The sequence below is a fragment of the Flavobacterium sp. PL11 genome, from assembly GCF_035985025.1.
Lineage (GTDB): Bacteria > Bacteroidota > Bacteroidia > Flavobacteriales > Flavobacteriaceae > Flavobacterium.
Genome location: NZ_JAXCIA010000014.1, coordinates 57,672 through 102,607 on the forward strand (window position 1 = coordinate 57,672; position 44,936 = coordinate 102,607).

At 31.0% G+C, this 44,936-nt stretch carries 43 protein-coding genes (1 of these 43 only partly in view); 24 read left to right on the forward strand and 19 right to left on the reverse strand.

The features are described 5' to 3' along the window. The 6 genes from RCH18_RS09170 to RCH18_RS09195 all read right to left on the reverse strand — a co-directional run. Positions 1-324, reverse strand: the beginning of a protein-coding gene (locus RCH18_RS09170; protein WP_326936454.1) for an LruC domain-containing protein. Its footprint begins 1,767 nt before the window's first position; 324 of the gene's 2,091 nt are visible here — the first part of the coding sequence; its start codon is at positions 322-324; its stop codon lies beyond the left edge, outside the window. Between the two features lie 1,485 nt (positions 325-1,809). Next, on the reverse strand, positions 1,810-3,081 hold the full coding sequence (locus tag RCH18_RS09175; RefSeq protein WP_326936455.1) for an adenylosuccinate synthase: 1,272 nt from the start codon (positions 3,079-3,081) through the stop codon (positions 1,810-1,812). Between the two features lie 25 nt (positions 3,082-3,106). Beyond that, positions 3,107-3,592 carry a Fur family transcriptional regulator gene (locus tag RCH18_RS09180; protein ID WP_326936456.1) on the reverse strand — a complete coding sequence of 162 codons (486 nt, stop codon included), beginning with the start codon at positions 3,590-3,592 and terminating at the stop codon, positions 3,107-3,109. 112 nt (positions 3,593-3,704) lie between these two features. Beyond that, positions 3,705-5,927 (reverse strand): RelA/SpoT family protein, encoded by a 2,223-nt coding sequence (locus RCH18_RS09185; RefSeq protein WP_326936457.1) that lies wholly within the window; start codon positions 5,925-5,927, stop codon positions 3,705-3,707. Positions 5,928-6,375: 448 nt separating this feature from the next. Further along, the gene (locus RCH18_RS09190; RefSeq protein WP_326936458.1) at positions 6,376-7,929 is read right to left on the reverse strand and encodes a serine hydrolase; all 1,554 of its coding nucleotides are present in this window, start codon (positions 7,927-7,929) and stop codon (positions 6,376-6,378) included. Between the two features lie 116 nt (positions 7,930-8,045). Continuing rightward, positions 8,046-8,831 (reverse strand): TrmH family RNA methyltransferase, encoded by a 786-nt coding sequence (locus RCH18_RS09195; RefSeq protein WP_326936459.1) that lies wholly within the window; start codon positions 8,829-8,831, stop codon positions 8,046-8,048. 179 nt (positions 8,832-9,010) lie between these two features. Here RCH18_RS09195 and RCH18_RS09200 point away from each other — a divergent pair, with 179 nt between their 5' ends. Further along, positions 9,011-9,613, forward strand: coding sequence for a trimeric intracellular cation channel family protein (locus tag RCH18_RS09200; RefSeq protein ID WP_326936460.1), 603 nt, complete (start codon positions 9,011-9,013; stop codon positions 9,611-9,613). Positions 9,614-9,648: 35 nt separating this feature from the next. Further along, positions 9,649-10,599: a GNAT family N-acetyltransferase gene (locus tag RCH18_RS09205; protein WP_326936461.1), complete on the forward strand. Its 951-nt coding sequence runs from the start codon at positions 9,649-9,651 to the stop codon at positions 10,597-10,599. Between the two features lie 296 nt (positions 10,600-10,895). Here the strand turns inward: RCH18_RS09205 and RCH18_RS09210 are convergent, their stop codons facing one another. After that, a complete protein-coding gene (locus RCH18_RS09210; protein WP_326936462.1) occupies positions 10,896-11,795 on the reverse strand; it encodes a glycosyltransferase family 2 protein in 900 nt (299 codons plus the stop codon). Between the two features lie 47 nt (positions 11,796-11,842). Here RCH18_RS09210 and RCH18_RS09215 point away from each other — a divergent pair, with 47 nt between their 5' ends. Then, positions 11,843-12,922, forward strand: coding sequence for a glycosyltransferase (locus RCH18_RS09215; RefSeq protein ID WP_326936463.1), 1,080 nt, complete (start codon positions 11,843-11,845; stop codon positions 12,920-12,922). A 1-nt stretch (position 12,923) separates the two neighbouring features. Beyond that, the gene (locus RCH18_RS09220) at positions 12,924-13,316 is read left to right on the forward strand and encodes a sugar 3,4-ketoisomerase (protein ID WP_326936464.1); all 393 of its coding nucleotides are present in this window, start codon (positions 12,924-12,926) and stop codon (positions 13,314-13,316) included. Here the strand turns inward: RCH18_RS09220 and RCH18_RS09225 are convergent. From RCH18_RS09225 to RCH18_RS09235, 3 genes are read right to left on the reverse strand one after another with little or no spacing between them, the layout of a single operon-like run. After that, positions 13,306-14,469 (reverse strand): glycosyltransferase family 4 protein, encoded by a 1,164-nt coding sequence (locus tag RCH18_RS09225; RefSeq protein ID WP_326936465.1) that lies wholly within the window; start codon positions 14,467-14,469, stop codon positions 13,306-13,308. The two genes, RCH18_RS09220 and RCH18_RS09225, sit on opposite strands and share 11 nt — an antisense overlap. Then, complete coding sequence (locus tag RCH18_RS09230; protein ID WP_326936466.1) at positions 14,466-15,353, reverse strand: glycosyltransferase; 888 nt, start codon at positions 15,351-15,353, stop codon at positions 14,466-14,468. The genes RCH18_RS09225 and RCH18_RS09230 overlap by 4 nt, the downstream gene beginning before the upstream one ends. Beyond that, entirely contained in the window at positions 15,353-16,039 is a 687-nt protein-coding gene (locus tag RCH18_RS09235) for a cell division ATP-binding protein FtsE (protein ID WP_326936467.1), read from the reverse strand. The genes RCH18_RS09230 and RCH18_RS09235 overlap by 1 nt, the downstream gene beginning before the upstream one ends. Positions 16,040-16,285: 246 nt before the next feature. Here RCH18_RS09235 and RCH18_RS09240 point away from each other — a divergent pair, with 246 nt between their 5' ends. From RCH18_RS09240 to RCH18_RS09250, 3 genes are read left to right on the forward strand one after another with little or no spacing between them, the layout of a single operon-like run. Continuing rightward, complete coding sequence (locus tag RCH18_RS09240; protein WP_326936468.1) at positions 16,286-19,300, forward strand: tetratricopeptide repeat protein; 3,015 nt, start codon at positions 16,286-16,288, stop codon at positions 19,298-19,300. Between the two features lie 47 nt (positions 19,301-19,347). Then, positions 19,348-20,211: a PhzF family phenazine biosynthesis protein gene (locus RCH18_RS09245; RefSeq protein WP_326936469.1), complete on the forward strand. Its 864-nt coding sequence runs from the start codon at positions 19,348-19,350 to the stop codon at positions 20,209-20,211. A gap of 44 nt (positions 20,212-20,255) precedes the next feature. Beyond that, a complete protein-coding gene (locus tag RCH18_RS09250) occupies positions 20,256-22,073 on the forward strand; it encodes a TonB-dependent receptor (RefSeq protein WP_326936470.1) in 1,818 nt (605 codons plus the stop codon). An 83-nt stretch (positions 22,074-22,156) separates the two neighbouring features. Here RCH18_RS09250 and RCH18_RS09255 read toward each other — a convergent pair whose 3' ends face one another. Then, positions 22,157-22,702 carry a DUF2911 domain-containing protein gene (locus RCH18_RS09255; RefSeq protein WP_326936471.1) on the reverse strand — a complete coding sequence of 182 codons (546 nt, stop codon included), beginning with the start codon at positions 22,700-22,702 and terminating at the stop codon, positions 22,157-22,159. 219 nt (positions 22,703-22,921) lie between these two features. On the opposite strand from RCH18_RS09255, the gene RCH18_RS09260 reads away from it, so the two are divergent. Together RCH18_RS09260 and RCH18_RS09265 are read left to right on the forward strand one after the other, a co-directional pair. After that, positions 22,922-23,371: a hypothetical protein gene (locus RCH18_RS09260; protein ID WP_326936472.1), complete on the forward strand. Its 450-nt coding sequence runs from the start codon at positions 22,922-22,924 to the stop codon at positions 23,369-23,371. Positions 23,372-23,403: 32 nt separating this feature from the next. Next, positions 23,404-25,026, forward strand: a complete 1,623-nt coding sequence (locus RCH18_RS09265) for an amidohydrolase (RefSeq protein ID WP_326936473.1) — start codon at positions 23,404-23,406, stop codon at positions 25,024-25,026. A 127-nt stretch (positions 25,027-25,153) separates the two neighbouring features. Here the strand turns inward: RCH18_RS09265 and RCH18_RS09270 are convergent, their stop codons facing one another. The 5 genes from RCH18_RS09270 to RCH18_RS09290 all read right to left on the reverse strand — a co-directional run bounded on the left by RCH18_RS09270 (position 25,154) and on the right by RCH18_RS09290 (position 27,415). Then, positions 25,154-25,645 (reverse strand): hypothetical protein, encoded by a 492-nt coding sequence (locus tag RCH18_RS09270; RefSeq protein WP_326936474.1) that lies wholly within the window; start codon positions 25,643-25,645, stop codon positions 25,154-25,156. A 128-nt stretch (positions 25,646-25,773) separates the two neighbouring features. Continuing rightward, positions 25,774-26,049: a hypothetical protein gene (locus tag RCH18_RS09275; RefSeq protein WP_326936475.1), complete on the reverse strand. Its 276-nt coding sequence runs from the start codon at positions 26,047-26,049 to the stop codon at positions 25,774-25,776. Positions 26,050-26,066: 17 nt separating this feature from the next. Beyond that, positions 26,067-26,372, reverse strand: a complete 306-nt coding sequence (locus RCH18_RS09280; protein ID WP_326936476.1) for a hypothetical protein — start codon at positions 26,370-26,372, stop codon at positions 26,067-26,069. 10 nt (positions 26,373-26,382) lie between these two features. Next, positions 26,383-26,562, reverse strand: coding sequence for a hypothetical protein (locus RCH18_RS09285; protein WP_326936477.1), 180 nt, complete (start codon positions 26,560-26,562; stop codon positions 26,383-26,385). Positions 26,563-26,662: 100 nt separating this feature from the next. Further along, a complete protein-coding gene (locus tag RCH18_RS09290) occupies positions 26,663-27,415 on the reverse strand; it encodes a hypothetical protein (protein WP_326936478.1) in 753 nt (250 codons plus the stop codon). A gap of 149 nt (positions 27,416-27,564) precedes the next feature. Here RCH18_RS09290 and RCH18_RS09295 point away from each other — a divergent pair, with 149 nt between their 5' ends. The 5 genes from RCH18_RS09295 (at position 27,565) to gatB/aspS (ending at position 33,145) form a co-directional block, all read left to right on the forward strand. After that, on the forward strand, positions 27,565-27,819 hold the full coding sequence (locus RCH18_RS09295) for a helix-turn-helix domain-containing protein (protein ID WP_326936479.1): 255 nt from the start codon (positions 27,565-27,567) through the stop codon (positions 27,817-27,819). A gap of 12 nt (positions 27,820-27,831) precedes the next feature. Next, positions 27,832-27,984, forward strand: a complete 153-nt coding sequence (locus tag RCH18_RS09300) for an HNH endonuclease signature motif containing protein (protein WP_326936480.1) — start codon at positions 27,832-27,834, stop codon at positions 27,982-27,984. Positions 27,985-28,144: 160 nt separating this feature from the next. Then, positions 28,145-28,414, forward strand: a complete 270-nt coding sequence (locus RCH18_RS09305) for a hypothetical protein (protein ID WP_326936481.1) — start codon at positions 28,145-28,147, stop codon at positions 28,412-28,414. A 1-nt stretch (position 28,415) separates the two neighbouring features. Next, on the forward strand, positions 28,416-29,813 hold the full coding sequence (locus RCH18_RS09310; protein WP_326936482.1) for an amidase family protein: 1,398 nt from the start codon (positions 28,416-28,418) through the stop codon (positions 29,811-29,813). Then, positions 29,813-33,145, forward strand: a complete 3,333-nt coding sequence (gene gatB/aspS, locus RCH18_RS09315) for a bifunctional amidotransferase subunit GatB/aspartate--tRNA ligase AspS (protein ID WP_326936483.1) — start codon at positions 29,813-29,815, stop codon at positions 33,143-33,145. The genes RCH18_RS09310 and gatB/aspS overlap by 1 nt, the downstream gene beginning before the upstream one ends. Positions 33,146-33,477: 332 nt before the next feature. On the opposite strand, the gene RCH18_RS09320 is transcribed toward gatB/aspS, so the two are convergent. Further along, the gene (locus tag RCH18_RS09320) at positions 33,478-33,753 is read right to left on the reverse strand and encodes a hypothetical protein (RefSeq protein WP_326936484.1); all 276 of its coding nucleotides are present in this window, start codon (positions 33,751-33,753) and stop codon (positions 33,478-33,480) included. 456 nt (positions 33,754-34,209) lie between these two features. Here RCH18_RS09320 and RCH18_RS09325 point away from each other — a divergent pair, with 456 nt between their 5' ends. The 3 genes from RCH18_RS09325 to RCH18_RS09335 all read left to right on the forward strand — a co-directional run bounded on the left by RCH18_RS09325 (position 34,210) and on the right by RCH18_RS09335 (position 35,728). Beyond that, positions 34,210-34,914: a hypothetical protein gene (locus RCH18_RS09325; protein WP_326936485.1), complete on the forward strand. Its 705-nt coding sequence runs from the start codon at positions 34,210-34,212 to the stop codon at positions 34,912-34,914. A 350-nt stretch (positions 34,915-35,264) separates the two neighbouring features. Then, entirely contained in the window at positions 35,265-35,480 is a 216-nt protein-coding gene (locus tag RCH18_RS09330; protein ID WP_326936486.1) for a DUF2683 family protein, read from the forward strand. Beyond that, on the forward strand, positions 35,471-35,728 hold the full coding sequence (locus tag RCH18_RS09335) for a Txe/YoeB family addiction module toxin (protein WP_326936487.1): 258 nt from the start codon (positions 35,471-35,473) through the stop codon (positions 35,726-35,728). Before RCH18_RS09330 ends, RCH18_RS09335 begins: the two co-directional genes overlap by 10 nt. Positions 35,729-35,770: 42 nt before the next feature. On the opposite strand, the gene RCH18_RS09340 is transcribed toward RCH18_RS09335, so the two are convergent. Then, complete coding sequence (locus RCH18_RS09340) at positions 35,771-36,121, reverse strand: hypothetical protein (RefSeq protein WP_326936488.1); 351 nt, start codon at positions 36,119-36,121, stop codon at positions 35,771-35,773. Next, positions 36,118-36,261 (reverse strand): GYF domain-containing protein, encoded by a 144-nt coding sequence (locus RCH18_RS16140; protein ID WP_442788152.1) that lies wholly within the window; start codon positions 36,259-36,261, stop codon positions 36,118-36,120. Before RCH18_RS16140 ends, RCH18_RS09340 begins: the two co-directional genes overlap by 4 nt. Before the next feature lie 335 nt (positions 36,262-36,596). Here RCH18_RS16140 and RCH18_RS09345 point away from each other — a divergent pair, with 335 nt between their 5' ends. The 7 genes from RCH18_RS09345 (at position 36,597) to secDF (ending at position 44,637) form a co-directional block, all read left to right on the forward strand. Continuing rightward, a complete protein-coding gene (locus RCH18_RS09345) occupies positions 36,597-36,848 on the forward strand; it encodes a hypothetical protein (protein ID WP_326936489.1) in 252 nt (83 codons plus the stop codon). A gap of 80 nt (positions 36,849-36,928) precedes the next feature. Beyond that, positions 36,929-37,150: a type II toxin-antitoxin system RelE/ParE family toxin gene (locus RCH18_RS09350; RefSeq protein WP_326936490.1), complete on the forward strand. Its 222-nt coding sequence runs from the start codon at positions 36,929-36,931 to the stop codon at positions 37,148-37,150. 196 nt (positions 37,151-37,346) lie between these two features. Next, entirely contained in the window at positions 37,347-37,568 is a 222-nt protein-coding gene (locus RCH18_RS09355) for an addiction module component CHP02574 family protein (protein ID WP_326936491.1), read from the forward strand. Next, the gene (locus RCH18_RS09360) at positions 37,555-37,710 is read left to right on the forward strand and encodes a hypothetical protein (protein ID WP_326936492.1); all 156 of its coding nucleotides are present in this window, start codon (positions 37,555-37,557) and stop codon (positions 37,708-37,710) included. The genes RCH18_RS09355 and RCH18_RS09360 overlap by 14 nt, the downstream gene beginning before the upstream one ends. Positions 37,711-38,484: 774 nt before the next feature. Further along, complete coding sequence (gene gyrB / locus RCH18_RS09370) at positions 38,485-40,428, forward strand: DNA topoisomerase (ATP-hydrolyzing) subunit B (protein ID WP_326936493.1); 1,944 nt, start codon at positions 38,485-38,487, stop codon at positions 40,426-40,428. A gap of 78 nt (positions 40,429-40,506) precedes the next feature. Continuing rightward, complete coding sequence (gene mdh / locus RCH18_RS09375) at positions 40,507-41,442, forward strand: malate dehydrogenase (RefSeq protein ID WP_326936494.1); 936 nt, start codon at positions 40,507-40,509, stop codon at positions 41,440-41,442. Positions 41,443-41,664: 222 nt separating this feature from the next. Continuing rightward, positions 41,665-44,637, forward strand: coding sequence for a protein translocase subunit SecDF (gene secDF / locus RCH18_RS09380; protein WP_326936495.1), 2,973 nt, complete (start codon positions 41,665-41,667; stop codon positions 44,635-44,637). The last annotated feature ends 299 nt before the right edge of the window (positions 44,638-44,936 follow it).

The window sequence follows — 44,936 nt, forward strand, 5'->3', positions numbered from 1 at the left end:
AGTTTCAGGTGCAATTTCGCAATTCAATAGACCTGCATTAGAACTAATTCCTTTAAATGCTAAAAAATCACTGCTGTTTTCTTTAAGTAGACCTTCAGCTGTTAAAGGGTTTTGAGTGTAAATTTCTACAGGTACACCTCCCATAGGTTTGTTTTCTGAATTTAAAGTCGATACAGAAACCTTAATTTCTTTAGTAGTTTTAAAATCGAAATTTGAATAATTTTGAATGTTGTTTATTTCCTCATCTCGGACACAGGAAAATAATAGAATACTTAAAATAGAAAATAATACAAGATTAGTTTTAGGACTAATTTCTCTCATCATCGTAGGCATATTTGTTTAGTTATTTTCGTGCAAAAGTAATTTTTTTTTGTGACTATAAATAACAATTTCGATGATTATTGTCTTATGTTCGACAATTTTTCTTTTTCTATATTGTGATTTTTGCACAATAAATTTTATCGTAATTAAATCAGCACTTTTCTTTGAAATTTTATAGGTGTTTAATAATTTCTTAATCCATAAACCAACGTGTTGTTAACTAATTATGTCATCAAAACAACAAGATGTGCGATACTATAGAAAACCAAGAAATAGCTCTTGTCTAAACAAAATATGAGCATTAATATTAATCTCTAACGCAAACAGTTTAGAAGCACACTCCATTATTCAAATTTTAATTTATTAGGTAGTGATAGTATAAATTTTATGAGAGTGATCATCATAAAATTGAATTGGCTAGAATCTTTCGCCAATTGAGGTAGTAGTCATACATTATTGCAATTTGTATTAATCCAAAGGCTAAACATCAATTTAATAAAAACTAATATTTTTATTTTCTAAATGATTTAAATTTGTATTATTATTGAAAGTATCTACTGTAAATTAGAACTATCATAGTATATGGAGTTATAAAAAAATAATATCGAAGGAGATAAAACCTCAAAAGGTTTTAAAAATTTGATAAATATATTACTGGATTTACATCTATAAAAACAGAAAATGCACTTGTATACTATGTTAAAAAAAAGGTTGATTTTAAACAATTTAATAAGTAAAAAAGCAAATCCATAAAAAAGTGACATTCTATTTATAACCTAAATTCTTAGTTATCAAATGTTTTTTCTTGGGTTTATATGCATCCTATTTAGAATAACATGAAGTACATTAATAACCGCATTTATTAATTGAATTCAAGAAGGAAAATATATTTCAAAAACTTATATGCAGTATGTTAAATACTAAAAAGGTTTACTATCACTATATTACAGTAATTAAATAATTAACATCTCAAACTAAATTTATTTAAACTCCTACTATCGTTAAAATTAGAAAATCTTTAAAAAACAATAAATCCTTTCGAATTTAAATTGACATACATAGAATGCAAACAACTGCAATTACATAGAATTATTGACTAAATTTTACAAATTGCCTTTTCATTGCCTAATTATTATTAAGGAGATATTTTAGAAATATTTGGGCGAAATGTTTTAGAAACTATCACGAATTATTTTTGTAATACTATTAGTCGTAAATATTTTTGACTAGCATAAATTATTGAATTAAAAATTCAATAATCTACTTTATATTAGTTATAGTCAGCATTTGTGATGAAACTTGAAATTGCCAATAGGCCAAGGAAATTAAGCCACTTATATTTTTGTTAAACTCAATTTGCAGTTACTCTGTCTTTGTGCTTTGGTCTAGCTTCAACTATTTAATTTTTCAAATCATAATGAACCTGGCATTTCAGTATAAAAGCTAAATAAAAAACGCTCTGAGTTTTTTTCAGAGCGTTACGTATTTTTATTTAAGAATAGTTTGCTTTCTATCCGGCCCTACAGAAACAATTTTAATAGGTACTTCAACTTCTTTTTCAATAAATTCGATATACTGTTTCAATTCAATAGGTAATTCGTCATAAGTGGTCATACCTGTTAAATCTTGTTTCCATCCTTTAAAATCCTGATAAACGGGAGTTACATTCTCAGGATTGATATTATAAGGGAAATGAGAAATTTTTTCTCCTTTGTAATTGTACTCCGTACAAACTTTAAGTGTCTCAAATCCCGAAAGAACGTCACCTTTCATCATCATTAATTGAGTAACACCATTAACTTGAACAGCATATTTAAGTGCTACTAAGTCTAACCAACCGCAACGTCTTTGTCTTCCTGTTACAGATCCAAATTCATTTCCCACGCGCGCCATTGTTGCGCCATCTTCATCAAAAAGTTCTGTTGGAAAAGGCCCGCTGCCTACACGTGTAACATAAGCTTTAAAAATTCCGTAAACTTCTTTAATTTTATTTGGAGCAATCCCTAAACCAGTGCAAGCGCCTGCTGCTGTAGTATTAGATGAGGTAACAAATGGATATGTTCCAAAATCAACATCAAGTAAAGAACCTTGAGCACCTTCACATAAAATTGACTTTCCTGATTTTTGAGCTTGATGTAAGTACTCTTCGCTATCAATAAAATCTAATTTTTTTAAATCTTCAATAGCGTCAAAAAATTCTTTTTCTAGTTCTGGTAAATTATATTGAACATCAACATCATAAAATGCGATCATCGCTTCATGCTTATCAGCTAATGCTCTGTAACGATCCGCAAAATCTTCTAATTCAATATCTCCAACACGAATTCCGTTTCGTCCTGTTTTATCCATATATGTTGGTCCAATTCCTTTCAAAGTCGATCCAATTTTAGCTTTACCTTTTGAAACTTCTGATGCTGCATCTAATAGTCTATGCGTTGGTAAAATTAAATGTGCTTTTCGGGAAATGATTAACTTTGATTTTAAATCTAAGTTAAACTTCGCTAATCCATCAATTTCACCTTTAAAAACAACAGGATCAATGACAACTCCATTACCAATAATATTGATGTTGTTTCCGTGAAAAATTCCAGAAGGAATGGTTCTAAGTACGTGTTTTATGCCGTCAAATTCTAAAGTGTGTCCTGCATTTGGTCCTCCTTGAAATCGAGCAATAATATCATATTTTGAAGTAAGTACATCAACAATTTTACCTTTTCCTTCATCTCCCCATTGTAATCCTAGTAATAAATCTACGGTCATTCTATGTGTTATTTGCAGTTAATTGTTATATATCGGAACTACTTTGCTCCGGGTTGTCTTTTTGTTTCTTTATTCCATATAGATATAATGAGTGATTTGTTATTTCTATATCGAAAATTTCTTCTATTGTTTTTTTGATAGTTTGTATTCGAGGATCGCAAAATTCAATTACTTCACCAGTATCGGTCATAATAATATGATCGTGCTGCTTATCAAAATATGATTTTTCGTAATGCGCTTGATTTTGTCCAAACTGGTGTTTACGCACTAAAGCGCAATCTAATAAAAGTTCTATGGTGTTATAGAGCGTTGCTCTACTCACGCGATAGTTTTTATTTTTCATTTTGATATAAAGATTTTCTACATCAAAATGTTCTTCACTATCGTAAATTTCCTGTAAGATTGCATAACGTTCAGGCGTTTTACGATGTCCTTTTTTCTCAAGATATTTTGTAAAAACATTTTTTACAATTTCTTGATTTTTCGTGTTATCTGTGGAAATGAGTGTCATATACTGGCAAAGATAAATTTTTTAGTTTAAAGATTAAAGCTTCGTGTTTGATTAGTTTCAAGTTTGCTACTTTTCTATTTGGAAAAGCCTAAATTAATTGAGCTGCAAAAAGTTAAGTTTTATACTCGCGCGTTACTTTATCCACTCCGTCAATTTTTTTAATGTTATTTATCATCTTTTTCAAAATGGTATTATTTTGGACAACTACAGTTACTTGCCCATGAAATATTCCGGCATCAGTACTTAAAGCAATACTCTGGATATTTACATGCATATTATTTGAAATAACTTTTGTTAACTGGTTTGTTAATCCTAAAACATCCATTCCGGTTATGTTGATAATTGCTTTGAATTCTTCCTGAGCTGAATCAATCCACTTAGCTGACATAATTCGATAAGCATAATTGGATTGCATTCCTATAGCATTTGGACAATCTTTTTTATGTACTTTAATTCCTTCACTTATAGTAACAAAACCAAAAACATCGTCACCAGGAATAGGATTACAACAAGGCGACAATTTATAATCTAGCTTATCATGTTCTTTTCCAAAAACAAGCATATCATAATTACTGCTTACAGCGGTTTTTTGAATTTCTCCATTAGGTTGCGAGCTCGGAGAACGCTTCATTTTATTTTTGAAAAAATTAATGAAGGTATTGCTCTTTTGTGCTGCGTAATCCTTTAACTGCTGATTTTCGATTGCACCTATTCCTACGCGATAAAACAAATCTAAACTCGTTCTTAATTTAAAGAAATTAACCAATTCGTTAATTACTTGCTCGCTTAATGTAATTTTTAAATGCTTTAATTTTCGAGTCAGTAATTCTTTTCCTTCTTCACCTATCTTTTTGGTGTTCTCATTGAGCACGTTTTTTATTTTGGTCTTTGCTCTTGAAGTGGTAACATAATCTAACCAGTTAATTGTAGGTTTTTGATGCTGAGAAGTGATTACTTCTATTTGGTCGCCACTTTTTAACACAAAATTTAATGGCACTAACTTACCATTTACACGAGTACCTCTGGTTCGAATGCCTATTTCTGAGTGAATGCTAAACGCAAAATCAAGAGAAGTTGCGCCTTTTGGTAATGATTTGATTTCTCCCTTCGGTGTAAACACAAAAATTTCTTTTGAATATAAATTCATTTTAAAGTCTTCCACAAAATCTACTGCATTTGTTTCAGAGTTTTCTAGTGCTTCTTTTAATAAATTAAGCCAAACATCTAAACCGCTTTCTTCAGTAGCTCCGTTTTTATATTTGTAGTGTGCTGCATATCCTTTTTCTGCAATTTCATCCATACGGTCACTTCGCACTTGTACTTCAACCCAGCGCCCTTTTGGTCCCATCACAGTAATATGCAAGGCTTCGTAGCCAGTCGATTTTGGAGAGGAAATCCAATCACGTAACCGACTCGGACTCGGTCTATAATGATCAGTAACTATAGAATAAATCTTCCAGGCAATAAATTTTTCCTCGTGTGGATTTGATTTATATACAATTCGTAATGCAAATTTGTCATAAACTTCATCGAAGCTTACATTTTGCGTTTGCATTTTTCTTCGAATCGAATAAATTGATTTTGGACGCCCTTTTATAATGTATTCGACATTCTCATCATCCAACGATTTTTTTATTACATCTGAAATTGATTTTATATAATCGTCTTGTTCTTCTTTAGTTTCTTTTAATTTACTTACAATTTCGTTATAAATAGAGGGCTCCGTATATTTTAATCCTAAATCCTCCAGCTTTGTTTTTATATTGTACAATCCGAGTCGATGTGCAAGAGGTGCATAAATATAAAGCGTTTCAGAAGCGATCTTTGTCTGCTTGTCCTCGCGCATTGATTCCATTGTTTGCATATTATGCAAGCGGTCAGCTAGCTTGATCAAAATAACGCGCACATCATCGTTTAATGTCAATAACATTTTTCTGAAATTCTCCGCCTGCATCGAGATATTCAAATCTCTTTGCACCAATGATATCTTTGTTAATCCTTCTACTATTTGAGCAACTTTTGGATTGAACATCCGTTCGATGTCGTGAATCGTCGTTGGAGTATCTTCAACAACATCATGAAGTAAAGCAGCGGCAATCGAAGTAGCACCTAAACCTATTTCTGAAGCCACAATTTTTGCCACAGCAATAGGATGGAAAATATAGGCTTCACCTGATTTTCTACGTTGTTCTTTATGTCCCTCTACGGCAACATCAAATGCTTTACGAATCAGTTTTTTATCCTCATCCGTTAGCGTTTGATAACTGATACGTAATAACTCTTTATATTCCTGGGCAATTGCTTTATTTTCTTTTTCTAGATCAATTTCTGTCATAAGGGCGCGGTTCATTTATTAAAAATAGAGCTTTTTTAGCATATACACAAGGAGATTTACAGTGGGATTAAATTTTATAAATTTTTTAAGTTTTGTTTTGGAATCTTTCGTCACAGCAAATCAGACAATCCGTTTAAATTTTCTTTGTTATTCCGCTTACGCTTCATAGTGAAAAAGGATTTCCGCTACCTCAATGTCATTAAGATAAACTTTTAGCTCTAGAACTTTGTCATTCTGACGAAGGAAGAATCTTTGTTTGTTAAGAATGCTTCGCCTGTTTGGGTAAACCCCCGATTCCTATTCCGTCGGAATGAGAAAAAATTAATTTTATTTAATTATTACACTTAACTTAATCACATTGAATACTATACCTATCGAAAAAAAAATCTTGATAAGACACACTATTTAAAACAGTATAATAAATCATACTATTTTAAAAACACAACTTTTACATGGATGATAACTTAAAATCTAAGTCATGGAAATCATAACTAAAATCTGTTAATTCAGAAATTGCTTTCATCGTCAATCGAACTGCTTTTCCAGTCGCATCGCATTCAAAAAATAAATGAGCATCGGCATGGAAATAAGCGTTGTCCCATTTCACTACGTAATTATTGTCTTTGTAAAAAAACACTTCTCCTGAAAGCTGCGGAGAACGTTTTGATGCAAAATATAATTTACCTTTTTTCTGTGAAAGCACGACATCCCCAAACCAATTATCTTTATATATCCCAACAATTGTTTTAAAATCTATTTTTCTATTTTCTTTTTTGTTTTTGGCTACCGTTGCCCAAACTTCATCTGTTTTTTTGTCTGCCGATGCCTCATTTGCTTTAAGACTTTCACTATAATTGGCTATATAATCTTCTGATAGTATTCCTAAATAACTATCTTTAATGGTGTTAGTAATGGCTCTGAAAGCTGCTCCTGATTGCTGATTAGTCAAAACTATAATTCCTAAATTTAATTCAGGTAGTAGTGTCACTTGGGTAACAATACCTTCTAATCCTCCTGTATGAGTAACTTGTTTATATCCTTTCACATCACTTAAAAACCATCCCAACCCATAACCACTAAAGTGTGTGTTGTACGGCGGCTTAGGATTAACGGGGATTATGGTTTGTAACTGCCACATTTCATTATGTTGCTTTTTAGAAAATAATTGCTTGTTCTCTTTTCCATATTGTCCATCATTCATTTGCATAATTACCCATTTGCTTAAGTCATTTACACTAGAGTAAATCCCTGCTGCTGCATCGAATAGCTGGTTTTGATATCTTTTGATAACTTTTAGTTTGCCGTCAATAGGAACGTGAGGGGCAATAATATTTGTAGAATCTTTTAATCTTAGATAAGAAGCTGCACTATTGTCCATTTCTAATGGTTTCATAATACGTTGTTCGACAAAATCGCACCAAGACAAACCACTCGCTTTATGAATTACTTCTCCAGCAACAATATATAGTAAATTATCATAATCATACTGTGTTCTAAAAGCTGAAACGGGTTTTAAATACTGCAAATTCTGAACAATATCCTGTGCTGTAAAATCACTTCCATCAGGCCAGATCATTAAATCTCCAGCACCTAAACCTAAACCACTACGGTGGGTTAATAAATCGCGAATCGTAAACTCGTTAGTCACGTATTCATTATACATTTTAAAATTTGGAAGATATTTTATGACTTTATCATCCCATTTTACTTTCCCTTCATCAACAAGCATTGCAAGTGCGGCACTGGTAAATGCTTTACTGTTTGACGCTATTCCAAAAAGTGTATTTGCATCTACTTTATCATTAGTTAAAATCGATTTTACACCATATCCTTCAGCGTGCACAATTTTACCATCTTTTACAATTGCAACGGCAATTCCAGGGACATTAAATGTTTTTAACGTTTTTTCAACTAATTCATCTACTTGTGTTGAACTAATTTGTGCCGTAATTGTAATAGTAGCAACAAAAAATAATAAAAAAGCTATTGTTAAATTTTTCATAGTTTGTTATTTATAATTAAATCTATATTTCTTAAAATATCTAAAATCCACAGTTTGAAATCTGCAATCAATTCCTAAAGCTAGCGCAACGTCAATATGAGATCATAAATCTAAAATCAAAACCCTCTTTGTCTTTTGGCTTCGTATATTAATATTGCCGCAGCAACAGATACATTCATGGAATCAATTTCTCCTTGCATCGGTATAATAATATTTTGCGTAGCTTCTTTGCGCCATTCTTCAGTCAAACCTGTAGCTTCTGTACCTACAACTAATGCTGTGGATCCAGTGTAATCTTGTGTATGATATCCAGTTGAATTTTGCAAAGTAGCACAGTAAAAATTAATCTTTTGTTCTTTTAAAAAAGCAATAATCTCTGATGTTGTTCCCGTTGCAATTTGGTTTGTAAATAAACAACCCACACTAGAGCGAACGATATTAGGATTATATAAATCACTTTTGGGATTGGCAATTATCACTGCGTCAAGATTGGCGGCATCAGCTGTTCTTAATAATGCACCAATATTTCCTGGTTTTTCCGGAGCTTCTGCAATTAAAATCAATGGATTTATCGACAATTTTAAATCAGATAAATGTAGCATTTTTGTTTTGGCTACTGCCAAAATACCTTCAGTGGTATCTCTATACGCTAATTTTTGATACACTTCCTTATTGATTTCTATCACTTCAGCATTTTGCGACAACGCACGTGCATCAGCTTCTGAACATATTTCAGGGAAAAACAACAATATTTCTATATCATAACCGCCTTTTACCGCAATTGAAATTTCACGTTTTCCTTCTATTAAAAATGTTCCTGTTTGCCTGCGGGCTTTCGCTTTATCCTGTAATTGGACTAACGACTTGACAAATGAATTTTGTATTGAAGTTATTTGTTTCAAAACTTACAATTATTGAATTAATAGCTACAAATATACATATACAAATTACAGTTTATATAGCAGGTTTGGAAAATTTCATTCTCATTAAGAGATTCGGCATTTGCAACAGTTTCCCAATGATTTGCCATCTATTTTCTTTATTTTTGCGCAATTATAAGAAATTAAAAATCCTCCTTTAAATGTTTCAATTACTAGATATTATCGGTACAATGGCTTTTGCTATGTCTGGCGCGCTGACAGCTATGAATAAAAAGCTAGATCCTTTTGGCGTTTTTATTATTGCATTTGTGACTGCTGTAGGTGGCGGAACTTTGCGTGATGTGTTAATTGGGAGAACGCCTGTAGGATGGATGCTGGACTTAAAATATGTTTATGTAATTAGCACGGGTTTTGTTTTAGCTATTATTTTTAGAAAAAAATTCGACCGTTTACGAACGTCACTATTTTTATTTGATACTATAGGCCTGGGTGTTTTTACGTTAATTGGCCTTGAAAAAGGAATAAACATTGGACTTCACCCCGTTATTTGTATTGCATTAGGAACAATGACGGCTTGTTTTGGAGGCGTTATTCGCGACATTTTATGTACTGAAATTCCTGTTATCTTTCGAAAAGAAATCTATGCTACAATATGTATTTTAGGCGGTATCATCTTTTTTTTACTTCGAAAATTCAACTTAAATAATGATATCTTATACCTGACGACATCGTTAGTGATCATTTCAGTTCGTTTAATGGCAGTGAAATTCAAATGGTATTTACCTGCTTTAGAGAATAAATAAAAAATGCTTACTTTCACAAACTTTAAATCCAGAGTGTGAAAAATTATTTGGTTAGGCCTTATCAGCACAGTGATTATCAAATTTGGAATTCCTTTATTGGTCAAGCCAAAAACGCAACTTTTTTATTTCATCGCGATTTTATGGAATATCATAAAGATCGTTTTGAGGATTTTTCATTAATGGTTTATGACGAGCAAAAACTAATTGCAGTTTTGCCAGCAAATCGAGTAGGTGATAGCGTTTATTCGCATCAGGGATTAACGTATGGAGGTTTAGTGTATTCAAAAAAAACTAATGGAGAATTGGTAGGTATTATTATCGATTATATTATTGATTTCCTTGTTAGTAATGATTGTAGATCATTTTATTATAAACCAATTCCCTCTTTTTATTTTATAACTGGCAATAGTGAGGCGGAATTTTTTTTGGTAAAAAAGGGAGCTTTTTTAGATCGAAAAGAAATGAATTTGGCTATTGACTTTTCACAGCCTTTAACCATTTCCAAAAGTAAGCTAAAGCATTTCAGAAGAATTGACGAACTTGATTTAGAAATAATTGAGGAACAAGATTTTGATTCTTTCTGGAATTTAGTTTTACAACCTCGATTATTAAAAAAATATAATACTTTTCCAGTTCATAGTTTATCAGAAATAGTAAGCTTAAAGCAAAGTTTCCCAGACAATTTAAAACAGTTTTCTGTTTATCACGAAAATCAGATAGTTGCTGGAATTACGCTATTTATATCAGATACCGTAGTAAAATCTCAGTATGGTGCCACAACTGAAAATGGCGAGCGTTTGCGTGCGCTCGATTATCTATTTATTAATTTGATTCATCACTATAAAGACAGCGGAAAATTATTTTTTGATATGGGGATTGTAAATGATGATAATATAAAAGGATATAGCGTTGGACTATTGCAACAAAAGCAAGAATTAGGTTGCTCAATATACAGTCAAGATTTTTATAAAATGAATCTATTATAATGCCGTTTCTAGATTTTAAAAAAAATCAAATTTATAAAAATGCTTTTTAAGTAAAATTGAAATCAGCTTTGACTTTTGATTGGTATCCCCTTAGAAAACGAAATTTTAGTATTTAAGAGGATTTTGTTTAGCATTGTTGCAAAAAGATTCTGCATTAAATTGTTACTTTGAATCCAATAAATATCTAAAATACAAAATACTATCTGCGAAAAATATAATAAAGTACAAATAATTGATTTTATTGCTATCGAGAAATAATACCATATCTAGTTAAAATTTTATAATTATTTAATCATTCAAAATCTGATAATTTTCCAGCGTACATTTAATTCCATAATAATATACTTTTTTAGTAAATTAAAATCACGAGTTTTAAAGGCAACTGTCATCTCAAAATGTATTCTTTTAAGCATTGCAACAAATTCTCTTTTATTCTGATTTAAAACATATACTTTTTTTAAAATTAAGTAAGTTGAATAATTAAATTGTTGGGTTTTTCTGTTATTTTTTTTAAATAATAAGGTGTACATTGAATTACTTAATACTCTTTTCTGGATCAAAATCTCGTCTATATAATCAAAATTATACGTTCTTGAAGCACGAATCCATAAATCGTAATCTTCATAAGCTAAGTTTTCATCATAACCGTCTAATTTCTTAAAAACTTCTCTCTTTACTAATGAACTTATAGAACATACATTATTATCGCCATTTAATAGTCCAATGTAAATGTTACCTGTAGGTTGCGATTGAATTCTTTTTTTATTGCCATCAGTTTTGAAATAGTAAGAGATAAAACCGCCGTTTTCGTTAATTAATTCAGCATTTCCATAAATTAAACCTATATTTTCATATTTGGTTGTTGCAAAACCTCTTAGTTGACTTGCAATGCAATCTGGTTTCAAAATATCGTCGGCAGCTAAGTCTATAATATATTCACCTTTGGATAATTTTAAACATTGGTTAAAGGTTTTTGTATTGCCCAGATTTTTTTTATTTACTAAAAATTTAATTTCTGGATTTTTTTTTAGCCATTGTTCAATTACTTGTACTGAATTATCTGTACTAAAGTCGTCAGCAATAATCAGTTCTACATTTTGATGCGTTTGAAACAATACTGATTCTAAAGCTTCAACGACAAATTTCTCATGGTTGAAGCATAGACAAATAACGGTAACTAATGGACTGCTATGCATAATGTGAGATAAGATTTTTATATTTGGTACGAAAATAATAATAACCAGTGGCAAAGCAATACAAAAAAATTAAAATAGCAATTGTTGGATATAAATTAGCTGGAGGAGGTTTAGAGCGCGTTTTTAGTACAGTTTCAAATATATTGCAAGAGTCAGATTGTGAAGTTTATGTTATTGTTTTAGAAAATGAAATCGAGTATTCGTACTCTGGAACTTTAGTTAATCTAGGGAATTATTCAAAGTTTCGGAAATATTTTCGATTAAAAAGTTGTTTAAAATCAAACCAATTTGATTTTATAATAGATTTTCGCCATCGTCTTAATCCGTGGATGGAATTATTATTTATGTATTATGTGTATGCTGGCAATAAATTTATTTACACCATTCACAGCAGTAGAGTCGCAGTTTATTTAACGTCAAAAGATTGGATCGCAAGTTTAATTTTAAAAAAATCATATAAGATTGTAACCGTTTCCAGTACTTTAAAAGAAATCTTAAATAGACAATTTCAGTTTAATGGCAGCGTTGCGATTCCTAATTCAATCCCTATAAATTTTATTGAGGAAAATTGTGATAATTCACACCTTCCTTTCCAATATTGCATTGCAGTTGGGCGATTAGTGGAACTAAAACAATTCGATAAATTAATTGACACTTATTCCAAATCAATTCTATCTAGCAAAGAAATTCATTTAGTAATTTTGGGAGGAGGAAGTGAAAAAGCGATGTTACAAAAGCAAATAGAACAAAAGCAAATGAGTGATTTTATTCATTTGTTAGGTTTTAAAAATGATGCTTTATCTCATATTAAAAACGCAAAGTATTTAGTTTTAACTAGTAAATATGAAGGTTTTCCCATGGTGATTTTAGAGGCATTATCAGCTGGAATTCCTGTAATTGCATTCGACTGCGAAACGGGACCAAGCGAACTAATACAAAATGAGTATAATGGCTTCCTAGTTGAAAATCAAAATTTTAAAGCACTTGAACAAGCATTGAATAGATTTGAAAATGACAATCAGCTTTACAATTTGTGCAAAGAAAATAGTAAGGCTTCAATAGCTCAATTTTCTAATGAGAAAGTAGCGAGAAAATGGTTGGATTTATTGAATATCAAGAAAAATTAAAATGAATATAGCGTTAATTCAAATTCCAAAAATTGAAGATACTCGGGGAAATTTGTCCGTAATCGAAAATGATATACTACCTTTTGAATTTAAAAGAGTGTATTATTTATATGATATTCCTAGTGCTGCTGAACGTGGAGGACATTCACATATAAAGCAAAAAGAGTTTCTTATTGCATTGAGTGGAAGTTTCGATGTGATTTTGAACAATGGTTTGCAGCAACAAACAGTTACTTTGAATAAGCCGTATGAAGGACTTTTAATCAATGAAGGAATTTGGAGAGAGCTCAATAATTTTTCGTCAGGAAGTGTGTGTTTAGTAATTGCCTCTGCTGTTTATGAAGAAAGCGATTATATCCGTGATTTTAATGCCTTTTTACGTTCTAAGAAATAGTTTTATTGCTTTTTAAAACTCTGTTGTATATTATTTCAAGCTTTTGAAAGTGCTTTTGAAAAGTTAATTCTTTTATATAAGAAGAAGCATTGACTTCTAATTCTTTTTTAAATTCAGGGTTAGTGAGCAATTTTTCAATGGCTTCTTGTAATTTTTCGACATCTCCATAAGGAAATACTAAACCACTTTTACTTCTTATTATTTCGTCCTGAATTCCTAATAAGTTACTAATAATAACTGTTTTTTTAAAAGCAAAACTTTCTAAAATTACATTTCCATAAGATTCTAAAAATTCGCTAGGGACGATAGTAAATTTTGCAGCAGCATATAAATACATTAATTCTTCGCGATTTTTACTTCCTAAAAAACAAACATTTTCAATTTTATTATAAGCAACAAATTTTTCTAATTCATTTTGAATGCTTCCCGAGCCTACTATTTTTAGTTGCTCGTCAGGAAATTTTTTTAGAATTTTTTGAAAAGCTTTTAGTAAAGTCAACACTCCTTTTTCTGGTTCGAGTCTACCTACGAATAGTAAATAATTAGATTCATTTTGCTCCAAAAGCAAATTTGAAATCAGTACGGGATTGGGTAGTGTTTCACCCCCTACGTTAAAAGTATGTTTTATGAGTTTTGTTAAATTGTTAGACGGAGTAAGGAAATAGCTAATATTTTCTTTTATTATTTTTTTATGAAAGCTTTGTTTGTAATAAAGTAAACTATCATAAAGCAAGTTTTTTTTTGGATGATGATGCAGCATGCAATCTATAAAGCTTTTGTGTTCCTGTATTGTTTTTCCTTTAACATCTAACATAGAACCTTTAGGACAGATATAGTAATAATCTCTAAAAGATTGTATAATTGGTATTGATTTTCTCTTTGCATAGCTCATAAATTGTGGCGTTACGGTCGCGCCAATGCTAAAACAATGAATAAGATCAGGTTGGAATGTCTCGATTTCTTTTATTATTGCTTCTGTTGTTTGCGCATTATAAAATTTCTGATAAATTTTTGTTTTTTTCTCCGCAACTCCAAACCATTTAAATATGATATTAGTTTTATTTTCTTTAGCATACAAAACTAAAGCTTCCAAATAATTCTCAACTCCGCCGAGCGAATTGTTTAAAAAATTATTGACTAATAGAACTTTCATTGAATATATAATTTACTAAAATAGCTCAATCTAAACATATTAAAGACAAACAATGATGGAGTATTGCCTTTTAAATTATATTCCATCATATTTTTAAAAAGGCTATGAAAAGCACTCAATGGATAAGTTATTTTATAGCGATGAAGCTTAGATGTTAATCGCAACATTTTACTATAATTGGTAGGTATCAGATTCTTTTGATACAGTAATTTTAGATTTTCAAGGGAATGTTTTGTTTTCTGTAGATAAACTAAGTTAGTGTCAATATCATCATGTTGAACAGGATTTTCAATATGTTTAACGGTAACCTTTAGCTTTTGTAATTCAAAAGAGAATAAGGTGTCGTCATTACCATATTTCTTAAAAGAAATATCAAACTTTATAGCATTAAAAACCGATTTTTTTATCAAAGTATTGTTGAACAACGTAGCACCATAAGGATTTTTTTCTCTTTGTGCTACGGTTTGATCTTCCATAAACTTGCCGTATTTCCAGCGAAGTAATTGGTTGTTTGAGGGCGCGCTATTTGTATGAATTCTACCTCCATAAACTACTTCGTAACTGGTAATTTGTTCAATATAATTTTTGATAAAATTAGTATTGGGTAAAATGCAGTCACCATCAAGAATTAACAAATTGTCATATTTTGACTTACTCACTAAAATGTTTTTATTTTCGCGATAACCAACATTTTTATTTAACGTTACATAGCTGCAATGAGATAGTAAATTGATCTCTTCATTTTTTATATTATAAATTGAATTTGATGCGTCATCTTGGGCTAAAATTTCAAAAACAATACCTAATTTCAAACATTCACGATGAAGTTCTTCTACAAGTGGTAAAAGATTGTAATTATAAATCGTAATTAAAATAGATAGCATTAAACCGCTCTTTGTTGTACCACTTCAAAAATTTTAGAATCCTCACATTTCAAAGTCTTGAAAGGGAATTTCATCAATAATGCATAATCATGAGTCGCCATAATTATTGTTCGGCCATTTGCATTAATTTTTTTTAAAACTTCTAATAATTCCACACTAGTTTGCGGATCTAAATTTCCTGTAGGTTCATCAGCCAATATTAATTCAGGATCATTAAGTAGCGCTCTTGCAATGGCAACTCTTTGTTGTTCCCCTCCTGACAGTTGATGAGGCATTTTTTTACCAAAGTCTTTCATGCCCACTTTGTTTAATACTTCATCAATTCTGATTTGCATTTCTATATTGTCTGTCCAGCCAGTTGCTTTAAGTACAAATAGCATATTCTCATCTATAGATCGGTCTGGAAGTAATTTAAAATCTTGAAAAACAATCCCTATCTTTCTTCTCAAAAACGGAATATCATTTTCTTTTAATGTACCTAGATCAAACCCAACTACGCTTCCCTCACCATCAGTCAAAGGCAAATCAGCATAAAGTGTTTTCATTAAGCTGCTTTTTCCAGATCCTGTTTTTCCTATGATATAAATAAATTCTCCTTGATTTACCTCCAAGTTAACCTCCGAAAGTATAGATTTTTGCTCTTGATAAATAGTTACATTTTTTAAGGATAAGACAGATTGTGACATAATTAGCTTTTGTTTGAGGGGTAAAAGTAATAAGATAACGGTTGTATTCAAAATAAATTCTACTGTATGGAGTAGAATAATAAATTGTAGAATACAATTTGATAATTAAATTACTAATTCTATGAATACTACATTTTAATAAAATCTAAAAATTTTATGCTTAGTAACTTTTACAATAAAATCTATTTTTGATTCGTTATAGACTGCGGAATATGATATATTTGAATTATCAAAAATTAAATTATAATGAATAAATTTTCTTGGATCTACTTTTTTTCTTTTTTTATAATGACAACTGCAGTTTTTGCTCAGAAATCAGCTATTTACACACACGATTTAAAAGAATTTGATAAGGCGGTTTCGCTATTTAAAGGGCAACAGTATGCGTCAGCGCAACTCATTTTTAACAAAGTAAAGCAAACCGCAACTACTGAAGAATTAAAATCAGATTGTGCGTATTATGTTGCTAATTGTGCTATTCGCATCGATCAAGCGAATGCAGATGAGTTAATGGAGCAGTTTGTTACTGATTATCCAACGAGCGTGAAGCAAAATCAGGCGTATATTGAAGTGGCACAATATCACTTTAAGCAAGGTAATTATCCTCAGGCAATGCAATGGTTTGATAAAGTGGATGAAGGTAGTTTAAGCCGAAATGATCAGGAGAAATTTAATTTCCAAAAAGGCTATAGTTTTTATAATGCTAAAAATAAAAAAGAAGCCACAACGTACTTAAATAAAGTCGTAAATTCTGCTGAATACGGATCGCAAGCCAAATATTATTTAGGTTTTATGGCTTATGAAGGCGATGATTATAAGCAAGCTACAAAGTATTTTGACGAAGTTTCTGGTGAGGAAAAATATAAAGAGAAGCTTTCCTACTATCAAGCAGACATGAATTTTAAATTAGGTAATTTTGAAAAAGCAATTGATTTAGGTCAAAAAGCAATGGCGAAATCCAACCCTTTAGAGAAATCAGAATTAAATAAAATTATTGGTGAAAGCTATTTTAATTTAAAAAAGTACGATACGGCAATACCTTTTTTGGTAGCCTATAAAGGAAAAAAGGGCAGGTGGAATAATACCGATTATTACCAGTTAGGGTATGCCTATTATAAACAAAAAGACTTCGAAAATGCAATTTCGCAATTTAATAAAATTGTTGGCGGTAAGGATTTTGTTGCTCAAAATGCCTATTACCATTTAGGTGAGAGTTATTTAAACAGCAATAAGAAACAGGAGGCACTAAATGCTTTTAAAAACGCTTCTGAAATGGATTTTGATTTGGCTATTCAAGAGGATGCTAGTTTAAATTATGCTAAATTAAGTTATGAGTTAGGAAATTCTTATCAAAGTGTACCCGCTATTTTACAAAGTTTTTTAAATAAATATCCCAATAATGTAAACCGGTCAGAGATTGAAAAATTAGTTATTGATTCCTATATTTCTTCTAAAAATTACAAGGAAGCTTTAGTTTTATTGGAAAAAAATAAATCAGCAGAGAACAAACTAGCGTATCAAAAAGTGCTTTTTTATAGAGGATTAGAACTATACACAGACACAAAATATGCTGATGCACTAAAGATGTTTACTAAAGCTAGCATTGAGCAAAAAGATCCTGTATTTACCAGTAGAGCCCTTTTCTGGAAAGGGGAAATAGAATATGTCATGGATGATTTTAGAGAGGCACTATTAAGTTTTAAGCAATTTGCAGGTTCAAGCCAAGCCTCTAAAACACCAGAGTATAAAAACTACAATTATAATATTGCTTATTCGTATTTTAAACTGAAGGATTATGATCAAGCAGGTAATTATTTTCAAAGTCAAATAGAAAAAGGAACTGCTGATAAAAAGCGTTTAAATGATTCTTTTTTACGTTTAGCAGATTGTCGTTTTGTAACTTCAAAATACAGTCAAGCAATCGATGCCTATAATAAGGTGATAGAATCTAAAAGTTTAGACGCAGATTATGCCTATTTCCAAAAAGCAATTTCTTATGGCTTTATGTCTAAAACGGATAAAAAAATAGAAGAATTGAATACATTTATTCAGTCTTTTCCAAAATCAGAATATAAAGATGATGCCCTTTTTGAATTAGCCAATACGTATGTTGCTGGCAATAAAAATGATTTAGCAATCAAAACCTATGAGCGTTTAAATGTTGAGTTTAAGAAAAGTTTGTTTACTTCCAGAGCTGTTTTGCGTCAAGGATTAATATATTATAATACGGATAAAAGTGAACAGGCTTTATTAAAATTTAAAAAAGTTGCCGCTGATTATCCTCGTACTCCTGAAGCTTTAGAAGCAGTGGCAACAGCGCGGTTAATATATGTAGACGGTGGTCGCGTAGATGAGTATGCAAGCTGGGTGCGCACTTTAGATTTTGTTGCAGTTACTGATGTTGAACTAGAAAATGATACTTATGAAGCTGCTGAAAAACAATTTCAACAAAACAATACAAAGCAGGCAATTGCTGGATTAAATAGTTATGTAAGTCAATTTCCCCGTGGCATACATTCTTTAAAAGCTAATTATTACCTAGCACAATCTTATTTTTCGGAAGGTTCTGAAAATAAATCGATTCCACATTATGAATTTGTGATAGGGCAATCAAGAAGTGAATTCACAGAACAATCATTATCAAGATTATCTCAAATATTTCTAAAAAGTAAACAAACGGATAAAGCGACAACTGTTTTATTACGTTTAGAAAACGAAGCTGATGTTGCCGAGAATAAAACCTATGCTCAATCTAATTTGATGAAGTTGTATTATGAGAACAAAGATTATCAAAACTCAGTTTTATATGCTGAGAAAGTTTTGGCAAACCCTAAAACAGATGATAAAGTACAAAGCGATGCTCAAATTATTATTGCAAGAGCAGCAATAGAAACGGGTGATGAGGCTAAAGCCAAATTAGCTTACGCCAAAGTAATGACGATCGCTAAAGGTGAATTAGCAGCTGAAGCTTTGTATTATGATGCTTATTTTAAAAATAAAGAAAATAAATACGAGTTATCAAATACTGCGGTTCAAAAACTAGCTAAAAATTATTCAAGTTATAAATATTTTGGAGCCAAAGGATTAGTGTTGATGGCTAAAAACTTCTACGGATTGAAAGACAGTTTTCAGGCAACTTATATTTTAGAAAATGTAATTAAAAATTTTACAGATTATCCTGAAGTAGTTTCAGATGCTAAAACAACGTTGGATAAAATAAAAACCGAAGAATCTAAAACAAATTCATCGATAACAAAATAAAGGAATCAATCTTATTTTTTAATAAAGTAACGCTGAAAAATAATCAAATGACAATACCTTTTTATATAGTAGATGTTTTTGCTGAACAGAAATACTCGGGCAATCAATTAGCTGTTTTTTTAAATGCTGAAAATTTAAGCGACGCACAAATGCTAACAATTGCGCGTGAAATTAATTTTGCCGAAAGTACATTTATAACTGCTATCGACCCTCAATGTAATATAGTCAGGGTTAGGATTTTTACGCCGCAGCATGAAATGCAATTTGCTGGTCATCCTATTATAGGGACTTCTTGGTTATTAATGAATAAAATATTAAAAAATAAACCGCAAGAATTGATATTGCTGCTTCCAGTTGGACCTATTCCTGTTCGTCAAAAAGAAGAAATGGTATGGCTAAAATCAGCTCAACCAGAATTTTTAAAGACTTACTCAATAACAGATTTTTTATTATTCACTAATTTGCTTTCTAATGATTTTAGTAAAGTATTCCCTATCCAAGAGGTAAGTACCGGAAGTGCATTTGTTATTGTTCCCATTATAAACAAAGAAGCACTGGAAAAATTATCTTTAGAGCTAGTTAAAATGGACGAGTGGCTCAAGGCAAATTGCCAAACAAATCACAGAGCTTTTTATTTTTTCTGTCTAGAGGATGAAAAACTAAGCAGTAGAATGTTTTGTATAGAGAATGATCAACTTATTGAAGATGCCGCAACAGGAAGCGCCAGTTGTTGTTTGCAAGCCTATCTTTTAAAATATCATGCTACTGAAATCGAGATGATCAATTATCAAGGTGATTTTATCAATAGATCTTCACAGATTTATTTTAAGGGTATCGATAAAGAAAATGATTTTGATATTACTATTGGTGGAAAAACAAAGTATATCGCACAAGGTGAATGGGAAGTTTAAAAACAAAGAAACGTATTAGATTTAAAAAGTTAAAAAAATAAAACATGATATTTAAAGATTTTAAAATAAAAGCAGCACAAAATAAGGATTTAGCTTTATCAATATTCTCACCCGTTGCTAAAATAAGTTTTGGGATACTATTTTTATTAGTTTTTCAGCTTTCCTTTGCACAAGACAAAAAACAAATAGGAAATGAGACGGTAAATGTTGTTAAGCCCTATACTCCAAAAATCTCGGATGCTTCCAAAATTAAAGAAGTTGCCGAGTTAGACGATGAAGGAAACACAAAAAAAGAAGTGATTAAATATACCATTTTTTCTTTTCCTGTAGCTTCCACTTTTACGCCTTCCAAAGGTAAAGCCGAAGGAGTCGAGAAAGAAAAGCAGGCACTATTATTCAAAAATTATGCTACTGCAGGTCTTGGGAATTATGGAACTTTTATAGGTGAATTATTTGTAAATCATGATTTAAATGATACCGATTATTTAGGTGGAATGTTTCGTCACCATTCCTCGCAAGGTGGAATTAAAGAAGTTGCTTTAGAAGACCGCTTCTATGACACTTCTCTTGATTTAATTTACGGATCAAACGGTAAAAACGTTTCTTGGAATTTAGATTTAGGTTTACAAAACCAAATTTATAATTGGTATGGATTGCCAAGTGATTTCGGCAACATACTTACACCTCAGGAAAAAAGAACTTTACTAAGTGGCATCAATCCTCAGCAGTCATATAATAGAGTGTCATTAGATGGGAATATCGCTTTTAATGAAAGTATTTTAAATAAAATGAGTTTAAAATACAGTCATTTTGCAGATGGATTTAACTCATCAGAAAATAGATTTTTTGCTAAACCAACTATAGAATTTGACGTTATGGAAAGTGCTGTCAAGACAGATTTAACAGTAGATTATATAGGAGGAAATTTTGAAAAGAATTATATTTTTAACACACAAAATTTAAAATATGGCTTAACCAACTTTGGTATTTCTCCTAGTTTTGTGATGTTAAAAGAAGATTGGACCTTGAATATAGGTGCATCTATATTCTATAGTATGGACAATCAAGATAGCAGTAATAAATTATTTGTTTATCCAAAATTCAATGCTTCCTATAAAGTTGTTGGAGATTTGATGATTTTCTACGGTGGAGCCGAGGGAGATTTAAAACAAAATTCATATCAAGATTTTGTAGATACAAATCCGTTTTTATCACCAACTTTAAATATAAAACCTACAGATCAACAATTTGATGTCTTTGCAGGATTAAAGGGAAAACTGACCAATACAGTAAGTTATAATGTGAAAGGATCTTTTATAAATGAGAGAAACAAAGCTTTATTTAGAGCCAATAATTATTCTGAAAACAATACAAATGAAAATTACTCTTTTGGAAACTCGTTTCAAGTGGTTTATGATAATGTGAGCACTTTAAATTTTTATGCAGAGTTAAAAGCTGATTTTTCAGATTATGTAACCTTTGGCGTAAATGGTAGTTTTAGTACTTTTGGAACTGATAAAGAAAACGAAGCATGGAATATGCCTGCTTTAAAATTAAATTCAAGTCTTGACGTTACGATAACTGAAAAATGGTTTGCTGGAGCTGCTGTTTTTTACGTAGGTGAAAGAAAAGATTATCAAACCAACACAAATATTAATTATATAGTGGCGCCAAGTTCAAACCCCACTATTTTAAAATCCTATTTTGATGTAAACGCGAATCTTGGGTATAATTATAACGATAGGCTTACTGCATTTGTAAGAGCTAATAACATGACAGGTAATGGATATCAAAAATGGCTTAATTATCCAGTTCAGAGTTTTCAATTAGTATTAGGTGCTAATTATAAATTTGATTTTTAAAGTAAGTAACATAAGTAATTAAATATAAAAAAAACAGGCTATTCTCTCGACTAGCCTGTTTATTTTTAGATTTATTAGTATTTTTATTTTGTAAAAGGAATAGCAAGTCTTGCCTTATCCCATCCTACATTTAATACAATTCCATTATCAGCCTTAGTAAAAACCATTGAAAGAGCCTCTAAATAGTCATCAGCCGCAGTTAATGGTACTGTAATCCTTGCAACGTCATTCTTTTCGTTATAAGTATAGGCACCCCATACATTTCTGTCTTTATTAATAATGATCACACATTCATTTTCATTAGCGATGGTATACAGAGTATAAATACCAGCATCTAATTTTGTTTTGCCTAAAAACATATCAGTGTATAGACTTAGTTCACAAGCTTCATTTGCACCAGTTCTCCAGATTTTTCCTTGGGGTACTACCTCACCTAAGCCTCTTCCATTTAATTGAGGTCTGCTATAAATGATACGTGCAAGTTTATTTGAATCTTTATAATCATTAGGATACCAGGCAGCATCTAACGGACTTTTATCAAGAGCTGGAAATTTTTGAGCAGTCGCGTCTAATGATATAAGCATCATAAAGGCACAGATACCTGTGATAAAAACAGTGGATTTTTTCATAGTTTTTGTTTGTTATTAAAAGGGTATTATTTGTTTTTTATCGGTAAAGTTAAAAATTTCATCTATACTTTCATAGAAAAGTAAAAAGTGTGCTTAAAAAATAATCTGACGCGATAAATTTAGTTTAGATTTGTTAATTACTAGCTTTAATTAAATACTTATTGAGACTCAGGAGTAGCAACATTACCTTTTGAGCATCGATTAAAATTAAAAAAAAATATGACTTTTAAGCAAAAAACACATCGCTATTATCTTCAATTACTTCAAGATAAAATTGATGTTTTTAAAGATATGATTGCAGCACTTACTGAGGATTCGAAGAATGATGCTAAAGGCTCAGCAGGCGACAAACATGAAACTGCCTTATCGATGATGCACATTGAACAAGAAAAGCTCAATCGTAAATTGAGAGAAGTAATAGATCAAAAAGTTATTTTGGATAAAATAGATTTGGATTCAGTTGCACAAACCATTATTGTGGGAAGTTTAGTAAAAGCAAACGGTATTTTGTTGTACTTAAGCGTGGCGTTACCTAAAATAAATATCGAGGGAATAAATATTATTGCGCTTTCGCCACAATCTCCATTAGGAAGTAAATTAATAGGAAATCGAGTAGGTTTTACTTTCGAAATAAATACTACAAAATACACTATCGAAGAAATAACTTAATCTAAGAGTCAATACTATTAAATTCTAAATATATGAAACTAATTACACTACTTCTTTCTGTCTTTTTAATGATTTCTTGTAATCAAAAAAACAAAATAGTCGCTGATACTATTATCACTGATGCTAAAATTTATACCGTCAATGAAGAATTCGGAATAGCTTCAGCGATGGCTATTAGCGGAGGTAAAATTTTAGCAATTGGAACTAATGAAGAAATTAAAAACGCCTATGATTCTAAAAATACGATTGATGCAAAAGGCAAATTTATTTATCCAGGATTGGTCGATGCGCATTGTCATTTTTATGGTTATGGACTAAATTTACAGGAAGTAGATTTGCGTGGTACAAATAGCATGAAAGAAGTCATTGAGCGTTTAAAGGCCTTTCAAAAAGATAAAAATCTTGATTTCATTGTAGGTAATGGTTGGGATCAAAACGATTGGGATGTAAAGAAATTCCCTTCTAAAGAAGATTTAGACGCTGAATTTCCAAATATTCCTGTAGTTTTAAATAGGATTGATGGGCATGCTATGATTGTCAACAGTAAAGTTTTAGCATTAGCAGGAATTACTAATAAAACTAGTGCTACGGGAGGACAAATAGAATTGTTAAATGGGCAACCAACAGGGATTTTAATTGATAATCCAATGCGTATGATTAGTGCTATTATTCCGCAGCCAAGTCGCAAAACGCAAATAGCAGCTCTATTAGATGCTGAGAAAACAATGTTTGGGTTTGGACTAACAACTGTCAATGACGCAGGATTATCGCCTGATGTAATTCAGCTAATTGATAGTTTACAAAAAGTAAAAGCGCTGCGTATTAATGTATATGCAATGATTTCAGCTAATCAAAAAAATCTTGATTTATATCTAAAAAAAGGAATTTATAAAACCGATGCCTTAAATGTACGTTCGTTTAAACTTTTTGGAGATGGAGCTTTAGGTTCTCGAGGCGCTTGTATGCATAAAGATTATTCAGATATGGCCAATCAACGCGGTGCTTTGCGATCTTCTCCTGAGGAATTAAAATCAATTGCAAAGCAAGTTGCAGCTTCTGACTTTCAATTAAACGCGCATGCTATCGGGGACTCAGCAAACACGGTTTTGTTAAAAATATATAAAGAAGTATTGACAGGTAAAAAAGATCGCCGATGGAAAATAGAACATGCACAGGTAATACGAGAACAAGATTTTGACTACTTCAAGTCAGGGATTATTCCTTCCGTACAACCTACTCACGCTACATCTGATATGTATTGGGCTGGCGAAAGATTAGGAAAAGAAAGGCTTAAAAATTCCTATGCTTATAAAAAGTTGCTTCAAAAAGCTGGAATTATAGCTTTAGGAACTGATTTTCCAATAGAAGAAGTCAATCCAATGTTAACTTTTCATTCTGCAGTAGCTAGAAAAGACAGTAAGAATTATCCAAAAGGTGGATTCCAAATGGAAAATGCATTAAGCAGAGAAGAAACAATTAAAGGAATGACAATTTGGGCTGCCTTTTCAAATTTTGAAGAAAAAGAAAAAGGAAGTTTAGAAGTAGGAAAGTGGGCTGACTTTGTAATTTTTGATCAAGATTTAATGAAAGTTAAAGAAGAAGAAATCGTAAAAATTGTTCCATCAGCAACTTATTTAAAAGGGGATAAGGTGTAATAGAGATGATTCAGAAAAGATAGCATCATAATTTTTAATGGTATTTTAATGTTTTTTTCTTATTGGAAAGCCAAATTAGTTTTGCTATTGAACGTATTGGAACGAAGTATTTGATTGACAGTGTTGATTAAATAAATTTCGCTTTTTTAATTGAATATACTGGGTTTTCTCTATCAAAATTTGTAACGCCAAATGCGATAGTTGAATAAATGCGGTTTTTCTTTTGATAAGAAATTGTTTTCCAATTCCAAGTTGAACAAAGCTCTTCAAATTTTGTAATATTTGTATTGAGTGAGTCCATATCATTAGATTTTAAGTCTGCAATTAATAAAGTAAACTTTGCATGTTCGGGTTTAGGTTCAAGAAGATTTATATAATATTGATTTTCAGATAAATTAATTTCTATACAAGCTGGTTTTTTTATCAATTTTTCAAATTCCTTGTGTAGTATTTTTATTTTACTATAAATACTTTTTTTATCAGGTGTAGAGCAAGTAATGGAAAAATATAGTTTTGCATGCTCTACTACATCTTTTCTTTGGTCGTAAAAATAAAGTTTCTCCTTAATTTTGTTGTAATTAGGTATGTAGGAATATGCAACAAAATCTTTTTCTAACATATCCTTAAGTATTTCAATAGGTGGAAATTTTATATTTCGAAAAGTTTGAATAATTACATTACCTTTATATGGGAGATTTCCTTTCATTTGCTTTTTTGTTACGACAAAATCATTTAATCAAAATAGTTTTATAGCACTAGATTGTTTTTACATTTTGGACATTTTGGAAGATTGTTGTCATAATCTTTACCAAATTTATTTCCTAAAATTGCAAATATACCCACTCCAATCAAAGTAGCGGGTAATGCGACAGAAGCACCTAATATAGCTCCCGCTATTCCTAAGCTTGATGCCAATCCATATCCAATACCAGCACCAGCGATAGTGCCAATTATCCTGCCACTAGTGTCTTTTTTAAAAACTATTTCGGACTTACAATGCGGACAACTAATATTTTTTTCCATTTTTAATTTTTATTTATTCAACTATAAAAATCCGGATCTTGTTGATCCAAATCTAAATTTTCATTATAATATTTATCGTTATCATTAATGTTATTTTCTTGTTTAAAAAAATCACGACTATATTCTTCTGCAAATCTGATTTCATCATCAATATTCTTATCAATATTTTCATTGATTGAATCTGTTGAGTTATCTTTATTTCTTTCTTGTTGAAGTGTGATGATTTCTTTAAGTTTTAAGATTTTTTCGGATGAAATTTTACTCATATTCAAGACACCATTTAAAAATCCATATATGTATAGTATTAATTCTTTATCTGTCATAATTTTATAATTAAAAAGGTAAGTCATCTACTTCTTCACCAGTTAATAATGAAGTATCAAAATTGATGCTTCTTTCCAACTTTAGAATTAAGTTTTTTACATCCTTTTTACTGACATTTTCTTTAGTTGTAATAGCATCTATAAATCCCATTAGCTGATTGTAAACTTCATCGTAATTAATCTCATCCATATTTCATCTTTTTTATTTTGTTAATTGGATTAGTGTTAAGGGAATTAATTTGCTTACGTGTTTTTAAATGTAATCAATTATAGTTTGATTAATTAGGAATTTACTCATAATAATATTTGTAAGAAGAATAATTGCCTGTAAGACCCGAATTATTTTCAATATCAGCAATAGGATAACCATCTAAATTATAAGTAATAACACTAGTGCTTAATACTGAAGTACTTCCATTATATAAATCTATATTTTTTATATAATTATTTTTGGCAGAATTGTAAGTTAGGCCACTTCCTTTATGATTGTATAGTAATACGCTTACACCTAATATGTTTTTGAAAGGATTGTTTTTTGTGTCATATTCGTAAGATTCAGTACCATTATTTTCCGAAGCATCTTCTATAAGATTACCATTTTTGAAAGTTAATTTTCCTTTGCCATTTCCATTAGATGAATATAAAACAGTTCCATCTGAATTGTATATGAAATTTGTTGTTTTTGAATATGATGCTGATGTCTCTTTGTATGTTACAGAAGTTAATTTTCCATTAGTATAGGTGTAATCTTCGGTTGAAGTTAGTTTAGCGTAATCAAAACCTTCTACTTTTGTAATAAAATCTCCTGTGTAAGTATAGACGTTTTTGTATCTTCCATCAGTTAGATCACTAACTATTTTGTTTCCGTTGTATGTAAAATAAGTGTCCTTTCCTACTTTATCTATGCTAGTATTTTCAACATAATTTATTTTTTTTGGCAATATTAAGGAGGATGAATCGGGTGTAGAATCTCCATCTTTTGAACAAGATAAAAATGTAAGTGTAAGTAGTAGTACTAATCTGGATAATTTCAATTTTTTCATATCGTTTTTTTAAGTTATAATTTATAATGTTCTGTAAATGTAAATTGTAAAAAAAACAATTATTTACGGGAAACCTCATTTGAGCATTTTTATTATTTCATTTTCTCAAATGTAGTAAAAATTGATATAAAAAACACAAATATGTGTCCATGTTATTTTTTAGATGGTGGCATTTTTACTGTGTGAAAGAATTAGACGAGATAGAGATTGTAAAATCTGTTGGAAATAAAGTCAGAGAAACTAGAATTCTGAGAGGACTTTCACAAGCTACGCTGTCTTACGATGCAAATATCCCTAAAAACCAGGTTGGTAGAATTGAAAGAGGAGAAATTAGTACTTCAATAATTACTCTTTTTAAAATATGTAAAGCTCTAGATATTCAAATTCAAGAGTTATTTATTTGATTATTGTTGTTTTTGACTTTTTTAAGAGATAATGGTAATACACCTTATTTAGAAGTTCATCATAAAAAACCTTTGGCTGAAGATGGAGATGATACAATTGAAAATGCATTTGCACTTTGTCCAAATTGCCATAGACACGCTCATTATGGTAAAATTTCATATTGATAAAAAATTAATAAAAATTCACTTAAAATAAACTAAACTCTATTTTTTCAAGTCTCTTTATGGCTTTTACACAACCGATAACAGTAAAAAAAAGTGTTTCCCAAACAAATCTTTCGTAAATTCGCCACCTTAAAAGTTTGATTTAAAACCAAATCGTATTATGAGTAAAATTATGACAGTCGACGTCTTGTCGAGTATTAAAGGAGCACAGCCTTCAGAGTCCGTGAATAAATTATTTGATGTTATTAAAAATGCAGTAACTTCAAATAATAATCCCTTAAATAATGTCAATCATAATTGTGTGTCAGTAGGTGATTTAAGAGAAGATGTTGTAATAGAGAGTTCGGCTATTGAGAAACAAATAATTCTGGAAAATTTTCCAAACAAGAAAAATGGTTTTTTAGTAGTTGCTAAAGTTATAGAAGGATAAAATGGAATCTCAAATAAAAAAGATACACCAGCAATTGGTGTCAAAAGAAATAACTTGCACCGCTTTAGTACAAGAAAAATTAGAATTACTAAGACAAAACACCTACAATTCTGTAAACTCTTTGTTAGATACTTTGGCATTAGATTTAGCTGCAAAAGTAGATGCGAAAATTTCAAATGGAGAAAAAATCGGTTTGTTAGAAGGTATTCCTTTTGGAATAAAAGATGTGTATATGTTGCAAGGAACGTATACAACTGCAAGTTCTGATTTGTTGAAAAATTATAAATCACCTTACACAGCAACTGCCATTCAAAAATTATTGGATGCTGGTGCAATTCCTTTAGTGAAAGAAAACTGCGATAGTTTTGGTCACGGATCTTCAAGTGAAAACACCATTTTTGGAGCTGTAAAAAATGCGATTGATCCAGAATTAGTTGCTGGAGGTTCAAGCGGTGGTTCTGCTGTGAATGTTGCAAAAGAATATACGGTATTTTCTATTGGTGGAGATACAGGAGGTTCTATTCGTCAGCCAGCAGGTTTCAATCATATTTATGGTTTCAAACCAACATACGGAAGAATTTCGAGATTTGGATTAATGGCTTATGCTTCCTCTACGGATTGTGTGGGTCCATTAGCAAAATCAATTGAAGATGTCCGAATTGTATTAAATATAATGAGCGGAAAAGATCCTAAAGATCAAACATCTATCTCATCAACAGAGATTAATGAAGAGTCAGTTGCTAATTCGCCAGTTAAGACGGTTGGTTATTTCAAAAACTTTATAGAAAACGATGCAATTGATGCGCAAATAAAAGCAGATTTTTTAGCTTCTATCGAAAAAATAAAAGCAAAAGGAATTGAAGTAAAAGAATTAGATTTCTTTAAATCTGATATTTTAGTTTCTACTTATTATACTTTGGCAATGGCCGAAACAGCTTCTAATTTATCTCGTCTTGACGGAACAAATTATGGCAACCGAATCGAAGCAGAAAATTTAATTGAAACCTATTCAGTGACGCGTTCTGAAAATTTTTCAGAAGAAACTAAACGTAGAATTGTAGGTGGAAACCAAGTATTATCACAAGGATTCTCAGATGCCATTTATTTAAAAGGATTGGCTTTAAGAGATCAAATCTCGGAGAACTTCAGTAAAGATTTCCAAGAAGTAGATATTATTTTATCACCAGTTACACCAAATACTCCTGCTAAAATTGGAGATAGTTTAAAAGATCCTTTGGCGATGTATTTATCTGATGCGTATACGGTTGGATTTAGTTTGGGACAATTACCTACTTTAACAGTGCCACAAGGAACAGTTACGGGTCTACAAATTACGGCTGCAAAAAATAATGATGAGTTAGTTTTACAATTTGCTAACTTCTTAAAAGATACAATATAATGGAATTGGAACAATTAACTGCGGCTTTAAAAGCCTACGATTTAGAATTGGTAATCGGACTGGAAACTCACGTTCGATTAAATACCAAAACCAAGTTGTTTTGTTCTTGTCCTAATCAAGATATAGAATCACCTAATGAAAATATATGTTCGGTTTGTACTGGACAAACGGGCGTTTTACCTGCTTTGAATAAAGAAGCGATTATAAAAGCGATTTATTTTGGTAAAGCAGTAGATTCATCCTTTAGTAATGAAGTGATTTCTTGGGATAGAAAACATTACGAATATCCAGACAATCCCAAGAATATTCAAATAACACAATTTCATAATCCAATAATTCCTGACGGTCACGTATCTTGTTATAGAAATGACGGTACGCAATTTACAGTAAATCTAACTCAGGTTCATATTGAAGAGGACGCTGCAAAATTGATGCACGAAAAGAAAATTTCGTTAGTCGATTTTAACAAAGCAGGAGTTCCATTGATTGAAATTGTTACAGACCCTTGTCTTAGAAATATCGAGGATGCCTCAACCTATGCGCAATACATCCAGCGTATTGTTCAAAATTTAGGTATTTCTGAAGCGAATTTGGAAAAAGGAGAATTCAAATCGGATGTTTCAGTGTCTTTGCGTAAAAAACACAGTTATGAGTTAAATCCTAGAACGGAAATCAAAAACTTGAACTCATTTAAGTTTATGGTTGAAGCTTTAAAAGAAGAAGTAGAAAAGCAATTCAATTATTTTATTGAAAATAAAGCGTTTAGACCTGATCAAACTACGGTTTTATGGGATGCTGACTTGAAGCAAACCAAAGTAATGCGTAAGAAAGAGTTTGAAGCGGATTATCGTTTTATCTCGGAACCTGATTTACCTTTTGTAAATATAAGAAAGGAAATTGACTCAATAAAAGTTGATACAAGTGCTTTACCGTTTGCAGTAGAGTCTATATTGATTCACGGAGGCGTTTTGCCTCAAGATGCAAAGTTTTTTACTGCCGATAAAGTGCGTTCAGAAACCTTTGTGAAATTAAATAAAGAAATCAAAGATCCGTCGTTTGTTGCCAAAACCTTGTCTAATAACATTAAGGCAGAAGAGTATTCTGAAATTCATAATGTTGATCACTTAATTGAAATTTTCCAATTGTTTAAAAAGGAAAAAATAACTGCGGTTTTGGTTCAAAATGCAATTACAAGTTATTTAAAAGATCGAAATTTTGATTACAATAATTATTTCGAAGAAAATACTATTTCTGAAGATAAAATTCAAGAAGTAATTGCAAAAGTACTGTCAGAAAATGTGGCTGTTGCCAATGAAATCAAAGCTGGAGACCTAGGAAAAGCCGGGATTTTAGTTGGTAAGATTTTAGGGATTATAGGTAAAGGAGCAAACGGAAAAGTGATTCGTCAAATTATTTTAGACAAATTGGGTTCGGATGCTATTTTAGAAAAAAATCAATCTGCCGAATCAGTTTCAAAAGAAACAATTGTTGAAAATAAAGAAGCTCAAGAAGAAACACTTCCTGAAATTCCTATCATTATAAAAGACAGCTACAGAACTCATAAGATTTCTCAGTTATCAGAGGAAAATATAAGTGAAGAAGTAGAATTATCGGGTTGGGTTGCGAGTGTTCGTGATCATGGAGAATTGATGTTTATTGATTTGCGTGATTCAAGTTATGAAATTTTTCAAGTTCGTATTAGTAGAGAGTCATTTCCTAATATTGATGAATTAGTAAAGCTAAAACCAGAATCGGTAATATCTGTAAAAGGAATTGTAGTAGGACGTAATGAAGATGATTACAATGCGGGATTGCGTACTGGAAAAATTGAATTAGAAACTTCGGTTTTAGAGATTTTAAACTTATCTAAAACATTGCCTTTCGAAATAAAAAGAGCGGCAAAAACAAATGAAGCGCTTCGTTACCAATACAAATTCTTAGATCATAGAAATGATGAGGTTCGTAGAGCAATTGTAAACCGTCATAAAGTAATTAAATTATTGCGTGATATTCTGGACGAAGAAGAGTTTTTAGAAATTGAAACGCCAATTCTAAGTGCAGGAACTGATGAAGGAGCACGTGAATTTATTGTTCCTACACGTAAACAAGCAGGTTTCTTTTACACCTTGCCACAAGCGCCACAGCAGTTCAAACAAATGTTGATGGTAAGTGGATATGAGAAATATTTCCAAATTGCACGTTGTTTTAGAGATGAGGACTCTCGTGGAGATCGCCAGCCTGAATTTACGCAATTGGATATGGAAATGGCGTATGCAAGCATGCAACAAATTATCGATTTGAACACTAAATTGTTTAATGAAGTAGTGACTAAAATATATGGTAAAAAATGGATTTTGCATCCGTTTGAAGTGATTACCTATAAAGATGCAATGGATTTTTATGGTTGTGACAGACCTGATTTACGTTACGGTTTAAAAATGCAAGACATTACAGATATCGTAAAAGAAACAACTTTCCAAGTGTTTAGCAAACCAATTGATGAAGGTGGAATTGTAAAATGTATCAAAGTTTCGGCTGCAGCCCAAGGAAACAAACGTATGTCTAAAGGTCAAATCGAAAACCTTACCGCTATTGCACAGCAAAATGGTTTAGGAGGATTAGCTTATATTATCGTTAATGAAGAAGAGTTGCAATCGCCAATTATTAAGTTTTTAGGCGAGGAAATTGCTGCAGGAATTATCAAAGCTACCGATGCAGAAGTTGGGGATATCGTTTTCTTCTCAGCTGCTGATTTTGCCACGGCAAATAAAGCGTTGGATGCTGTTCGACAAGAAATGGGTAGAATGTTACATTTAATCAATCCGAAAGAATTGCGTCCGGCTTGGGTAGTTGATTTCCCTATGTTTGAAAGAACAGACGAAGGAAGATGGACATTTACACACAATCCGTTCTCAATGCCTGCTATTTATGATTTGCAAAAACACATGGAAGGCGATGATGAAAAAATTGGAACTATTATCGCACAGCAATACGATATTATCTTAAACGGTTACGAAATAGGTGGAGGTTCCGTTCGTGCACATAAATCAGAAATTCTTGAAGCAACTTATAGAAATATGGGGTACAATAAAGAAGAAATGATGAAAAGTGTAGGAACGATGCACAAAGCCTTTCAATACGGAGCGCCACCACACGGCGGAATCGCGTGGGGAATTGACCGACTAATGATGATTTTGGAGAAAAAAACATCTATTAGAGAAGTTATGGCTTTCCCGAAAACTGGAACAAGTGAAGATTTATTATTTGGAGCGCCATCACTTTTATCTGATAAAAAGGTTGAGGAAATGAATGTGAAGATTATGAGGAAATAAGGTTTTAAAATTTTACAATAAAACCGAGCAATTGCTCGGTTTTATTGTTTTGACTTGTTTTGTTTTTTCTCGAAGGTGTTTAAGAATTAAAAGAAGTTTGTACAGTAAAGTTTTAAATCAATAGGATGAACAACAACTTGAAAGCCTGATTTATTTTTTCAACAATTCTAATTCGAGCTTATTGAGAAAATTATGAATTTCTCCCAACAAAATTTCATTCGTTTTATCACAGAAAATGAAATCATTAGAAATTTTAAATCTTTTTAATCCTTTTTCTGAAAGTTCACTTTCTGTCAGGTGTGCTATTTTGTTTCTAATTTTATATGCCAATATTAAATTTTCCAACTTTCATCATTCTCAATATCAAAATCTAATTTTAAACTTGATTTTAAAAAAATGAATATAGCATAAAATATTCCTTTCTTGTTCCTTTTTTGAAATTTAACTAAAAATTCAACACTTAAATCCTTGCAGAGTTCACGAAGACCATCTTCTAAATGTGAAATAATCATAATAAAATTTGATTTTCTTTTTAGATCAGGAAAATAATCAATAAATATATCATCTAAAGCATATGTTTGATCGTCAACTCCTTCATAATTTTCCATAATGCCTGTTTGATCTTCACCTATTTCATATTCAATATTTTCTTTACCGTAAAAAATTTAATTTTAGAATCTTTAATTTCTTCGGTGCTTAATTTTATGAATGATGACAAAAGTTCAAGTTCATATTTAAAATGATTTGAATACCACTTTCGTGGTAGGTTTAAATTAAACTTTACCGTGAATGGTATTATATTACTATAGTCTTCCATAAAATTATTTATTGAGGGTTATTGCTTTTGAAAAATTCTCGTATTAATTTTAGTTTTTGCTAAGATAGAAATTATTCAGAAAATGGTGTGTTCCAATTGTAAGGAAATAATGAGCAAGCAGCTGCTCTTTTATATTGAAAAAATATTAGGATTTTATTTCAATTAATATTAGATTATGAGCAATATAAAAAGAGTGCTTTATTTAATAATATTTCATTATTTTTGAGAATTACTAAGAAATGTAAAAATGCAAGTAAAAGAGATTGAATTAAATAAATTTGGAAGTCTAATTTCTAAAAAATTTTACAACGTTGATTCCAATAATAAAGTGTTGGAAGTAAAAGTTGATGATTGTTTTCCAGATGGATTTTCAGATGAAATTGATTTCAATGAATTAGTTTCAATTGGTCATGACTATTTTGTTGAAAGAAGTTCTGTATCACTTCATAGATCTGATCCATATAATAGATTTGGGAAAATTTATAATAAAACTTTTTTTAATAAACAAAAACAAAAGATTCGAGTTGAAGAGTATGGCCATTTTGAGAGTTTTGTTTGTGTCTTTACTTATGATGATGATGGGTTTTTGATTGAAGAAAATCTTGATGATTATACCTCCTTATTTGGTTACGCCCAAAAAACATATGTGTATCAGGAACAATATAATATAAGGTTAAAAAAAATGATCAAACTCTTGAAGTACTCAAAATATGATAACGGTATGGAAGAATTTTTTATTTATTCAGCATCTGGTGATTTAGTTGTTCATTCTTATAAGAAATTAAGTTTGAAAGGTGAGAACATCGAAGATAAAACGTTATATACATATAATCATGATGGAAATTGGATTTCTAAAAACTGTTATAATAATGGAGAATTAACAACAAATTGCACAAGAGAGTTTGGAATTTTCAGTCAGGCTACATTTGATGGGGAAAGTTTGCCGTTTTGACGTCTACAATTAATTAAAATTGAATAAATTGCTTCTTTTTTTTAAAAAAGACGAGATAGTAAAAGAACGTAAAGATTATGAGGCAATAAAATTCAATAGTAATATTAAAAATCAATTTCAGAAATCAATTTCAATAGCAACAATAATAGCTGTATGAAATAAAAATACAAATTTCAATATGAGCATTTCGGGGTTTGTTTTGAAAATTTGATTTTATAGGGGTTTGGGGTTTGTTATTGAAATTAAAAAAAAAACAGTAAATTTGAATATTATTTGGGTAGTTTAAAGAAGTAACAACCTTAAAAACGTATTAAAAGATTTTAAAAATAAGAATCTTAAATTTTAAAATTATGGAATCAATAAATTTCACTGCCTATACAGAGGATTTGAAGCAAATTGAAGCAATCAAAGCTTTTATGAAAGCTTTGAAAATCAAATTTGAGGTTTCAAATGAAAAACCATATGCTCCTGAATTTGTAAATAAAATCTTGGAAGCTGATCAGGAAATTAAAGAAGGAAAAGGTTTGAAAGTTACTGCTGAAGAGTTTGACGATTTATGGAAATAGTACTTTCAGTACAAGCTCAAAAAGATATTGAGTACTGGAAGAAAACGAAAAATCTAAAAATTCAAGAGCGAATTATTGTGCTCAAAAATGCCATTATTTTAAATCCGTATCAAGGAATTGGTAATCCGGAACCACTAAAACACCATCTTTCGGGAAAGTGGTCTCGCAAGATAGATAAGGTAAATCGTTTTGTCTACAGTATAGAAAATAGTATTCTCCATATTTATAGTCTTAAAGGTCATTATTAAACTTCAAAAAGTGAGCAGATGCTCGGTTTTGTTTTATTGACGTTATATTTCTTTTTTGGAGTAATTATTAAACCATCCGAAAATTAGTTTTATTGGATTACCAAAAATTATCAAAAAGCAGACTATTAGAATAGTCAAAAATAAAAATTCAAGAATAGCACTAATTCTTTTATATTCCTCTAATTCTATACCATTTTCATATTGGGCTGTTGACGATCTGAAATAGTTGTCAAGAGGAAAAAAAGCAATTATAATCAATACACAAATGAAGACCCTCTTTATATAATAAATTGTATTCTTTGCTATACTGGTTTTTATTTTTTCTTTGGCAAGCTCTTTTTCCTTAAGCTCGAGTTTAGATTTAGTTTTTCCTAGACCTAAATTTACATTCAAGGTTTTTTCTTTTTTTGTATATTTTCTGGGAGTTTAGGCGGAGTGATTTTTAATACAATCTGCAATTTTTCTATATTTCCTGCTTCGGTCCAATTATCAAACCCTTCTTTCCAAATCAATGTTGTTTTAGAAATACTCATTTCTTATAGTTCATTAATTGAAAATGGACCTTTTTACTCCCCTTCTTCAGCGATGAAATATTTTTTCTTACTCATTTTAAAGATATTTTAATTTTATTGTTGTCTGATATAAAAGGAACCTGTTCGAGTTAAAATCATTTACCTGCAAACTAAGTTTTGCAACTAAAACAAATCTAGCAAAATAATTCTTGCATTATTAACTCCATTTGAAAATTTGTTTTGATAGCTTTTATTTATTGAAATTGATTTTTAAAATTGCCATTGCTATTGATTTTTGCTTTTTATATTTGCTTTCTCTGTATCTTTGATAAACGCAATTTAAATCATTAATTATTATGAATGTTCAGTATATATCAGATAATTTAGGTAATAAAACAGCTGTTGTAATTCCAATAACGCAATGGAAGAGAATACTCCAGAAGTATAAAGGTGTTGAAAAAGAAGTTGAAGAGCCAATTGCAGAAATGTCTCAAGAAGAGTTTGTGCAATGGATTGCCGATGCAGAAAAATCTCCAACAATGTCTTTAGAAATTTTTAATGAAAAATGGGAAAAGAAAAAACAACAGTTACAAAGTCTTATTCCTTAGTAATAAAAGCTAACTACTACTTGAATTTAGAACAAATTGTAAACCATATTGCTTTTGAGAAAAAACAGCCATAAAACGCTATGAGATTTGGAGAAGGGATTAATAAAACAATGATTAAAATCGTTGATAATCCTTTGATTTATGCCGAATGCGAAAACATTCCTACCAAAACAAAAATATACCGCGAGGCTGGATATAAAACTTGGCTTATTATTTTTAAAGTCAAAAGTACGCAAGTAACTGTTTTAGGAGTTATAAGTGGTAAGCAAAAACCAACTCGTTTTAAGAAAATGACACGATGATATAAATTACAAAACCAAAACCGAGCTACTTTGCTCGGTTTTGGTTTTGTAGGGTAGTTCAATTGAAAATTTGTTTTTTACAATGGTTTGGTTTTTAATTGATTTTTGAAATTGCTATTGCTATTAAAATTGTTTTTTTTGGGAGCCTAAAGTTTTGTTTGTATCTTTGAAAAAGCACTTTAAATCATTAACTATTATGAATGTTCAGTATATATTCGATAATTTAGGAAATAAGACCGCTGTTGTAATTGCGATAGAAGATTGGGAAAGTATTAAAAAAAGTTGCCCAAGTATTGAAAAAGTTAATGAAGATTTGCCTCAATGGCAAAAAGATATTGTTTTGGAGAGACTACATAATCCTCAAGGAACTATGGATGCTTTTGAAATGATAGATGATTTGGAAAATGAAAAAATATAACATTACTGCTGATATAAGAGTTAAAATTGATTTGTTAGAAGCGAGAGATTTTTTAAACAGCCGAAGAAAAGGATTAGGATTGAAATTTATCAGTGATTACAGAAATTCAATTTCTAGACTAAAAATCAATTCTTTGTATTAAATCCGATACGATGACATTCGTTGCTTGCCTTTTGAAATGTTTCAATTTATAATTCATTTTAAAGTTGATGAAATCAATAAATCTGTATTGATTTTGGGAGTTATATCTACTCATAAAGATCCTAATACAAATTGGCTATAAGTAATTCTACAATAAAAAAACCGAGCAATTGCTAGGTTTTTTTGTTTTGGATATGTTTTGTCTACTTTTCTTTTCGAATGCAGAAAGAATTTCTTTGTTTATAAAAATTTGAAATTCCTTTTATAATTTGTTTAGGATTTGATATTGACTTTTTCAATTGCCATTGAATTTGACTTCTATGACCTCGGTTTATTAATCCTTCTATCATAAAGCACAACGCTTCCTGCAACAGATACATTCAAGCTTTTTTCAGAATTAAATTTTAGTAGAAAATGATATTTTTCTTTCGCTTGTTTAAGCTTTACGATTGCCAATTATAAATATAAAACTTAAGCTTAAGTTTTGAGTAGATTGCCATAATCTATTGAAATTTTCAAGTGTTTTACCTTTCAAAATTCCTATTCCGAAATATTTACTTAAAAATTATCATTCATCATCTAAAATACATACACTTATTTGTTTTTTCAAAAATTAAATTTTTTAAAAAACCTATTAATTATAGCGCTTTTTATTACAAAAAAATGGTTAAATGTTAATAACTTAAAGCCTTTAAAAGCGATTTTAACGGTTATCTAATTTGCATTTTATATATTTGCGTGTTATACAAAAATTACATTTTTTTAGAATATAATTATGAGCGAAGAAATCAAGAAGGACAGTTATTCAGCAGATAGTATTCAGGCATTAGAAGGAATGGAACATGTGAGAATGCGTCCATCAATGTATATTGGAGATGTAGGCGTTCGAGGTTTACATCATTTAGTTTATGAAGTAGTAGATAACTCTATCGATGAGGCAATGGGAGGTCATTGTGATACTATAATTGTTGATATAAATGAGGATGGCTCAATTACTGTTGAAGATAATGGGCGTGGTATCCCAGTTGGTATTCATAAAAAAGAAGGTGTTTCAGCATTAGAGGTTGTAATGACTAAAATTGGTGCTGGTGGAAAATTTGATAAAGATTCATACAAAGTTTCTGGAGGACTTCACGGTGTGGGGGTTTCTGTTGTAAATGCTCTATCAAAACATTTGCGTGCGACTGTTTACAGTGCCGATGGAAAAGTGTACGAACAAGAGTATGAAAAAGGAAAAGCATTATATCCAGTAAAACAAATTGGAGATGCTACTAAAAGAGGAACTGTTGTAACTTTTTATCCTGATCCCACTATTTTTACGCAAACCGTTGATTATACTTATGATACTTTGTCTGCTCGTATGCGTGAGTTATCCTATTTAAATAAAGGTATAACTATCACTTTTACTGATAAAAGAGAAGTAGATAAAGATGGAAATTTTGTGTCGGAAATATTCCATTCTGATGAAGGTTTGAAGGAATATATCAGATATTTAGATGGAAATCGTGAGCCAATTATATCTCATGTAATTTCTATGGATAGTGAAAAGGGAGAAATTCCAGTTGAGGTTGCCTTGATTTACAATACAAGTTATACAGAGAATATTTTTTCTTACGTAAATAATATCAACACGCATGAAGGAGGAACACACTTGCAAGGTTTTAGAACCGGTCTTACTAGATCTTTAAAAAAATATGCAGATGCTTCTGGGATGTTAGATAAATTGAAATTTGATATTTCAGGAGACGATTTCCGTGAAGGACTTACTGCTATTATTTCGGTAAAAGTTCAAGAACCACAATTTGAAGGTCAAACTAAAACTAAACTTGGAAATAGAGAAGTTGTTTCCCCGGTTTCACAAGCTGTAGGGGATATGATTGAAGCATATTTGGAAGAAAATCCAAACGATGCTAGAATTATTGTTCAAAAAGTAATTCTTGCAGCCCAGGCGCGTCATGCTGCTAAAAAAGCACGTGAGATGGTACAACGTAAAACCGTGATGGGTGGTGGCGGATTACCAGGGAAATTATCAGATTGTTCAGAGCAAGATCCTGCAAAATGTGAGGTTTATTTAGTCGAGGGAGATTCAGCGGGAGGAACTGCAAAACAAGGTCGTGATCGCGCTTTTCAAGCAATTTTACCCTTACGTGGTAAGATTTTGAACGTGGAGAAAGCAATGCATCACAAAGTTTTTGAAAACGAGGAGATAAGAAATATATTTACAGCTTTAGGCGTTACCATAGGTACTGAAGAGGATAGTAAAGCATTGAATATTTCAAAGCTACGTTATCATAAAGTAATCATTATGTGTGATGCCGATGTCGATGGTAGTCACATTTCTACGCTAATTTTGACATTCTTTTTTAGATTCATGAAGGAGTTAATCGAGCATGGTCATATTTATATTGCTGCTCCACCTTTGTATTTAGTTAAAAAAGGAAATAAAAAAGAATATGCGTGGAATGATTTACAGCGCGACCAAGCAAATGAAAGAATGGGCGGAAGTGCAGGAATTCAACGTTATAAAGGTCTTGGAGAAATGAATGCGGAGCAATTATGGGAAACCACAATGGATCCTAACTTTAGAACTTTACGCCAAGTAACCATTGACAGTTTAGCCGAGGCTGATAGAGTTTTCTCCATGTTGATGGGCGATGAAGTGCCACCAAGGAGAGAATTTATAGAGAAAAATGCAGTTTACGCTAAGATTGATGCTTAATTCAGAATTTTACTTTCGCGAAATTTTTTGAAAGCGAAATTTTATACAATATTAACAAAAACCAAATAAATTTAAAGTATGAAAGTTACCATTATAGGAGCAGGAAATGTAGGAGCAACATGTGCTGATGTGATTTCGTATAGAGGAATTGCTAGTGAAGTTGTTTTACTTGATATCAAAGAGGGATTTGCTGAAGGGAAAGCATTAGATATTATGCAGTGTGCTACCAACACAGGTTTTAATACTAAAGTAACTGGTGTAACCAATGATTATTCTAAAACTGCTAATAGCGATGTGGTAGTAATAACATCAGGAATACCTAGAAAACCAGGAATGACTAGGGAAGAATTAATAGGTATCAATGCTGGTATTGTAAAAACCGTTGCAGAAAATGTATTACAGCATTCTCCAAATACTATTATAGTTGTCGTTTCTAATCCTATGGATACAATGACTTATTTAGCGTTGAAATCTACAGGATTGCCTAAGAACAGAATAATTGGTATGGGTGGCGCTCTAGACAGTTCCCGTTTTAGAACCTACTTGTCTTTAGCTTTAGACAAACCAGCTAATGATATTTCAGCAATGGTGATTGGTGGACATGGCGATACCACAATGATTCCTTTAACACGTTTGGCCTCTTATAATGGAATTCCAGTTTCTCAATTTCTTTCACAAGAGCAGTTGCATAAAGTTGCTGCTGATACTATGGTAGGTGGAGCAACTCTTACTGGACTTTTAGGAACATCAGCTTGGTATGCTCCGGGAGCTTCAGTTGCTTTTTTAGTAGATAGTATCTTGAACGATCAAAAGAAAATGATTGCTTGTTCTGTATTTGTAGAGGGAGAATATGGTCAAAATGACATTTGTATTGGTGTTCCTTGTATTGTAGGTAAAAATGGAGTCGAAGAAATCCTTTCAATTGAGCTAAATGACGATGAAAAAGCTTTATTTGCTAAAAGTGCCGATGCGGTAAGACAAATGAATGACGCTTTAAAATCGATTTTAGAATAATATTTTAATGATAAAATTAAAAGACTGCAATTTTGCAGTCTTTTTTCTTGATATTAATTAATAAATAAATTGGTTAATCTTGGCGTTAATTATATATTTGCTCGGTTTAAAAAAATTAGGCAGTTTACCTATTTATTTTTGATGTAAAAAATAAATCTAATTCGCTGCTGTATAAGGTTTAAAACAAAATAATAAATAAAAAATAATTAATTTTTAGTAATAATGCAGAATAAAGGACTTATTAAATTTTTCGCAATTCTATTTGCATTGGTAAGTATTTACCAACTTTCTTTCACTTTTGTCGCAAGTAAAGTAAAAAACGATGCAAAATCTTTTGCTAATGGGGATTCTGATAAAGAAGTCAAATATTTAGACTCTATAGGAAAAGAGAAAGTATTTAATTTAGGATTTACCAATTTCACTTTTAATGAAGTAAGTGATAAACAAATTAACAAAGGTCTTGACTTAGAAGGAGGAATTAATGTTATTCTTCAAATTTCAGTTAAAGACATTTTAAAAGGATTATCTAATAATTCTAAAAATCCAGTTTTTAATAAGTCTTTGGCTGATGCAACTGCAAATCAAAAAGGGAATCAAACTTATTTAGATGCTTTTTACGAGGCTTTTGATGCCAACTCAAATGGAACAGTTAAGCTGGCTTCTCCTGAAATTTTTGCAAACAGAAGTTTACAAGGAGAAGGTGGAGTAGATTTTCAAATGACTGATTCAGAAGTTAAGAAGGTAATTTCTAGAAAAGTAGATGAATCTGTAGAAAGTGCTTTTGGAGTACTTAGAAAACGTATCGATAAATTTGGTGTTACACAACCTAATATTCAAAAATTAGGAGAATCAGGAAGAATTCTTGTAGAGCTTCCTGGTGCTAAAGATGTGGATAGAATCAAAAAACTATTACAAAGTACAGCTCAATTGGAATTTTGGGAAACATACAAAATTGAAGAAATTGGGAATTTCTTAATGGCTGCAAATGAGTCATTGAAAAAAACCGAGATTAAAACTACTGAAGTTAAACCAGTTGTTAAAGATTCATTGAGTGCTTTATTATCTGATGGTAAAGATTCGGCTGTTGCTTCACAAGGTAACAACCCATTACTAGATAAAATTATTGGTCAAGGTGGTGGACCTGTTTTAGGTTTATTTTCTCCAAAAGATACCGCTGTTGTAAACGGCTATTTGAAAAGAGCTGACATCAGAATTTTATTAGCTGGAGATCAGCGATATGCTAAATTTGTTTGGGGAATCCCTATGGCAATTAAGGATGCAGCAGGTAAAGATGTTGACGCTGTAGAATTATATGCTTTAAGAGGTAATAGAGATAACGTTCCTGCAATGAGTGGTGGTGTTGTGACTGATGCAAGTGATACCTTTGACCAATTAGGAAAACCAGCTGTTTCTATGCAAATGGATGGGCAAGGAGCAAAATCATGGGAAGAATTAACGGGTAGAGCTTATACTCAAAAAAGTAATATTGCTATTGTTCTCGATGACGTTGTTTATTCAGCTCCAGGTGTATCTAGCGGACCTATATCGGGTGGAAGATCTGAAATTTCAGGTGCATTTGATGTAACGCAGACTAAAGATTTAGCGAATGTTTTAAGAGCAGGTAAATTACCAGCAGCAGCAGATATTGTTCAATCAGAAGTGGTAGGACCATCATTAGGTCAAGAAGCTATTGACAATGGAACAAACTCGGCAATTATAGGTTTGTTGATCGTATCATTATGGATGATGATTTATTACGGTAAAGCTGGTTGGTATGCAAATGTTGCCCTAGCTGTTAACTTACTTTTCTTGTTTGGAATTCTTGCAAGTATAGGAGCTGTATTAACATTACCTGGTATTGCTGGTATCGTTTTAACGATGGGTACTGCTGTAGATGCGAATATTATTATTTATGAAAGAGCAAAAGAAGAATTAAGAGATGGTAAATCTCTAGCGGAGGCTGTTAAAACATCCTATAGCTGGAGAGGTGCAATGTCATCGATAACGGATGCAAACGTAACCCACATATTAACTGGAGCTGTTTTATTTATTTTTGGTTCAGGGCCAATTAAAGGATTTGCCACAACATTATTAATTGGTATAATAACGTCATTATTTACATCAATTTTTATTGCTAGAATTTTTATTGACTGGAATATCAATAAAAAGAATAACCTAACTTTTGTTACTAATTTTTCTAAAAATATATTTACCAAGTTCAATTTTGATTTCTTAGGCAAAAAGAAAATAACTTATATTATTTCTACGATTATTGTAATTGTAAGTTTTTCATCATTAGCAATCAATGGTCTTGATGAAGGTGTGGATTTCGTAGGAGGAAGAACGTTCCAAGTTCGTTTCGAAAAACCAATTGAAACAGAAACTGTAAAATCAGAATTAGGTCAAGTATTTGATGGTAGTGCTGAAGTGAAGATTTTTGGTAATGATAATCAGTTGAAAATAACTACTAAGTACAAGGTTGAAGAGGCAGGAAGTGTTGCCGATGAAGAAGTAAATAAACTTTTATTTACTACTCTAAAAAAGCATTTTTCAGCTGATATGACTTATGATAAATTTGTGAATGCTTATGATGGTAAAAATTTAGGAATATTACAAGCCTCTAAAGTAGGTCCTACAGTTGCCGAAGATATCAAAACCAATGCTTATTGGGCTGTAATCGGATCTATGGCATTAGTGTTTTTATATTTAATGATTAGTTATAGAAAATGGCAATATAGTTTAGGAGCAATTGCTGCTGTAGCGCATGATGTTATTTTTGTATTAGGTATTTATTCACTTTGTTATAAATTCATGCCTTTCGGGATGGAAATCGATCAACATTTTATCGCTGCTATTCTTACCGTTATTGGATACTCAATGAATGATACTGTAATTGTTTTTGATAGAGTTCGTGAATACCTAGGAGGTAAAACTAAAGGTTCATTTGCTGATATCGTAAATCAGTCTATTAATACAACTATGTCTAGAACGATAAACACTTCGTTAACAATGATTGTTGTTTTACTAATCATGTTTATCTTTGGTGGAGAATCCATTAGAGGATTTATATTTGCTATGTTAATTGGTATTGTAGTGGGTACCTATTCATCCTTATTTATTGCTACTCCAATTCTTGTAGATACTATCTCAAAAGAAGATAAAGAAAGAGTTGAAAAAGCACATCAAGAAGTATAAAATCTTTTACATAGAACAAAAAAAAAGAGATTCAACAGAAGTTGAATCTCTTTTTTTTGGTTTATATTTTTAAATTTGTTTTTGTAGATAATTGTTGGTTGGTAATCACCATTTCAATTGCTGTAAGAAAATAAATAATACTGCTTTTTACATTACTTGAATTCAACTTATAAATGCAACTTTTGAGAAAAGAGTTGCAAGTAGATTAAATTTTTACAGAAAGAGAGAAAAGAAAATAAATTCTTTTCCCCTTTGCTGAATGGATAAAATTTTCGTACTTGCTCCTCGACCAAAATTCA

Bases quoted from the DNA above. Each gene is read 5' to 3' on its own strand.
- RCH18_RS09175 (WP_326936455.1), bottom strand. From the start codon at position 3,081: ATGACCGTAGATTTATTACTAGGATTACAATGGGGAGATGAAGGAAAA.
- RCH18_RS09180 (WP_326936456.1), bottom strand. From the start codon at position 3,592: ATGACACTCATTTCCACAGATAACACGAAAAATCAAGAAATTGTAAAA.
- RCH18_RS09185 (WP_326936457.1), bottom strand. From the start codon at position 5,927: ATGACAGAAATTGATCTAGAAAAAGAAAATAAAGCAATTGCCCAGGAA.
- RCH18_RS09190 (WP_326936458.1), bottom strand. From the start codon at position 7,929: ATGAAAAATTTAACAATAGCTTTTTTATTATTTTTTGTTGCTACTATT.
- RCH18_RS09200 (WP_326936460.1), top strand. From the start codon at position 9,011: ATGTTTCAATTACTAGATATTATCGGTACAATGGCTTTTGCTATGTCT.
- RCH18_RS09210 (WP_326936462.1), bottom strand. From the start codon at position 11,795: ATGCATAGCAGTCCATTAGTTACCGTTATTTGTCTATGCTTCAACCAT.
- RCH18_RS09220 (WP_326936464.1), top strand. From the start codon at position 12,924: ATGAATATAGCGTTAATTCAAATTCCAAAAATTGAAGATACTCGGGGA.
- RCH18_RS09225 (WP_326936465.1), bottom strand. From the start codon at position 14,469: ATGAAAGTTCTATTAGTCAATAATTTTTTAAACAATTCGCTCGGCGGA.
- RCH18_RS09230 (WP_326936466.1), bottom strand. From the start codon at position 15,353: ATGCTATCTATTTTAATTACGATTTATAATTACAATCTTTTACCACTT.
- RCH18_RS09235 (WP_326936467.1), bottom strand. From the start codon at position 16,039: ATGTCACAATCTGTCTTATCCTTAAAAAATGTAACTATTTATCAAGAG.
- RCH18_RS09240 (WP_326936468.1), top strand. From the start codon at position 16,286: ATGAATAAATTTTCTTGGATCTACTTTTTTTCTTTTTTTATAATGACA.
- RCH18_RS09245 (WP_326936469.1), top strand. From the start codon at position 19,348: ATGACAATACCTTTTTATATAGTAGATGTTTTTGCTGAACAGAAATAC.
- RCH18_RS09250 (WP_326936470.1), top strand. From the start codon at position 20,256: ATGATATTTAAAGATTTTAAAATAAAAGCAGCACAAAATAAGGATTTA.
- RCH18_RS09255 (WP_326936471.1), bottom strand. From the start codon at position 22,702: ATGAAAAAATCCACTGTTTTTATCACAGGTATCTGTGCCTTTATGATG.
- RCH18_RS09260 (WP_326936472.1), top strand. From the start codon at position 22,922: ATGACTTTTAAGCAAAAAACACATCGCTATTATCTTCAATTACTTCAA.
- RCH18_RS09265 (WP_326936473.1), top strand. From the start codon at position 23,404: ATGAAACTAATTACACTACTTCTTTCTGTCTTTTTAATGATTTCTTGT.
- RCH18_RS09270 (WP_326936474.1), bottom strand. From the start codon at position 25,645: ATGTTAGAAAAAGATTTTGTTGCATATTCCTACATACCTAATTACAAC.
- RCH18_RS09275 (WP_326936475.1), bottom strand. From the start codon at position 26,049: ATGGAAAAAAATATTAGTTGTCCGCATTGTAAGTCCGAAATAGTTTTT.
- RCH18_RS09280 (WP_326936476.1), bottom strand. From the start codon at position 26,372: ATGACAGATAAAGAATTAATACTATACATATATGGATTTTTAAATGGT.
- RCH18_RS09285 (WP_326936477.1), bottom strand. From the start codon at position 26,562: ATGGATGAGATTAATTACGATGAAGTTTACAATCAGCTAATGGGATTT.
- RCH18_RS09290 (WP_326936478.1), bottom strand. From the start codon at position 27,415: ATGAAAAAATTGAAATTATCCAGATTAGTACTACTACTTACACTTACA.
- RCH18_RS09295 (WP_326936479.1), top strand. From the start codon at position 27,565: ATGTTATTTTTTAGATGGTGGCATTTTTACTGTGTGAAAGAATTAGAC.
- RCH18_RS09305 (WP_326936481.1), top strand. From the start codon at position 28,145: ATGAGTAAAATTATGACAGTCGACGTCTTGTCGAGTATTAAAGGAGCA.
- RCH18_RS09310 (WP_326936482.1), top strand. From the start codon at position 28,416: ATGGAATCTCAAATAAAAAAGATACACCAGCAATTGGTGTCAAAAGAA.
- gatB/aspS (WP_326936483.1), top strand. From the start codon at position 29,813: ATGGAATTGGAACAATTAACTGCGGCTTTAAAAGCCTACGATTTAGAA.
- RCH18_RS09320 (WP_326936484.1), bottom strand. From the start codon at position 33,753: ATGGAAAATTATGAAGGAGTTGACGATCAAACATATGCTTTAGATGAT.
- RCH18_RS09325 (WP_326936485.1), top strand. From the start codon at position 34,210: ATGCAAGTAAAAGAGATTGAATTAAATAAATTTGGAAGTCTAATTTCT.
- RCH18_RS09330 (WP_326936486.1), top strand. From the start codon at position 35,265: ATGGAATCAATAAATTTCACTGCCTATACAGAGGATTTGAAGCAAATT.
- RCH18_RS09335 (WP_326936487.1), top strand. From the start codon at position 35,471: ATGGAAATAGTACTTTCAGTACAAGCTCAAAAAGATATTGAGTACTGG.
- RCH18_RS16140 (WP_442788152.1), bottom strand. From the start codon at position 36,261: ATGAGTATTTCTAAAACAACATTGATTTGGAAAGAAGGGTTTGATAAT.
- RCH18_RS09345 (WP_326936489.1), top strand. From the start codon at position 36,597: ATGAATGTTCAGTATATATCAGATAATTTAGGTAATAAAACAGCTGTT.
- RCH18_RS09350 (WP_326936490.1), top strand. From the start codon at position 36,929: ATGAGATTTGGAGAAGGGATTAATAAAACAATGATTAAAATCGTTGAT.
- RCH18_RS09355 (WP_326936491.1), top strand. From the start codon at position 37,347: ATGAATGTTCAGTATATATTCGATAATTTAGGAAATAAGACCGCTGTT.
- RCH18_RS09360 (WP_326936492.1), top strand. From the start codon at position 37,555: ATGAAAAAATATAACATTACTGCTGATATAAGAGTTAAAATTGATTTG.
- gyrB (WP_326936493.1), top strand. From the start codon at position 38,485: ATGAGCGAAGAAATCAAGAAGGACAGTTATTCAGCAGATAGTATTCAG.
- mdh (WP_326936494.1), top strand. From the start codon at position 40,507: ATGAAAGTTACCATTATAGGAGCAGGAAATGTAGGAGCAACATGTGCT.
- secDF (WP_326936495.1), top strand. From the start codon at position 41,665: ATGCAGAATAAAGGACTTATTAAATTTTTCGCAATTCTATTTGCATTG.